The organism is Providencia sp. PROV073, from assembly GCF_033688125.1.
GTDB lineage: Bacteria > Pseudomonadota > Gammaproteobacteria > Enterobacterales > Enterobacteriaceae > Providencia > Providencia hangzhouensis.
In genome coordinates, this window is the sequence record NZ_CP096353.1 from 2,537,543 (window position 1) to 2,595,213 (window position 57,671).

At 39.6% G+C, this 57,671-nt stretch carries 52 protein-coding genes (2 of these 52 running past the window's edge); 28 read left to right on the forward strand and 24 right to left on the reverse strand.

Annotated features, from left to right (window positions below):
- The 5 genes from M1F17_RS11475 to dauA form a co-directional block, all read left to right on the forward strand.
- Positions 1-352: the 3' portion of a CDP-alcohol phosphatidyltransferase family protein gene (locus tag M1F17_RS11475; RefSeq protein WP_094962521.1), read on the forward strand. Its footprint begins 272 nt before the window's first position; only the last 352 of its 624 coding nucleotides appear in the window; its start codon lies beyond the left edge, outside the window; the stop codon is at positions 350-352.
- A gap of 9 nt (positions 353-361) precedes the next feature.
- Positions 362-2,128, forward strand: a complete 1,767-nt coding sequence (locus tag M1F17_RS11480; protein WP_094962520.1) for a bifunctional alpha/beta hydrolase/class I SAM-dependent methyltransferase — start codon at positions 362-364, stop codon at positions 2,126-2,128.
- Between the two features lie 180 nt (positions 2,129-2,308).
- Positions 2,309-3,652 (forward strand): phosphatase PAP2/dual specificity phosphatase family protein, encoded by a 1,344-nt coding sequence (locus tag M1F17_RS11485; RefSeq protein ID WP_094962519.1) that lies wholly within the window; start codon positions 2,309-2,311, stop codon positions 3,650-3,652.
- Positions 3,653-3,660: 8 nt separating this feature from the next.
- Complete coding sequence (locus tag M1F17_RS11490; RefSeq protein ID WP_242439617.1) at positions 3,661-4,050, forward strand: hypothetical protein; 390 nt, start codon at positions 3,661-3,663, stop codon at positions 4,048-4,050.
- A 290-nt stretch (positions 4,051-4,340) separates the two neighbouring features.
- Positions 4,341-6,074: a C4-dicarboxylic acid transporter DauA gene (gene dauA / locus M1F17_RS11495; protein WP_094962517.1), complete on the forward strand. Its 1,734-nt coding sequence runs from the start codon at positions 4,341-4,343 to the stop codon at positions 6,072-6,074.
- Positions 6,075-6,124: 50 nt separating this feature from the next.
- On the opposite strand, the gene M1F17_RS11500 is transcribed toward dauA, so the two are convergent.
- From M1F17_RS11500 to hemA, 7 genes are read right to left on the reverse strand one after another with little or no spacing between them, the layout of a single operon-like run.
- Positions 6,125-6,859: a tetratricopeptide repeat protein gene (locus tag M1F17_RS11500; RefSeq protein ID WP_094962516.1), complete on the reverse strand. Its 735-nt coding sequence runs from the start codon at positions 6,857-6,859 to the stop codon at positions 6,125-6,127.
- A 20-nt stretch (positions 6,860-6,879) separates the two neighbouring features.
- Positions 6,880-7,782, reverse strand: coding sequence for a TIGR01212 family radical SAM protein (locus M1F17_RS11505; protein WP_094962515.1), 903 nt, complete (start codon positions 7,780-7,782; stop codon positions 6,880-6,882).
- A gap of 12 nt (positions 7,783-7,794) precedes the next feature.
- A complete protein-coding gene (kdsA, locus tag M1F17_RS11510; protein ID WP_004255137.1) occupies positions 7,795-8,649 on the reverse strand; it encodes a 3-deoxy-8-phosphooctulonate synthase in 855 nt (284 codons plus the stop codon).
- A gap of 45 nt (positions 8,650-8,694) precedes the next feature.
- A complete protein-coding gene (sirB1, locus tag M1F17_RS11515; protein WP_318836990.1) occupies positions 8,695-9,504 on the reverse strand; it encodes an invasion regulator SirB1 in 810 nt (269 codons plus the stop codon).
- 22 nt (positions 9,505-9,526) lie between these two features.
- A complete protein-coding gene (gene prmC, locus M1F17_RS11520; protein WP_094962514.1) occupies positions 9,527-10,360 on the reverse strand; it encodes a peptide chain release factor N(5)-glutamine methyltransferase in 834 nt (277 codons plus the stop codon).
- The gene (prfA, locus tag M1F17_RS11525) at positions 10,360-11,442 is read right to left on the reverse strand and encodes a peptide chain release factor 1 (protein ID WP_004264135.1); all 1,083 of its coding nucleotides are present in this window, start codon (positions 11,440-11,442) and stop codon (positions 10,360-10,362) included. The genes prmC and prfA overlap by 1 nt, the downstream gene beginning before the upstream one ends.
- A gap of 31 nt (positions 11,443-11,473) precedes the next feature.
- Positions 11,474-12,736, reverse strand: a complete 1,263-nt coding sequence (hemA, locus tag M1F17_RS11530) for a glutamyl-tRNA reductase (protein WP_004264133.1) — start codon at positions 12,734-12,736, stop codon at positions 11,474-11,476.
- A gap of 623 nt (positions 12,737-13,359) precedes the next feature.
- Between hemA and lolB the strand changes: the two genes are divergently transcribed.
- Genes lolB through prs form a run of 3 tightly spaced genes read left to right on the forward strand, consistent with a single transcriptional unit; the run spans position 13,360 to position 15,892 of the window.
- Entirely contained in the window at positions 13,360-14,016 is a 657-nt protein-coding gene (gene lolB / locus M1F17_RS11535) for a lipoprotein insertase outer membrane protein LolB (protein WP_004264131.1), read from the forward strand.
- Positions 14,013-14,888, forward strand: coding sequence for a 4-(cytidine 5'-diphospho)-2-C-methyl-D-erythritol kinase (ispE, locus tag M1F17_RS11540; RefSeq protein WP_094962513.1), 876 nt, complete (start codon positions 14,013-14,015; stop codon positions 14,886-14,888). The genes lolB and ispE overlap by 4 nt, the downstream gene beginning before the upstream one ends.
- Positions 14,889-14,944: 56 nt before the next feature.
- Positions 14,945-15,892, forward strand: a complete 948-nt coding sequence (prs, locus tag M1F17_RS11545) for a ribose-phosphate diphosphokinase (RefSeq protein WP_004910604.1) — start codon at positions 14,945-14,947, stop codon at positions 15,890-15,892.
- 303 nt (positions 15,893-16,195) lie between these two features.
- On the opposite strand, the gene ychH is transcribed toward prs, so the two are convergent.
- Positions 16,196-16,468, reverse strand: coding sequence for a stress-induced protein YchH (gene ychH, locus M1F17_RS11550; protein ID WP_004910602.1), 273 nt, complete (start codon positions 16,466-16,468; stop codon positions 16,196-16,198).
- 300 nt (positions 16,469-16,768) lie between these two features.
- Between ychH and pth the strand changes: the two genes are divergently transcribed.
- The 10 genes from pth to M1F17_RS11600 all read left to right on the forward strand — a co-directional run bounded on the left by pth (position 16,769) and on the right by M1F17_RS11600 (position 26,626).
- Positions 16,769-17,359: an aminoacyl-tRNA hydrolase gene (pth, locus tag M1F17_RS11555; RefSeq protein ID WP_110591647.1), complete on the forward strand. Its 591-nt coding sequence runs from the start codon at positions 16,769-16,771 to the stop codon at positions 17,357-17,359.
- 102 nt (positions 17,360-17,461) lie between these two features.
- Positions 17,462-18,553, forward strand: a complete 1,092-nt coding sequence (gene ychF, locus M1F17_RS11560; RefSeq protein ID WP_094962511.1) for a redox-regulated ATPase YchF — start codon at positions 17,462-17,464, stop codon at positions 18,551-18,553.
- Between the two features lie 950 nt (positions 18,554-19,503).
- Positions 19,504-19,842, forward strand: coding sequence for a helix-turn-helix domain-containing protein (locus M1F17_RS11565; protein ID WP_004264112.1), 339 nt, complete (start codon positions 19,504-19,506; stop codon positions 19,840-19,842).
- 93 nt (positions 19,843-19,935) lie between these two features.
- The gene (locus M1F17_RS11570) at positions 19,936-20,469 is read left to right on the forward strand and encodes a fimbrial protein (RefSeq protein WP_094962509.1); all 534 of its coding nucleotides are present in this window, start codon (positions 19,936-19,938) and stop codon (positions 20,467-20,469) included.
- Between the two features lie 72 nt (positions 20,470-20,541).
- The gene (locus M1F17_RS11575) at positions 20,542-21,072 is read left to right on the forward strand and encodes a fimbrial protein (RefSeq protein ID WP_232058930.1); all 531 of its coding nucleotides are present in this window, start codon (positions 20,542-20,544) and stop codon (positions 21,070-21,072) included.
- 38 nt (positions 21,073-21,110) lie between these two features.
- Positions 21,111-23,636 (forward strand): outer membrane usher protein, encoded by a 2,526-nt coding sequence (locus tag M1F17_RS11580; protein WP_164455706.1) that lies wholly within the window; start codon positions 21,111-21,113, stop codon positions 23,634-23,636.
- A 28-nt stretch (positions 23,637-23,664) separates the two neighbouring features.
- Positions 23,665-24,426 (forward strand): fimbria/pilus periplasmic chaperone, encoded by a 762-nt coding sequence (locus M1F17_RS11585; protein ID WP_136135199.1) that lies wholly within the window; start codon positions 23,665-23,667, stop codon positions 24,424-24,426.
- A gap of 33 nt (positions 24,427-24,459) precedes the next feature.
- Complete coding sequence (locus M1F17_RS11590; protein ID WP_262960828.1) at positions 24,460-25,083, forward strand: fimbrial protein; 624 nt, start codon at positions 24,460-24,462, stop codon at positions 25,081-25,083.
- Between the two features lie 49 nt (positions 25,084-25,132).
- Positions 25,133-26,032 (forward strand): hypothetical protein, encoded by a 900-nt coding sequence (locus tag M1F17_RS11595; protein WP_318836991.1) that lies wholly within the window; start codon positions 25,133-25,135, stop codon positions 26,030-26,032.
- A gap of 63 nt (positions 26,033-26,095) precedes the next feature.
- Complete coding sequence (locus M1F17_RS11600) at positions 26,096-26,626, forward strand: fimbrial protein (RefSeq protein ID WP_112307004.1); 531 nt, start codon at positions 26,096-26,098, stop codon at positions 26,624-26,626.
- A 439-nt stretch (positions 26,627-27,065) separates the two neighbouring features.
- Here the strand turns inward: M1F17_RS11600 and M1F17_RS11605 are convergent, their stop codons facing one another.
- On the reverse strand, positions 27,066-28,679 hold the full coding sequence (locus tag M1F17_RS11605) for a GMC family oxidoreductase (RefSeq protein ID WP_094962502.1): 1,614 nt from the start codon (positions 28,677-28,679) through the stop codon (positions 27,066-27,068).
- A 266-nt stretch (positions 28,680-28,945) separates the two neighbouring features.
- Complete coding sequence (locus M1F17_RS11610; RefSeq protein WP_094962501.1) at positions 28,946-29,842, reverse strand: LysR family transcriptional regulator; 897 nt, start codon at positions 29,840-29,842, stop codon at positions 28,946-28,948.
- Positions 29,843-29,966: 124 nt separating this feature from the next.
- Here M1F17_RS11610 and M1F17_RS11615 point away from each other — a divergent pair, with 124 nt between their 5' ends.
- On the forward strand, positions 29,967-31,616 hold the full coding sequence (locus M1F17_RS11615) for an alpha-keto acid decarboxylase family protein (protein ID WP_094962530.1): 1,650 nt from the start codon (positions 29,967-29,969) through the stop codon (positions 31,614-31,616).
- Positions 31,617-31,654: 38 nt separating this feature from the next.
- On the opposite strand, the gene M1F17_RS11620 is transcribed toward M1F17_RS11615, so the two are convergent.
- A complete protein-coding gene (locus M1F17_RS11620; protein WP_094962500.1) occupies positions 31,655-32,635 on the reverse strand; it encodes a Gfo/Idh/MocA family protein in 981 nt (326 codons plus the stop codon).
- 465 nt (positions 32,636-33,100) lie between these two features.
- On the opposite strand from M1F17_RS11620, the gene M1F17_RS11625 reads away from it, so the two are divergent.
- The 3 genes from M1F17_RS11625 to M1F17_RS11635 are packed head-to-tail and all read left to right on the forward strand — an operon-like array spanning position 33,101 to position 37,089.
- Positions 33,101-33,823, forward strand: a complete 723-nt coding sequence (locus M1F17_RS11625) for an IclR family transcriptional regulator (RefSeq protein WP_004264067.1) — start codon at positions 33,101-33,103, stop codon at positions 33,821-33,823.
- A gap of 25 nt (positions 33,824-33,848) precedes the next feature.
- On the forward strand, positions 33,849-35,264 hold the full coding sequence (locus tag M1F17_RS11630) for a YfcC family protein (RefSeq protein ID WP_050763789.1): 1,416 nt from the start codon (positions 33,849-33,851) through the stop codon (positions 35,262-35,264).
- A gap of 4 nt (positions 35,265-35,268) precedes the next feature.
- The gene (locus tag M1F17_RS11635; protein WP_172412278.1) at positions 35,269-37,089 is read left to right on the forward strand and encodes a CocE/NonD family hydrolase; all 1,821 of its coding nucleotides are present in this window, start codon (positions 35,269-35,271) and stop codon (positions 37,087-37,089) included.
- 75 nt (positions 37,090-37,164) lie between these two features.
- On the opposite strand, the gene M1F17_RS11640 is transcribed toward M1F17_RS11635, so the two are convergent.
- The 8 genes from M1F17_RS11640 to M1F17_RS11675 form a co-directional block, all read right to left on the reverse strand.
- On the reverse strand, positions 37,165-38,307 hold the full coding sequence (locus M1F17_RS11640) for an ABC transporter substrate-binding protein (protein WP_172412280.1): 1,143 nt from the start codon (positions 38,305-38,307) through the stop codon (positions 37,165-37,167).
- Positions 38,308-38,328: 21 nt separating this feature from the next.
- Positions 38,329-40,452 (reverse strand): TonB-dependent receptor family protein, encoded by a 2,124-nt coding sequence (locus M1F17_RS11645; protein WP_094962498.1) that lies wholly within the window; start codon positions 40,450-40,452, stop codon positions 38,329-38,331.
- A 230-nt stretch (positions 40,453-40,682) separates the two neighbouring features.
- Positions 40,683-41,537: a dimethyl sulfoxide reductase anchor subunit family protein gene (locus tag M1F17_RS11650; protein WP_112307000.1), complete on the reverse strand. Its 855-nt coding sequence runs from the start codon at positions 41,535-41,537 to the stop codon at positions 40,683-40,685.
- A gap of 11 nt (positions 41,538-41,548) precedes the next feature.
- Positions 41,549-42,091, reverse strand: a complete 543-nt coding sequence (locus tag M1F17_RS11655) for a DMSO/selenate family reductase complex B subunit (RefSeq protein ID WP_004264054.1) — start codon at positions 42,089-42,091, stop codon at positions 41,549-41,551.
- Between the two features lie 13 nt (positions 42,092-42,104).
- A complete protein-coding gene (locus M1F17_RS11660) occupies positions 42,105-44,687 on the reverse strand; it encodes a molybdopterin-dependent oxidoreductase (RefSeq protein WP_318836992.1) in 2,583 nt (860 codons plus the stop codon).
- Between the two features lie 29 nt (positions 44,688-44,716).
- The gene (locus M1F17_RS11665) at positions 44,717-45,406 is read right to left on the reverse strand and encodes a molecular chaperone (protein ID WP_165880597.1); all 690 of its coding nucleotides are present in this window, start codon (positions 45,404-45,406) and stop codon (positions 44,717-44,719) included.
- A 10-nt stretch (positions 45,407-45,416) separates the two neighbouring features.
- A complete protein-coding gene (locus M1F17_RS11670) occupies positions 45,417-46,760 on the reverse strand; it encodes a radical SAM protein (RefSeq protein ID WP_144139956.1) in 1,344 nt (447 codons plus the stop codon).
- Between the two features lie 658 nt (positions 46,761-47,418).
- A complete protein-coding gene (locus M1F17_RS11675) occupies positions 47,419-47,892 on the reverse strand; it encodes an Lrp/AsnC family transcriptional regulator (protein WP_036958686.1) in 474 nt (157 codons plus the stop codon).
- 161 nt (positions 47,893-48,053) lie between these two features.
- Between M1F17_RS11675 and M1F17_RS11680 the strand changes: the two genes are divergently transcribed.
- Positions 48,054-48,665, forward strand: a complete 612-nt coding sequence (locus M1F17_RS11680) for a LysE family translocator (protein WP_094962493.1) — start codon at positions 48,054-48,056, stop codon at positions 48,663-48,665.
- On the opposite strand, the gene M1F17_RS11685 is transcribed toward M1F17_RS11680, so the two are convergent.
- Positions 48,662-49,228, reverse strand: coding sequence for a HutD family protein (locus M1F17_RS11685; protein ID WP_226616984.1), 567 nt, complete (start codon positions 49,226-49,228; stop codon positions 48,662-48,664). The genes M1F17_RS11680 and M1F17_RS11685 overlap by 4 nt on opposite strands.
- Before the next feature lie 95 nt (positions 49,229-49,323).
- Positions 49,324-50,748 carry a PLP-dependent aminotransferase family protein gene (locus M1F17_RS11690; protein ID WP_004264022.1) on the reverse strand — a complete coding sequence of 475 codons (1,425 nt, stop codon included), beginning with the start codon at positions 50,746-50,748 and terminating at the stop codon, positions 49,324-49,326.
- Between the two features lie 247 nt (positions 50,749-50,995).
- Here M1F17_RS11690 and M1F17_RS11695 point away from each other — a divergent pair, with 247 nt between their 5' ends.
- From M1F17_RS11695 to M1F17_RS11705, 3 genes are read left to right on the forward strand one after another with little or no spacing between them, the layout of a single operon-like run.
- On the forward strand, positions 50,996-52,333 hold the full coding sequence (locus M1F17_RS11695) for a cytochrome ubiquinol oxidase subunit I (RefSeq protein ID WP_094962491.1): 1,338 nt from the start codon (positions 50,996-50,998) through the stop codon (positions 52,331-52,333).
- Positions 52,323-53,333 carry a cytochrome d ubiquinol oxidase subunit II gene (gene cydB / locus M1F17_RS11700; protein WP_094962490.1) on the forward strand — a complete coding sequence of 337 codons (1,011 nt, stop codon included), beginning with the start codon at positions 52,323-52,325 and terminating at the stop codon, positions 53,331-53,333. The genes M1F17_RS11695 and cydB overlap by 11 nt, the downstream gene beginning before the upstream one ends.
- Positions 53,334-53,337: 4 nt before the next feature.
- Entirely contained in the window at positions 53,338-53,469 is a 132-nt protein-coding gene (locus M1F17_RS11705; protein ID WP_311135863.1) for a DUF2474 domain-containing protein, read from the forward strand.
- A 5-nt stretch (positions 53,470-53,474) separates the two neighbouring features.
- Here the strand turns inward: M1F17_RS11705 and M1F17_RS11710 are convergent, their stop codons facing one another.
- On the reverse strand, positions 53,475-54,317 hold the full coding sequence (locus tag M1F17_RS11710) for a hypothetical protein (RefSeq protein ID WP_094962488.1): 843 nt from the start codon (positions 54,315-54,317) through the stop codon (positions 53,475-53,477).
- A 257-nt stretch (positions 54,318-54,574) separates the two neighbouring features.
- Between M1F17_RS11710 and M1F17_RS11715 the strand changes: the two genes are divergently transcribed.
- Positions 54,575-55,414, forward strand: coding sequence for a siderophore-interacting protein (locus tag M1F17_RS11715; RefSeq protein ID WP_094962487.1), 840 nt, complete (start codon positions 54,575-54,577; stop codon positions 55,412-55,414).
- A 217-nt stretch (positions 55,415-55,631) separates the two neighbouring features.
- On the forward strand, positions 55,632-56,276 hold the full coding sequence (gene zinT / locus M1F17_RS11720; protein WP_004264004.1) for a metal-binding protein ZinT: 645 nt from the start codon (positions 55,632-55,634) through the stop codon (positions 56,274-56,276).
- Between the two features lie 74 nt (positions 56,277-56,350).
- Here zinT and phoH read toward each other — a convergent pair whose 3' ends face one another.
- Both phoH and M1F17_RS11730 read right to left on the reverse strand, forming a co-directional pair.
- Positions 56,351-57,136 carry a phosphate starvation-inducible protein PhoH gene (phoH, locus tag M1F17_RS11725; protein ID WP_094962486.1) on the reverse strand — a complete coding sequence of 262 codons (786 nt, stop codon included), beginning with the start codon at positions 57,134-57,136 and terminating at the stop codon, positions 56,351-56,353.
- Between the two features lie 495 nt (positions 57,137-57,631).
- Positions 57,632-57,671, reverse strand: the end of a protein-coding gene (locus M1F17_RS11730) for an endonuclease (protein WP_226616991.1). The gene runs 914 nt beyond the window's last position; the window shows 40 of its 954 coding nt (coding positions 915-954); the start codon falls outside the window, past its right edge; its stop codon occupies positions 57,632-57,634.

Below are 57,671 nucleotides of genomic sequence, written 5' to 3' on the forward strand. Positions count from 1 at the left end.
GCTTGGTGATGTCATTTCAGATGTCGCACTCTACTTACCATTTGCCGTTATTTTCCCTCAAGCATTTTGGCTTATTTTATTAATTCTATTTCTTGCGCTACTCACTGAGTTTATTGGCGTTATCGCTCAATCAATTGGTGCATCTCGGCGCTATGACGGCCCTATTGGTAAAAGTGATCGAGCCTTTATTTTTGGTACGCTAGGACTGCTCGTTAGCATTTTTCCACAGATTATCTTTTCTAGTTGGGTAAATTATCTGTTTATCCTTTTAACTTTGTTGCTGTTTTATACTTGCTATAACCGTATTCGCCGTGCTCTTTGTGAATTATCTACACCTGCGAATAATAATTAAGGAAGAATTATGAACGTTCAGACAGATTATCTGACGCAACGTCCCGTTATTGAGTCCCAATTTACCACCAGTGACCATACTTCTCTTTTTTATCGACATTGGCCAACAGAAACGCCGACCAACAAAGCGATTATTTTATTTCATCGAGGCCATGAACATTCCGGCCGAGTCGCCCATTTAGTCGATGAACTCAATTTACCTGACTATGCTATGTTTGCATGGGATGCCCGTGGCCATGGTAGAAATGATGGCCCTCGAGGTTATAGCCCTTCACTAAGCACATCCATCAATGATGTCGATGAGTTTGTGCGTTACATTTCCGCGGAATATAATATTCCGTTAGAAAATATCATTGTCATTGGGCAAAGTGTTGGTGCCGTTCTTGTCTCCGCTTGGGTTCATGACTACGCCCCCAAAATTCGAGGGATGGTACTCGCCTCCCCTGCATTTAAAGTTAAATTGTATGTTCCATTTGCCCGAACAGGGCTTGCTTTAATGCAAAAGGCTCGAGGCTTGTTCTATGTAAATTCGTATGTTAAAGCTAAATTTCTCACTCACGATGCACAACGAATTGATTCGTTTAATCGCGACCCATTGATCACTCGCCCTATTGCCGTCAATATTTTACTTGAGCTGTATAAAACGGCTGATCGCCTCGTTGCTGATGCGGGTGCAATTACTTTGCCCACTCAACTATTTATTTCGGGTAGCGACCACGTTGTTCACCACCGGCCTCAACATCAGTTTTTTGAAAAATTAAACACCCCAATAAAAGAAAAGCATATATTACCCGGTTTTTATCATGACACTTTAGGTGAAAAAGAACGCCATATCCCACTTGAGAAAATTCGTGAGTTTATTGGCAAATTATTCGCCTTACCGCGCTACCAACATAATTATCAATATGAAGATACGTGGAGTGTCAGCGCTGAAAAATATCGTTCACTCATGACTCCATTACCTAAATGGTGCCCCAAAAATCTTGCTTATAAAATTATGAGCAAATCAATGAGCACACTTGGCAAAGCTTCTGAAGGTATTCGTATTGGTTATGATAAAGGGTTTGATTCAGGTTCGACCCTTGATTACGTATATCGCGATAAAGCGCAGGGGAAAGGCTTGTTTGGCCGTGTGATTGATAGGCAATATCTCAACAGTATTGGCTGGCAAGGAATACGCCAACGCAAAGTCAATATTGAAAACATCATTCGGCAGGCTATTCGTGACCTAACAGAGAAAGGGACGCCCGTGCGAATTATGGATATTGCCGCAGGCCAAGGTCGTTATATTTTTGATGCGATTAATGACTATGGAAAAGTCGAGTCCGTCCTGCTAAGAGACTATAGCCCTATCAATGTTGAGCAAGGGCGATTACATATAAAAGAACGTTACCTTGAAGACAAAATCCAATTTACTGAAGGTAATGCTTTTGATGCCGATGATCTAGCTGCGGTTTCACCATCGCCAACAATTGGCATCGTCAGTGGTTTGTATGAGCTGTTCCCCAATAATGAAATGATAAAGGCTTCATTAAATGGGCTTTCTCGGGCAATTCCATCTGGCGGGCTATTAATTTATACCTGTCAACCATGGCACCCTCAAGTTGAAATGATTGCCCGGGTACTCCCAAGCCACCAAGGTGGGCAAGCATGGGTTATGCGTTGCCGTAGCCAAGGCGAAATGGATGCTTTAGTTGAAGAAGCGGGCTTTGAAAAACTAAACCAATCAATTGATAACTGGGGCATATTCAGCGTATCTATAGCTAGACGGCGTTAATCTAGTTATCCTCCAGAGTGATTGGTGACACATTATTGCCATCAATCACTTACTTCAACTTTAGATGATAGCCGTTGTTTATTGTTAGCAAAGCACCTATGCTGCTTAGCGTTATTTGTTTTCCCAATCATTTACTAATATCACCACCAGTTCGTTGACATTTAAGGAATAGGATAAAGGATGATAACTGCAACCCGCGAACCTCAACAGGTTGTACCTCGTCGCAAAATAATACTGTCTGGTTTGCTATGGTTAGTTTTTCTAGCACCTTTTTTCTTCTTAACTTATGGTCAAGTCAATACCTATACCGCAACGTTAGACCAGGTTCCCTCTATCGTTTTTTCTTGGGAAACACATATCCCATTTCTTCCTTGGACTATCATTCCCTATTGGAGCATTGACTTATTCTATGGGTTATCATTATTTATTTGCACGACCCGTAAAGAACAAACCATCCACGGCTTACGGCTGATCACGGCTTCTCTTGTTGCTTGTATTGGTTTTTTGCTATTTCCACTAAAGTTTAGTTTCCCTCGACCAAGCACTGATGGCCTATTTGGCTGGATGTTTAACAGCCTAGAGCTATTTGATCTCCCCTTTAACCAAGCCCCTTCATTACATATTATTTTATTGTGGATCCTATGGTTACGTTTTCGAGCACATACACCAACAAAATGGCGCTGGTTGCTTCATAGTTGGTCTGTTTTAATTTTAATTTCAGTTCTAACCACATGGCAACACCACTTTATTGATGTCATCACTGGCTTTGTCGTTGGCCTATTAATTAGCTATTTACTTCCTATACAAACCCATTGGCAATGGCATTACACAGGTTCTCCTCGCAGTTTTAAAATGAGTAAAAACTATGGAACCGGTTCTCTTGCTTGTTTTATTCTTGCTTTTACCTTCCAAGGGTTCGCTTGGTTACTATTATGGCCTGCTATTGCCCTCTTTTTTATTACCCTTGGCTACTTAGGAGCCGGAGCCAGCGTTTTCCAAAAAACACCGGAAGGTAATATTTCCCCTTCTGCTACTATTTTGTTACTGCCATACCGGCTGATTGCTTGGGGAACCTATCATTACTTCGCTAAGCACTGCGCACAACCCAGTATTGTCAGTAAACATATTGTTTTGGGAGGGCGCCCGCTTTACGCTTTGCAAACTCAAGCTGTTTTAGATATGACTTGCGAATGGCCTCGCAATTCTTACAGTAAAGGGCTGAAATATTGTAGCCAACCGCAAATTGATTTGTTACCTCTAAGCGCGGAAGATATCGAAAAGTCAGTCCATACTATGGATGAGTTGGTAAAACACGGTGCGGTATATATTCATTGCAAATTAGGTTACTCACGAAGTGCGACTGTGGCTGTTGCATGGCTGGTACATCATGGTGATGCTAAAAATATAGAAGGGGCCGTAGTATTAGTTGAGCAAACTCGCCCACAAGTGATTTTAAATACAGCAACGATAGAGCAGCTGAATTATTGGTATACCCATTACCACCTAAACCGAGTGAAAAAATGAATACATTGATGAATAAACAACAAGGTGAAGTCATCACTATTTTGACTCATAGTTGGCGTTATTTCGCTGTAGGGTCTGTATTAGCATTATTTTGCCAATTAAGTTTATTTTTGGATTCTAATTACCCTAAATATATTTTATTCGTCAATGTAATTATATTTATAATTTGCCAATATTATATATATCGCCTATGGCTAGATAACCATTTCTTTAAAATTATCTACACACATAATGAAACAGAACATTTTGATAACGCTTTAAATTTTTTATTTCCAAGCAAAATTAAACATTGTACGATGCAGCAAAGGTGGTCTGGGACTAAACGTCTTTTCATACGTGCTCTTGGGCTAGTACTACTGCAATGGATAGGATTATTGGTAGCAATCATAACAATCTAGCCATTATACGTGTTGACTAATTATTTATTTATAATGATTTATAATTACTACTTAAAAAATAAAATTACGATTACATCATTCACATATACAGTCTAAAAAAGAAAAATAGCCATATAAAATGTACTCTAACTATTTTTCTTTATAATATAACGGTTTTTTACTTTTGTTACTGAAAACGTTATGATAATTGCAGATTCATTGATACATAACAGATTTTTTTTAGATTGCTAAGCGTATCCTTATAGGTACATCTTTCGTTTATTTTTCACCCTGTTATTTGGTAGGGTATAATGAGTACAAAAAAAATTAATAGGTTGCGCCCTTTTAGTGCGCTAATAGATTCTTGTTGGAAAGAAAAATATACGGCTACCCGCTTTATTAAGGATTTAATCGCGGGTATTACCGTGGGTATTATCGCTATCCCCCTCGCAATGGCTTTGGCTATCGCTAGCGGTGTTCCGCCTCAATATGGGCTTTATACTGCCGCGATTGCTGGGATCGTCATCGCGGTAACTGGTGGGTCACGCTATAGCGTTTCAGGCCCCACAGCGGCTTTTGTGGTGATCCTCTATCCTGTCTCTCAACAATTTGGGTTAAGTGGGTTATTAGTCGCCACATTGATGTCGGGTGTCATACTTCTTGCGATGGGGTTTGCTCGCTTTGGTAAGTTTATTGAATACATACCCGTTTCTGTCACCTTAGGCTTTACTTCGGGAATTGCTATCACCATTGCTACCATGCAAATTAAAGATTTCTTTGGCTTGCAAATGGCGCATGTCCCAGAAAACTATGTTGATAAGCTCATTGCTATTGGCAATACCTTCCCCACTTTTCAGTACAGTGACACACTAATTGGTCTTTCAACCCTTTTGGTGCTTATCTTCTGGCCTAAACTAAAATTAAAACTTCCCGGCCATTTGCCAGCCCTTATTGTCGGGACTTTCGTCATGTGGGTACTTTCATTATTTGGTATGGAAGTCGCGACTATCGGTTCTGAATTTAGCTATTTATTGCCTGATGGTACTGAAGGTAATGGTATTCCCCCTATCCTACCGCAGTTTATTTTGCCATGGGAACTCCCCGGAAGTGCGCCAATCAACTGGGCGATGATCACCGCATTAATGCCTGCAGCATTTTCTATGGCGGTACTTGGCGCAATTGAGTCACTGTTATGTGCTGTAGTATTGGACAACATGACAGGAACCAAGCACCATTCCAATAGTGAACTTATTGGCCAAGGTGTGGGGAACATTGCGGCGCCTTTTTTTGGTGGGATCACAGCAACCGCTGCAATAGCACGCTCTGCAGCTAACGTCCGTGCAGGTGCTACATCCCCCATTTCTGCGATTATTCACTCAATACTGGTGATACTTACATTATTAGTTCTTGCACCAATGCTCTCTTATCTGCCATTAGCCGCAATGTCTGCATTACTATTGATTGTGGCTTGGAACATGAGTGCTGCGGGCAAAGTCGTTTACCTGATTAAACGCGCGCCAAAAGATGACATTATTGTATTAGTACTATGTATGTCTCTAACTGTTCTATTTGATATGGTTATTGCTATCACTGTCGGGATTGTTCTCGCGTCATTATTGTTCATGCGGCGTATTGCCAATATGACCCGTTCAACACAACTCGCAGAAACAGACGAAGAGCGAAGCCGTTTAGTCGTAAGAATAAATGGCCCGTTATTTTTCGCTGCTGCTGAGCGTATTTTCGATGAATTGCGCGTCAAAAGCGCAGGTTATGAAACCATTATTATGCAATGGGACGCAGTGCCGGTTTTAGATGCAGGTGGTTTAGAAGCTTTCGAAAAATTCATAGATGCCGTACGCAAAGATACCCATGTCTTAGTTTGTGACATTCCGTTCCAGCCATTAAAAACTTTGGCAAGAGCGAAAGTGACACCTATTGAAGGCATATTGAGCTTTTATAATTCAATGGATCATGCACTTGAAGCCGTTAAAGCTATCGAACAGGCAGGTTCTATCGACACAGAAAAACCAACAACAACGCCTTAACTTAGGTATCAAAGCAAACCGCCATGCTATTTCACATGGCGGTTTAGCTATCACTCACTAAAACAAAACATCTCATTCCCTGCATTTTTTCCTTTTTCGCAGGCTATTTCCCTTAATTTTTTTGCTTTAACTTGGTCGATGGTCACCGTTCCTGTGTTATCTTCAGAAAATCTAAACGCAGCCATCCACTCTGCATAGCCTGGATAAGTCATCTCATTTGCTTTATCAAACCATTGCTGTGCTTGCTTTTCGTCTTTTGCAACGCCTTTGCCATCTAAATAGATAACACCAAGTAAAATTGGAGCAATAAAATAATCCGGGTTATTTAACGCATTAACTTCATTAAGAAGTTCTATAGATTGTTGATAATCCGTTTTGCCTGCAATTGGATTTATCAATGACTCTGCTAAACTGATTTTTCCGCGCGTACTGCCCATTTCAACCGCTTTTGTCGCGTATTTACGGGCATCAGCCAATTCCTGCGAAAAGTAACTATCACTTAATAGATTGATATCCGCCAATAATGCATAACCATCCGCATTACCGTTTTTTGCCGCTTCATTTGCCCATAAACGCGCATTATTAAAATTTTGTAGGACACCTAAACCGGAAAAATACATTTGAGCAAGTTGGTACTGAGCAAGGGCATCTTTCTTGACTGCTTTTTGGTAAGTTTGTACGAATTTTTGTTTATCTTCAGGAGTAATATCAAGTTGAGCGGCAGCTTGAAAAGAAAACGTAATTAGAGATGAAACGATAATAGCTTTATAAAAATTTGATTTCATAGTTGTTCTCATTAAAGAAGTCAAAGCGCGGAGCCTTGCCCTCCCCATTTTAAGAAATATTGATATAAATTATTCATTCCCACCCAATGATTTTCACACCAGTTCGGGGCGAGCAAAGTTGGCTTTCTTGCACTTGCACTGATACGGTGGTAGACAATGTCAGTCGGAGTATGACGTACCATTTCACCAGCAGTTTGGGTATATTCATCAAGAGAAAGCGTTGCCAAGCGCCCTGCTCGCCAACTTTTGGCCATCACACTGCCTTCAACAATATGTAACGGATGTAATTTGATACCATCCGTTCCGCATTCAAGCACTTTATCAAGTGTTTCCATGTTCATTTGGCCATTTTCCCCGGGTAATCCACAAATCAAATGCGTACACACTTTTAATCCAAGGCTACGGGCTTTTTGCGTTGTTTGTCGGTATGCATCAAAACCATGGCCACGATTAATACGATGTAGTGTTTTATCATGAGCACTTTGTAAACCTAGCTCAAGCCATATTTCATAGCCTTTCTGTTGATACTGGCCTAACAAAGACAAAACGGATTCAGGGACACAGTCAGGGCGAGTTCCTACGCATAAACCAACAATATCGGCTTGCAGTAAGGCTTCTTCATAAAGTTGTTTTAATAGGCTTACTTCGGCATAAGTGCTGGTATAGGCTTGAAAATAAGCTAAATAACGTTTTGCGCGGGAAATTCGGGTGATCTGTTGGTGAATTTGTTCACTAATAGTTTGAGATGACTGACTTTCATCAGCAAAAGAGGCCACATTACAAAAAGTGCAGCCTCCTCGCCCAAGGGTGCCATCACGGTTCGGGCAATTAAAGCCACCATGTAAGGTGATTTTATAGATTTTTTCACCATATCGGCGCTGTAAATCAGCGCCGAACATAGAAACGACTTCAGTGAGTTGCATAAACCGCCTAACTTAGCGACTTGTATCTAACTCTGGGAAGCTTTTTACAACTTCGTCAATTGCTTTCATTTGTTTCAGGAATGGTTCCAGCTTATCTAATGGCAGTGCTGATGGGCCATCGCAACGTGCGTTGTCTGGGTCTGGATGCGCTTCAAGGAATAAACCTGCTATTCCAACCGCCATTCCAGCTCTTGCCAACTCAGCAACTTGACCACGACGGCCACCAGATGCTGCACCGAACGGGTCGCGGCATTGCAGTGCATGGGTTACGTCGAAAATGACAGGACAGCCTTTTGATGCTTGGACCATGACATTAAAGCCAAGCATATCAACCACTAGATTGTCATAACCAAAGTTCGCACCGCGGTCGCAAAGAATAATTTTATCATTACCGCCTTCGATAAATTTCTCGACGATATTCCCCATTTGCCCTGGGCTGATAAACTGTGGTTTTTTAATATTAATTACTGCATCTGTTTTAGCCATTGCCGCAACTAAATCTGTTTGGCGAGCTAAGAACGCAGGTAATTGGATAACATCAACGACTTCAGCAACAGGGGCGGCCTGTGCTGGCTCATGAACATCCGTAATGATTTTTACGCCAAATGTTTGTTTCAACTCTTGGAATATTTTCATTCCTTCTTCAAGACCAGGGCCACGATAAGAGTGGATTGATGAGCGATTTGCTTTATCAAATGACGCTTTAAAAACATAAGGAATTCCCAGCTTTTGTGTCACCGTGACATAATGCTCACACACTTTCATCGCCATATCGCGGGATTCTAATACATTCATTCCACCAAATAACACAAACGGCAAGTCGTTCGCGACATTGATATCACCAATATTGACTACTTTCTGTTGCATACTCTTACCTTAAATATTAAAACAGGGGATAGGCCTGTATGTTAATTAATGTAATACGACCGGATGGTTATCCAGCGAATAAATTTGTATTTTAATCATTTCAGAAACAGGGTCTTCTGGGCAATGCTCAATAAAATAATTGAGATCGCTCAATGCCACATGATTACAGTCTAAATGTGCCAGAATTAACCCTCGGTCACGAATTTCGTAAGGGTCTTCAGGGGCAAGAGTCAGAAGCGTTTCACAAACCCGCAACGCTAATTCCATCTTTTTCTCTTCCATTAATGACGCTTTTAATGTGTCAAAAATTTTACGAATGACAACGCTGTTTTCTGCTACATCCAGTTGGTCATGGTAAAATTCAGAAAAAGGATCAACTGTTCCTTTGAGCCATAAATTTAATGTGTGTAATGATAAAGACTCGCCATTAACAGGGTTAATTACCCATTGGCTGCCATCATTTCTTTCACTGATAAATAATAATTGCGTAGGAAAAATAGCGGGATAAATCGCAATACCAAGGCGTTCGGCAACATACAAGAAGATAGCACCGAGTGTCACTGGCGTACCTTGCTTAGATGACAATACTTTATCTAACCACAGCATATCCGATAACAAATAAATTCCTTCAGCTGGACCAAACGACCATTCTTGGTAGAAAAGTGAAGTCAATTGCTGAATTTTTGTTTCATTATCAGCAGTTAAATCGATACAAGACTTGGCTGATGATACTAAGCTATCTAACTGAGCTTGCACTTTCATCAGCGGGAAATCATGACGGATACATTGTGACACAGTCATGATCCCTTCACTTAAAGGGAGTTGATTAAACTCTATATTCGCTATGGTTTTCATTACATTCCCACTGCTACGCCACTTAACCATTCCATTGACCGAGTGAAATTCGCTCTCTTCCACCATAATCAAGACAAGTCTCAATTTTGGTGTACCCATGTACTTTAAATAAATCACGCACCGCAAGACCTTGTGTCCAGCCATGCTCAAGAAGCAACCACCCTTGATTTTTAAGATACTTTTTAGATTCTTTAATGATATGCATTAAATCAGCTAAGCCTTCATCCTTCGCCACTAGAGCGGTTAACGGCTCAAATCGCACATCACCTTCACTGAGGTGCATATCATTTTCATCAATATAGGGTGGATTACTGATAATCATATCAAATTGTTGAATTGATAGTGAAGAAAACCAATTACTTTGTATAAATTTGACATTTGAAATATTCAAACGCTGCTGATTTCGTTGTGCTAAAGCAACTGCATCAGGGTTAAAATCAACACCAATAACCTGACTTTGTTGCATCTCTGACGCCAAAGCCAATGCAATCGCCCCTGTCCCAGTGCCTAAATCTAAAATTTGATTTTTTTGCTCTGTTAGCCTAGATAATGCTTGTTCAATAATGCATTCAGTATCTGGCCTAGGTATTAGTGTTGCAGGAGAGACATAAAGAGGAAGAGACCAGAACTCACGTTCACCGATAATATAGGCGATAGGCTCACCTTTCTCACGGCGTTGTAAAAGTAATTCAGCTTGTTGGAATTCTTCGGCTTTGAGTTCTGTTTCACCAAAAGCAAAAAGATAGGTACGACTGCGGCCTGTGACATGTTCCAGTAAAATTTCAGCGTCTCGCTTTGCACTGTCACTTGCAGACAGCCGATTCGCTGCCTGCTTGACCCATTCGATATATTGCATTATTCCTGCTCAGACAACGCAGAAAGTTGGTCTGCCTGGTATTCATTGATGATAGGTTGGATAAGTGAATCCAGTTTTCCTTCCATCACTTCATCCAAACGGTATAACGTTAAGTTGATACGGTGGTCAGTCACTCGGCCTTGAGGGAAATTATAGGTACGAATACGGTCAGAACGGTCACCAGAACCCAACAGGTTACGACGTTCAGAGGCTTCCGCGGCTTGGCGTTTATCCATTTCTGCTTGGCGAATACGCGCACCTAACACAGACATCGCTTTCGCTTTGTTTTTATGTTGTGAACGTTCATCTTGGCACTCAACAACGATACCTGTTGGAATATGGGTAATACGAATTGCAGAATCTGTGGTGTTAACGTGCTGACCACCCGCTCCCGATGAACGGAAGGTATCAATACGTAAGTCCGCAGGGCTGATCTCAGGTAACTCAGCTTCTGGCAGTTCAGGTAAAATAGCCACAGTACAAGCAGAAGTGTGGATACGACCTTGAGATTCAGTTTCAGGGACACGTTGAACACGATGACCGCCTGACTCAAACTTTAAGCGACCATAAACGCTATCACCGGAAATTTTCGCGATAACTTCTTTAAAACCGCCATGTTCACCATCACTCGTGCTCATTAATTCAACGCGCCAGCGGTTGTTTTCTGCATAGCGGCTATACATACGGAATAAATCACCCGCAAAAATTGCCGCTTCGTCTCCCCCTGCTCCCGCACGGATTTCAACGAAGCAGTTATATTCATCATCAGGATCTTTCGGAAGCAATAACAATTGTAATTGCTGTTCGAGCTCTTCATTGCGCGCTTTGGCTTCTTTAAGCTCTTCTTGAGCCATTTCTTTCATTTCAGGATCGTCTAACAACATTTCAGCTGTTTCGATGTCATCCTGTACTGTGCGCCATGCGCTAAAGCATTTAGCGACATCAGACAATTGAGCATATTCTTTTGATAAAGCACGAAAACGGTCTTGATCGGCAATTACACCTGCATCAGCAAGGTGCGCTTCAATTTCTTCGTAGCGTTCTTGTAATGCTTCTAGTTTTGCGACAATAGAAGGCTTCATTCGTTATATAAGACCTATGATTAAAATGTGGTTATTGATGGTCCAGCCCTAAGCTGTCCCTAAGTAGATTTAGACGCTCTACATCCCCATTTCCTGCAGCTTGCTGCAAAGACTTGGTTGGAGCGTGAATAAGGCGGTTGGTTAATTGTTGCGATAATTGCATGATCACTTGCTCAGGGTCTGCACCTTGACGGATAGCCGTCAACGCTTTTTCAGTCATATTTGCCCGAATGGCCTCAGCTTGTTCTCTGTAATCGCGAATTGTAGACACTGCCGCTTGTGAGCGCAACCAATCCATAAAGTGGCTACTTTCTTGCTCAACAATGTATTCAGCTTCAACGGCTGCGGCTTTTCGCTGAGCAAGGTTCTGTGCAATGATAGATTCCAAATCATCCACAGTATAGAGATAAACATCTCTTAATTTTTCAACATCTTGTTCGATATCACGAGGAACGGCAATATCAATTAATAACATCGGCTTACTACGACGTATTTTCATAGCACGCTCGACCATCCCTTTCCCTATAATGGGTAAAGGACTCGCCGTTGAACTAATGACAATATCCGCTTCAGCTAAACGGTTATCAATATCCGATAACGAAATAACTTGTGCATTCACCTCATTGGCCAATAGCTCCGCACGTTCACGTGTTCGGTTAGCTATCATCATTTTTTGTACGCCGTGTTCGCGCAAATGACGAGCCACAAGTTCAATAGTTTCCCCTGCGCCAACTAACAAAATATTTAAATGCTTAAGTGATTCAAATATTTGACGAGCAAGTGTACAAGCAGCAAATGCCACAGAAACTGCATTCGCTCCAATATCGGTTTCTGTACGCACACGTTTTGCAACAGAAAATGATTTTTGGAAAAGACGCTCAAGTTCGCTTGATAACGAATGGTTACCTTGCGAAAGTGCAAACGCCTTTTTTACTTGCCCTAATATTTGTGGCTCTCCCAAAACTAATGAATCCAAGCCACTCGCCACACGCATTAAGTGGCTCACCGCTCGGTCGTCTTGGTGCCAATATAAACTTGGCTGTAAATCTTTTTGGGTTATACCATGAAAATCACACAACCATTTTACTAGCTGTTCTTGAGCTCGTTCTTGTGATTCAAGGCTCAAGTAAAGCTCAGTTCTATTACAGGTAGACAGCACAACGCCACCATTCACTTGAGGCTGTTTGAGAAGTTCCTCAAGTGCATGGTCAATTTTTTCAGGACCAAATGTCACCCGCTCACGCAGGGCTACTGGTGCTGTTTTATGGTTGATGCCTAAGGCTAATAAGGTCATTGTGCTTTACGACTTACTCACATTGCTTACAGTGCTAATTATTTTCAGTAATGCTCGATGGGTATTCCCCATCAATTTAGCAATACTGTTATTTATATTGTTCTATTGTAGATGATCCGCGTCTCTCTTTCTACGGTTTACATAAGCCTATCCTTCAGAAAGATGACCCACGCCAAAAAATAAACCGAAAAAAACAGACGTAATGGTTATTTTACCAATCACAACTGATCGTAATTTTATCGTTTATTTATGCTATATGAAACTGATTATCAGCCATATCATTATTTACAATGATAAATTAACTACAATAAGATGCATAGAGAATGCAATTATTTCGCACAGAAAGCAAATGGTGACTGGTGAGGTTTATCCTGATAACTTAACGCCACATGAACCCAAACTGGATTGGCCTAATAACATTTTTAAGGAACCATTTTCCCTGTCAATACACTATGTTATTTGTATACAAACGGTAAATCACTTACAGGTTTTTATCCGCAAGGTATATCATCTAGTGTAATAGATGACTCTGATGGCCTTAACGCGCTAAACTGAACTTCTTTAAATGCAAGTAACTCAATTAGAGACTGCTATCAGCGCCCAATACAACTTTGAGATTTGATATGCAATTAACTCAAACTTTGCCCTTTATGCACATAAATAAGCATTTTTTTCGCCTATTGCCACTTTCATGCGTCTTGCTAACCGCATGCGTGACAACGTCACAAACGACCACAAAAGGAACCAGCTCCGCATCCGATGCGAAATGGAAAGCACATCAACAGGAATTAAGTCAGCTACGTGACTACCAAACCCGTGGATCATTTGCCTATAACGGCGGAGAAACAAAAACGTATGCTAAGTTTTTCTGGCAACAATATACACCTGAAAAGTACCGTTTGTTGCTGACCAACCCATTAGGTAGCCGCGAACTTGAGCTTACCGTTGAACCTGATTTAGCTCGGTTAACCACTAAAGATGGCCAAACCCATATGAGTGACGTTCCAAGCGAGCTTATCTATCAACTTACTGGTATGGAAATTCCAATTGATGACCTAACTGCATGGTTAACAGGCTCACCGGGACGTGCAACAGACTTTACCTTAGATGAAAACCACCTGCTGAAAAGTGTCACGTTTAAAAGCAATGGTGAAACTTGGCAGCTCAACTACATTTCGTATGACAGCAAAACGGTACCTATGCTGCCAAACTACCTAGAGCTACGCCAAGGGGACAGGCTTATCAAATTAAAAATGGATAGTTGGACACTGAAGAAATGACGTTAACATGGCCTTCTCCGGCAAAATTAAATCTTTTTTTGTACATCACAGGCCAACGCTCTGATGGCTACCATGAATTACAAACTCTATTTCAATTTGTTGATTATGGCGATGAAATCACCATTACAGCACGTGATGACGACCAACTGAATTTATTGACTGACATGCAAGGGGTTCCCCCCGAAAAAAACCTAATTTTACGGGCAGCTAAATTATTACAATCCTATTGCCGCGATACCTTACAATACGATGGCCCATTAGGGGCTGATATTTGTATTCATAAAGTATTGCCCATGGGCGGTGGTATTGGTGGGGGCTCATCAAACGCAGCAACAACCTTAATTGCGCTTAACGAACATTGGAAAACACAGGTTTCTGATGAAGTCCTTGCAGAATTAGGTGCATCATTAGGTGCTGATGTTCCTGTGTTTGTTCGTGGACATGCCGCTTTCGCTGAAGGGATTGGTGATATTTTAACCAAAGCTTCCCCTGAAGAGAAATGGTATCTCGTCGCTCATCCCGGAATTGAAATATCAACCCCGATGATCTTCACAGATCCACAATTAAATCGAAATTCTCCAAAACGCTCCCTAGCCGCATTATTACTGGCTCCGTACGCAAATGACTGCGAACCAATCGCAAGAAAACGTTTTCGTGAGGTTGAACAGCTTGTTTCTTGGCTGTTAGAATATGCTCCGTCTCGCCTTACAGGAACAGGCGCATGTGTTTTTTCTGAATTTGAAACACAAGCGGATGCCCTGCAGGTGTTAAATAAAGCCCCATCGTGGGTGCAAGGGTTCGTCGCTCAAGGCGTTAACGTTTCCCCACTGCACAAGTTCCGCGCTGGGATAACCCGTGTATTGCACCAATAAGCCTTGTCGCTATTGGTCAACAATATCTCTCTGGACGCAAGCCTGAGGTTTTTCTCGTGCCCGATATGAAGCTTTTTGCTGGTAACGCTACACCGGAACTAGCACAACGTGTTGCTAACCGCCTTTACACTAATCTTGGAGACGCGGCTGTTGGTCGTTTTAGCGACGGCGAAGTCAGTGTTCAAATTAATGAAAATGTTCGCGGTGGTGATATTTTTATCATCCAGTCAACTTGTGCACCAACCAATGATAACCTGATGGAACTGGTTGTTATGGTCGATGCGCTACGCCGTGCATCTGCTGGTCGTATTACCGCTGTTATCCCTTACTTCGGTTATGCAAGACAGGATCGTCGCGTACGTTCTGCCCGTGTACCAATCACCGCTAAAGTTGTTGCCGATTTTCTGTCAAGTGTAGGTGTAGACCGTGTGCTCACTGTCGATTTACACGCAGAGCAGATCCAGGGCTTCTTTGATGTTCCTGTGGATAATGTATTTGGTAGCCCTATTCTTCTGGAAGATATGTTACAGAAGAATTTGGAAAACCCAATCGTTGTATCTCCAGACATCGGCGGCGTGGTACGTGCTAGAGCTATCGCAAAACTCCTGAATGACACTGATATGGCCATTATTGACAAACGTCGCCCACGTGCGAACGTTTCTCAAGTTATGCATATCATTGGTGATGTTTCAGGTCGTGATTGCATCTTAGTGGACGATATGATTGATACCGGTGGTACTCTGTGTAAAGCAGCTGAAGCACTGAAAGAACGTGGTGCTAAACGTGTATTTGCATACGCAACACACCCGATTTTCTCAGGTAATGCTGTAGACAACATCAAAAATTCAGTCATTGATGAAGTCATTGTTTGTGACACTATACCTCTTTCTCCTGAAATCAAGGCGCTGAGCAATGTTCGCACCTTAACGCTTTCAGGTATGTTAGCTGAAGCTATCCGTCGTATCAGCAACGAAGAGTCAATTTCAGCAATGTTTGAGCACTAATTCTCCAATATTGGGTTTTAGCGTTCAACCATAATGAAAAAGTCACAATAAAAAATATAAGCCCCTGCAATGTCATTTGCAGGGGCTTTATGATTTTGGCAGGAAAGAAACCATCGATGCCTATGTTTATATTCTATCGCCAATCATAGTGGTGATTTCACGTAATAAAACGATAAAAATAGCCATCTAAAATAACTCACAATCTTCACGACAAAAGAGCAAAATTCTTTGGAATTTCACTCTTCTTAATGCCTAATTATCAAACTTGTTCACCATTATCAGCAATTAATTGCTCTAGGCTATTTATGGATAGCGGTGATTATCTCTGCGTGAATGATATTGTTGTTTTAACTGCCAGTAACGGTCTGCAACTTTTTCACGGCCGCCGATCCTTGCACCGACTAACCATACCATCGCACCAATAAAAATGCCGAATAAGGAACCATTGGTAATAAGTTCTGAAAGGCCTAAGTTAACAATATGAGAGAATAAGTTGACACCAATACTCCCGATCATCAACACCATTCCGATTCCCATGAAGACATTACCAAGAAGATGAGCGCTTTTCCGTTTCATATATACCTCCAGTACCAGTAAACTGATAAGCAAGCATGTGTAAATAAATTCGGTCATACTTTATATTTATGTAATGATTATAGTGCATTAAGTAAAATTTTTTGCGATAGACATCACAAGGAAGGAAGTTAGCAAGAATATCTGTACAAAAAGTGCTTTTTATCAAAAACCCAGAAAATCCGAATAGTTTATTCGGCAATTATAATCATAGTGACTTTTATCTATCACAATTTTGTACATCCTGTATTTCACAAGGTAAACTAAGGCATTATTTTCATAACTGATAGTGAAATCATCGCCGTGAGCAAAATTAAGTTAATTGTTGGACTTGCCAATCCAGGTGCTGAATATGCACAAACGCGCCATAATGCAGGTGCATGGTATGTTGATTTACTGGCTGAGCGCCATAATCAGCCATTGAAAGAAGAAGCTAAATTTTTTGGTTATACCGCTCGCATTAATATGAATGGTAACGATATCCGTCTGCTGGTTCCAACCACCTTTATGAATCTAAGTGGTAAATCTGTTGCCGCTATAGCTAATTTTTATCGCATCAATCTCGATGAGATCTTAGTCGCCCATGATGAGCTCGATTTACCACCAGGTGTGGCTAAAATGAAGTTAGGTGGCAGTAATGGCGGGCATAATGGGTTGAAAGATATTCAAAGCAAATTCGCCAATAACCCGAATTTTTATCGTTTACGCATTGGTATTGGTCATCCGGGTGATAAAAATAAAGTTGTTGGTTTTGTTTTGGGCAAACCGCCTTTATCTGAACAAAAGCTCATTGATGATGCGATTGATGAAGCAGCTAGGTGCACAGATATTCTCCTGGCTGATGGGATGGACAAAGCCATCAATCGTTTACATGGTTTTAAAGCAACCGCATAAGAGTTCATTTCATCCGAATCAACTTTTTGTGTATAATCAGCGCCAATTTCTAAACATTGGGTGCAGCGTGAGACTGCCCCTTGCTATTAAGGTGAGAAACATATGGGTTTTAAATGCGGTATCGTTGGTCTGCCTAACGTGGGTAAATCCACCCTATTTAATGCATTGACCAAAGCCGGCATCGAAGCAGCCAACTTCCCTTTCTGTACAATTGAACCAAACACGGGTGTTGTGCCAATGCCAGACCCACGTCTTGATCAATTAGCTGAAATTGTGAAGCCACAGCGTATATTACCAACGACTATGGAATTCGTTGATATCGCGGGCTTAGTGAAAGGTGCATCCAAAGGTGAAGGCCTAGGTAACCAATTTTTAACGAATATCCGTGAAACCGAAGCCATTGGCCATGTTGTTCGTTGTTTTGAAAACGACAATATCATTCACGTTGCAGGCCAAGTTGACCCTGCCGCAGATATTGAAGTCATTAATACTGAATTAGCACTTGCTGACCTTGATACTTGTGAGCGCGCTATTCACCGTGTCCAAAAACGTGCAAAAGGCGGCGATAAAGACGCAAAAGCGGAATTAGAAGCATTAGAGAAATGTTTGCCGCACTTAGAGCAAGCAGGCATGTTACGCACATTAGATTTATCTAATGAAGATAAAGCGGCTATCCGCTACTTGAGCTTCTTAACATTAAAGCCAACCATGTACATTGCTAACGTTAATGAAGATGGTTTTGAAAATAACCCGTTCTTAGATGTGGTGTATAAAATCGCAGAAGCTGAAGGCTCTGTGGTTGTTCCTGTCTGCGCAGCGATTGAGTCTGATATCGCAGAACTTGAAGACGAAGAGCGCGATGAATTTATGGCGGATTTAGGTATTGAAGAGCCGGGTCTTAACCGTGTTATTCGTGCTGGATATCAGTTATTAAACCTGCAAACCTATTTTACTGCCGGTGTTAAAGAAGTGCGTGCGTGGACTATCCCTGTTGGTGCAACTGCGCCACAAGCTGCGGGTAAAATCCATACTGACTTCGAAAAAGGCTTTATTCGCGCGCAAACTATTGCATTTGATGACTTTATCCAATACCGTGGCGAACAAGGTGCTAAAGAAGCAGGTAAAATGCGCGCAGAAGGAAAAGATTACATCGTGAAAGACGGCGATGTGCTCAACTTCCTGTTTAATGTGTAAGCCTATATTTTAGATTTGCACCCAACTAAAAAGTATCATTAATCAAAAAAACAGCATAATATTTAATTTATAAATATAATACTATGCTGTTTTCCCTCCTGTTATATCATAAAAACTCACTATTGGTTCTCCTTCTCCTTCTCTTTCTAAATAAATAGAATCTAGCTTACTTTCATAACAATTTGAATTTACAGGCTAACAAAACCAAGTTAAAAAATATCAGACTAATGACCGCCCTAAGTCATATCTTAAAATAAAACATTATGGTAAAAAACGACACATATCCGTACTTGTTTACTACTCTGCAGTAACTCTCTTACTAGATATAAAGTAAGCTAGAAGAGCCCGTAACAAAAAATTTAAGCAGATAGAACCCTATAGTGTCTCGGCTATGGAGGTATAAATATTTAGATAAGTAAGGCTATTGATGTAATGATAAGAAGCCACACATCATCTCTGCTAGCTACTATAATGATTTAATTGTATTTTTTTGTAGATTTTTACTCCAAATGAGAGTATTAATTAATCACTTGATTTTACTGTCTTTTTTCTAAAGTCTTTCGTTTTTCAAATTACATAATCACTCCTTATGTGTGTGTTTTTGATTGAAATCAAGTTATTTTGTTACAATCTAAGAGGATTTATTAAAATTTGTTAATTTCAGATAAAAATACTTTTTTTTATGTCAAACCAAGCCTAATAAACTAACAAGCTAACTTCTAAATTTGATTTTAAAAAAATTGTTAAAAACTTTAAATGTTTATAACTTATTGTTAGATAAGAAAAACAACTGAATTGTAAAAAGTGTAAATATAGCCAATTAAATAGACTCTATTCTTTTTCGTGGTTTGATTTAAAAAATACTACTCATTATAATTGTAAGCACTTAAAGGGAATATATAAGAGCACAACAAATTATAAATTATTAAACTGAGACCTTGTTATTAATTATGAGTAAAGTTAATAGAGTCATATCCAAATATGAAACACAAGATAATCTATTTTCTATTTACTGTGGATTAGTTATAAGAAAAATACGTAAAGAGAATGGTATTTCTGCTTGTGAACTAGCAAAACAAGTAAATGTTTCACAGCAACAAATGTCACGTTATGAACGTGGAATAAATAAAATTAGTATTGATATGTTATTTAATTTAAGCGTAGCACTCGATTGTCCATTTGAAAGAGTCATTAAGCTTATTATTGCTGAAGTTCAAAAATCCCCTTCGGATGATGTAATTTCTTTAAAAAATAAGATATCAGCATCTGATACAATTTATTTTTATTAGTCCATTTAAATATATTTTATTTAAATATTTTTTTATTAAAAAAATGCATATAAATATTTATATGTATATCTATACTTATCGTTTGAGGAAAAAATGAAAAAAATTATTTTAGCAACTATGATTTCTGGTTTAATGAGTACATCTGCTTTAGCTGTTGATGCAGGGAGTGGAACGGTAACATTTTCTGGTTCTATTATTGAAGCGCCATGCTCTATTGCTCCTGGTGAAGAGAATCAAGAAGTTCCATTAGGCCAAGTATCTAATGTGACTTTAGATAACGGTGGTGAATCATCAGCACAACCATTTCAGATTAAATTAGAAGGCTGTAACCTAAAAGGTGATAATCAAGTTGCGGTAACTTTCAAGGGAACTGAAGCGGGGAAAGATACAGGTTATTTACAGATTACAGGTGATGCTACTGGTGCCGCAGTGAAGATCATGAATTCATCGGGTACTCAAATTAAAGTTAACTCTGGCGCAAAACAAAATTATGTTGAAGGGAATAACACATTAAAATTCCAAGCATCATTAATTGGACTTCAGTTAGTTGATGCGCAAAGCAAAGTTATTCCAGTAACACCAGGGAAATTCCAAGCAGTTACTAATTTTACATTAGCATATAATTAAATAAATTTTTATAAGATGCTATCTCACCACGGGGTTGATAGACCTCGTGGTGTATATTTTAATGGTTATAATATGATAACAAAGAAAAAAGAAGTTATTTTATCATTGTGTTTTTTTTTACTATTACCCTTTTTTAAAAATGCTTCTGCAAATAACTCAATGGATCTGATAATGCAAGGTAGCATTATGGATACGGCATGTAGTATTGATACTGGTTCTTATGAACAATCCATTGACATGGGAATTTTACCACTATCATTAATACAGCAAAAAGGACAAGGACAAGCACATGATTTTTTTATTACATTAATTGGTTGCAAACTAACATCTTATACAGGTGAACCATGGAAAACATTTGAAGTTTCATTTGATGGGCCTGTTAATGGGGATTTTTTTTCAGTATCGGGGTCAGCACAAGGTATAGCACTATTATTAACTGATTCGAAAGGCGTACATATTTACCCAGGAAAAAAAACACTACCGAACGATATAAAAGCTGGGAAATATATTTTGAATTATCAGTTAAAAGTTATTTCAGATAAAACACCTTTACGTGCTGGGCAGTATCAAACATCACTGCGTTTTAAACTAGATTATTACTAAATAATAAATAAATTATTGTTAGATTTTAGGAATGTTTTATGTCTTCGTTACCTATTTATACACCAAAATTAAAATGGTTAAGTATTCTTATTGGATTAACAATCAGTTGTGTGACTTTAACTATCAATGCAGATAATCATATTGAATTCAATACTGATGTTTTAGATTTAGAAGACAAAAATAACATTGATTTAAACCAATTCTCTCGTGCGGGTTATATTATGCCCGGAGTTTATAACTTTACGCTTAAAATCAATAACGAACAAATATCTGACATTAGCATCCCCTATTATTCTGGTGAGTATGATCCTGATAATAGTCAGCCTTGTTTATCTCCAGAAATAGTTAAGCTACTCGGGCTTACTTCTGAGTCGCAAAAAAAATTAACATGGTGGCATGAAGGGCAATGCCTTAATGAAAACAGCTTGCCAGGATTATTGCTGCGCGGTGATTTAGCTACGTCATCTCTATATGTCAGTATTCCACAAGCGTACCTAGAGTACACATCAGAAAACTGGGATCCCCCTTCTCGCTGGGACAATGGAATATCAGCATTACTTATTGATTATAATGTGAATGCTAATGCCACTAATTCCTATAATGGAGGAGCAAATTCATCCTCAGTAAATAGTAATGGTGTTGCAGGTATCAATTTAGGTGCTTGGCGGTTTAGAGCTGATTGGCAAAGCCGCTATAACCACACAACAGGAAGCCAAGGACGTGACCAATCTGATTTCACATGGAACCGTTTTTATGCATACCGAGCTCTATCTGAATTAAAGGCTAAACTCGTACTGGGTGAAGACTATTTGGCTTCAAATATTTTTGATGGCTTTAGATTTATTGGTGCAAGCTTGCAATCTGAATTAAGCATGATGCCACCAAACTTGCGTGGATATGCCCCTGAAATAACAGGGATAGCACAAAGTAATGCTACAGTGACGGTCATGCAACAAGGACGGATACTGTATGAAACACAAGTTGCGCCGGGTCCCTTTCGTATCCAAAATTTAAGTGATGCCATAACAGGAACTTTAAATGTTGCCATTAAAGAGCAAGATGGTTCAATTCAAGAGTTTCAAGTTGATACCGCAAATTTGCCATATTTAACAAGACCTGGGCAAGTTCAATATAAATTTGCGCTAGGCCAGCCAACGAATACCGAGCGCCAAAGTGAAGGGGAAAATTTCATTACAGGTGAATTTTCTTGGGGTATTAGTAATGGTTGGTCTTTAATTGGCGGTAGTTTGAATAGCCAAAATTATAATGCGCTATCAATGGGATTTGGGCGGGATTTACTCGCATTCGGTGCACTTTCATTTGATGTTACTCAGTCTATCGCCCGTTTATCCGGTGAAGGGACATTAAGTGGGAGCTCATACAGAGTTAACTATTCTAAACGATTTGAAGAGTTCGATAGCCAGATACAATTTGCAGGTTATCGTTTTTCAGAACGAAGTTATATGAGCATGAGTGATTTCTTAAATACCCAACGAACAGGGCTACGTAATTATGGAAGCAAAGAGCTATACACTATATCTGTAAATAAGAATTTTCAGGATATAGGGTTATCATTATATTTAAATTATAACCATCAGACGTATTGGGATAAAAAAGATAATGATTATTACAGTTTAATGCTATCGAAATATATGGATATCGGTCCAATAAAAAATATGAGTATTAGCTTATCTGCAAATCGTAGTTTTTATAACGGTGTGACCGATGATAGCGCTTATGTATCATTATCTTTCCCACTAAGTAATGGGGCAAATGTTGGTTATTCGATGAATACAAGCCGCTATGATACGACTAATCGTGTTTCTTATTATGACCGATTGGATGATAGAACAAATTATCAGGTAAGTGCAGGTGCAAATCGAAAAGGAGGAACCGCAAGTGCTTTTATTTCACATCAAGGGGACAATGCTCGTTGGTCAGCCAATGCGAATCATATAAATAACCAATATAGTGCTTTTGGCCTTTCCACTTCAGGTGGCTTGACCTTAACAGGGAAAGGTACGGTTGCACATAGAATAAATAATCTCGGGGGAGCACGTATATTAGTTGATACTGATGATGTTCCAAATATTACGATTCGTGGTATTGGTGTTCCTGTTGAATCAAACCGATTTGGGAAAGCAGTTATTTCAGATGTCAGTAGCTACTATCGAAATAAAGCGCAAATTGATTTAAATAAGCTACCTGATGATATTGATGCCCAACAATCTGTTATTCAAGCAACATTAACTGAAGGTGCTGTTGGATATCGTTCATTTTCGGTTATTTCAGGTCAGAAAATTATGGCTGTTATCGTACTTACTGATGGTACTCATCCACCATTAGGAGCTCAAGTAACAAATCATAAAAAGCAAAACGTTGGGATTGTAGGTGATTTAGGTAATACTTATATAAGCGGTGTCCATCCTTCAGAAATAATGAATGTTACATGGGGTAAAAATATGTCATGTGAAATAATTTTTCCCTCTGAATTAATGAATCGAGAAATTCAAGATAATTTATTACTTCCATGCAACGAGGTAGTAAAAGCAATAGTCAAATGATTATTTAGTTTAAATAGATAAAAGTAATATGAAAGGTAATAACCAAATGAATATCAAAAAGACATTAATGAGTATTTTTTTAGGGCCTTTAACCCTAAGTGCTTTTTCAGAGGCTGCGGTATCATTAGATAGAACAAGAGTCATCTTTGATGGAGAGAACAAGTCAATCTCTTTAAATATTAATAATAATAATAAGCAACTTCCTTATCTTGCTCAAGGTTGGATTGAAAATGAAGAAAGTAAAAAAATAACATCACCATTAATTGTATTACCACCAGTTCAACGATTAGAACCAGGAAAATCTAGTCAAATGAAAATTGAAGCTCTACCCGATGTAAAAAACTTACCTCAGGATAGAGAGTCTTTATTCTATTTTAATATGCGAGAGATTCCACCTAAGAGTGATAAACCAAATACTTTACAGATTGCATTACAAACAAAAATAAAATTATTTTATCGTCCAGAAGCAATTGCACCACAGCAAAACAGTGCGCCATGGCAAGAAAAAATGCAGCTTGAAAAGAAAGGAAATCTTGTTTTTGCCAAAAACCCAACGCCTTATTACATCACAATAATTAATGCAGGGGCCCATGCAAATACGGATGCGAAAGAATTTAATCCAATTATGATTGCGCCCTTTAGTGAGATCAATATTGGAATGACAAATGAGCAATTAGGTAATACCCCCGTGATTACTTATATTAATGATTATGGTGGTCGCCCCAAATTAACCTTTGATTGTAAAAATACAATCTGCTCTGTTATTACAAAAAATTTATTAAATAAATAGTAAAGGAATATAAAGCTAAATGGGGACATATTTATGAGCTCAAAAATATATCGTTGGTTACGTTCAAAATATATGGTCATTTCACTTTGCTTAGCCACAGTATTGCCGGCAATTGCTGACAATAATAATCTGTTCAGGCCTACAGATGGTTGGGAGGTTGATGGCCAGCATGGGGTTATCCATGTTTCAGGCTCTTTAACTGAAAACCCATGCGAATTAGCTATGAAATCTAGTAACCAATCCGTTTCGCTAGGAAATTTATCATTTAGTGATCTAAATTCTTCTGAGCAAGTGATGCAACCTATTCCATTCCAAATTGAGTTGTTAAATTGCTTGCAAGTTCAAACTGAACTTCAAAATTTCCAAACTGGAAAAACAGTATGGAGTAGCACACAGCCTGCGGTCAAAATCAAATTTTTAGCGGCAAGTGAACCTGAACATTCAAATATTATTCGAGTCAACGGGGCATACGGCTTTGGGTTGCAAGTAGCAAATTCAGCAGGAGAAATATTACCAATAGGTAAAGAAAGTAACCCAACGTTAATTGCATCGGGCCAAAATAGCCTAATTTATTATGTCTCAGCTATAAGAACGTCCGGTCCACTCATACCTGGTACTTTTTCTGCTTTAATTGCTTTTGAAATGCTATATGATTAACGTCATAGCATCACGATAATAATTTATAAAATTGATAGGTAATAGCGTAATGCTAAAAAGTAAAAATATTTATTTTTTTAAAATAATGATGCTAGCTTTACTATTTATAATTAATAATAAAACTAGTGCAAGTCCATTAAATCCTAACAGTATATACACCACAAGTAAGTTACATAATCTTATTAATGATGCATACTATACTATACCAAAAACGTTAGGCCCTTATTTTTTATATATTCCAGATGAGATAAAAAACAGCACGAATACTGAGTGTAATATTACAGTTATTGCGACTGGACGCTCATCGACAGGCTCTATAACCTCTATGGCAACACCAAGTATTTCTCTACTAGTTGGATTTAGTAGTATATATAATGTAGGTGTTGTTAAATACTATTCAGTCACACGAAACACACCTAAGCACTGTAGTGAAGTATTACCCGACTTCGGCGTTAAGTTTGGGCAGTTTGATGTTAGATATATAAATTTCTTCGATTACCATGCATCAGCAACAGGTTATGCTGATACATGCTTACAAATAATTGTGAATGGAAAAGATGTAGGAACAACCTGTTCAGTTAATGTCCCTGAGATCCCAGTATTGCCTTCTTGCAATGTATCTATGCCATTGACGATATCTCATGGCAATGTCAACTCAAATAATATAAATGGAAATATAGCAAAAATTAATGGGGATATATCGTGTACTGGCGATATGAGTGCCACATTTCAATTTTTACCTGAAAATGAAGTTGATTTATTACATAGTGTAAAAAGTCAATTAGATGTATGTGTCTCAGGAAAATGTATGTTGAATAATTTAGTTCAAGCGGATATTAAAAAAAATACAAACTTAACCTTTTCCGTTAGTTCAACTCTATCTTCATTAGGAAATCCCGAGCCAGGTTCGAGGGTAGGAAATGCTATTTTATCTATTGTAATTAATTAAAAAATTAAATCTAAGTTACTTGAAATTAATTTATTTGATTTATCGATTGGAGTATAAATCATTATGATATTTTTAACTCAAATAATAAAAAAAAGAACACTTTTACTATTTGTAATTCTCACTAACATACTGATTATTTTTTTTAGTAGCTTTTGCCTTGCCGAAACCTATACATTAACAATTAAAGTGGATGTTATTGAAAGCACTTGTGATGTGTATGGTGAAAATGGCCCTGGACAACCTATTGAAGTCTCATTTGGTGAAATAAATCTACACGGATTTACCAGTGAACGTTATACAAAAAACATTGACTATCATTTGGATTGCGGAAGTAAATCATCCAGTAATCCAAATCTTAAATTAAAGCTTGAAAGCTCTAGTGCAAGCTTTAATACGAATTTGCTTGAAACATCTAACCCTAATTTAGGACTAAAAATTCAAGCAGATAATACGCCTTTATTACCTAATGAATATCGTAATTTTACTTACTATGCACAGCCAGTATTAACGGTGTCCCCAGTTTTTCATGAAGGGAAAGAAATTGAACTAGGTTTATTTACCGCTTCTGGAATATTGAAAGTGGAATATCAGTAATAGTTTGTTTAGCTTTCAAATGATTATGCACGGTCGAAATTTTTATCGTGAAGGTAAGGTTTATCTACATCATCCCAAGCCAATCAAGTCAGCTTCACCTATAACGCTCTTTGGCATATTATCCAAAAAAGGGAAATACGACTTTATGTCACTTTATAGTAGTCATTGAGAAGTAAATTTATTGTATGAAATTATTTAACTTTAATAAAAGTACGCTATTTTATTTGATGGATTTAATTAAATGAATATACCGCGAGTACAAAATAAACCATTAAATATAAAAATACTATAAATCAATAAAGCAAAATAACGGTTTAATATATAACACCACAACTTAATGTTAGATCGTTCTAAGTACCGTAAGATTATTGAAACAGCATAAAGTTTGGGTGGTTGCCTTGATTTTATGCTGTTTTTCTATTATTACCTTATCGCAAGGCTAATTTGCGTTCCTATCTTCTATAATCATCGCTGCTGCGCGTTCTGCAATCATGATCGTTGGGGCATTTGTGTTTCCACTTGGAATTTCAGGCATCACAGAACAGTCCACGACACGTAAGTTTTCAATACCATGTACACGTAACCGCAAGTCAGTCACTGATGTTGTAGTATCCGTTCCCATACGGCAAGTTCCCACAGGATGGTAAACCGTTTTACAAAAATTTCGGACAAACTCTTCAAGTTGAGCTTCATCATGGCGCACCGACGCTGGCGGCATTAGAACTTCTTTGCTTAATACTTGTAATGAAGGGCAATCCAATACTTCCAGTCCAAATTTAACTGCCCGTTTGCAACCTTCCATATCTTCAGGTGACGCAAGATAATTAGCATGTATCTTTAGTGGTGCTTGTGGGTCTGCGCTGCGCAATAAAACTTCACCACGGGACTTAGGTTGCAGGTACCCGACCTTTAAAGAAAAGCCGTGGGCGGCGGGTAGAGGTTCGCCAGGAACATCATCCCAACTATCTAAAATAGGTAAAAAATGAATTTGTACATCAGGACGACCTTGGCTGCAACTGTCTTTAAATGCAGCGCCTTCTAAAACGTTAGAGGTGAGCAGTCCACTGCGAAATGCTATCCACTCTACCCCGTGTTTAATCGCATTTAGACCTTGGTCTGCGCCGAATAAGCTAATTGGTTGCTTAGTCGTGACGTTAATTGACATATGTAGGTGGTCATGAAAATTTTGGCCAACAGGCAGATTCACATGAGTATCAATCCCCAACGAAGATAGGTGCTCCTCTGGCCCGATTCCTGACAGCATCAATAATTTTGCAGAGCCCATCGCACCAGAACAAACCAATACTTCGCAACTAGCGAATGCCTCAACTTCATGGCCATTTTTCCCTTGATAAGCAACACCAATAGCGCGGCCATCGCGAATTATAATACGGTTCACTTGAGTGCCAAGCTTTAATGTCAACTTATCATTCTTTTCCACTGATTTTAAATAGGTTCTTGATGTACTGGCTCTTTCTCCATTATGCGTTGTCGTCTGGTAAAAGCTTGTTCCTTGCTGGCTTTCTCCATTAAGATCATTGAGATAAGGAAGACCATGCTCTTGTGCTGCACGAATAAATGCCATTGATAATGGGTGCCGATATCTATTTTCACTGACAGGAAGTGGGCCTTCTGTTCCATGATGTTCCCCTGTCAGGCTTTCATTGTTCTCTGCTTTTTTAAACCATGGCAATACATCCGCATATCCCCAACCTTCACAACCATAGTTTAGAGCCCAATTATCATAATCTTGTTTCTGTCCTCGGATATAAATCATTCCATTGACAGAACTACTTCCCCCCAATACTTTCCCTTGGGCAATTTGCATTTTACGGTTATTAGCATGAGGCTCTGGCTCAGTTTCATAAGGCCAGCTTTTTTGGGCGATAATTTTAGCTACACCTGCAGGCATACGAATAAACAAATGGTTATCGCTATCGCCCGCTTCGATAAGTAATACTCTAGATTGCGTTTCTTGGATCAACCGAGCAGCAAGAACACAACCGGCAGAACCCGCACCTACAATAATATAATCATATTTTACTGCGCTCATTTGTCACCCCGCCAAATAAAATAAACAATTTATTTTCATTTGCTTAACAATAGCGCCTTTAATTCATTAATGTATGAACAATATTCCGCATATGTGATTTAAATCAAAAATAATTTCTTATGTAATTATTTTATAATCTCAATAGATTCTGTTTATTAAAGAAAATTTTTAATTAAGATAAATATTTAAACCTTAGCAATATTCATTAATAAATGAATATTTTTGGGCGGTTTAATGCAAGACTTAGCAATACAGGACTAACTGCCTCATCTTGCCCTATTGGCCTTTAATATAGTTAACGCCAAATCATGCCATGCTTTGGCACGACGGCTTTGGTGGTGGTTTTTTACTGTCGCTAAAGCAATATCGTAAGCCAATATTGGCTCAATAACTGGAATAACGGATAATCCCACTGAACTGGTATTCTGCCACATACTATCTGGCAGTAGCGTTACCCCTACCCCGGCTCTTACCATGGCAGTTACCAAATCTAAATGGCTACTGCGTCCGGAAATAGTGGGCTTTTTGCCATAAACACCGCAAGCACTGACAACCAGTTCATTAATTAGAAAATCATCAGAAAAGAAAATAAAAGGCTCATCGACTATTTCACTAAATTTAACAAATTCACGGATCGCGAGTGGATGTTGTTTGCTGACTAATAGCATTAATCGGTCCGTTGAAAAGGGGTGTACTTCAAAGCGGTCATCAGCAAAAGGTAACATCACCGCGGCAGTTTCAACTTCACCATTTAACATTGCCTCACGCATTTTTCGGGTACCTAACTCAAGAATTTTCAGTTCCACCTGTGGGTAACGTTGGCTAAAAGCCATAATAATGTCAGCAAAATAGGTCGATGCTATCACGGGAGGTAGCCCAACAGGTAGCACACCAGATATAGGACCCGACCTTTCCTGTAACGCTTTCTTCATACAGCTAAACTGTGAAAGAATTTGCTTCGCATGAGCCAATAAAATGTCCCCTTCCTCCGTTAATTTAACGCCATCGACTTCCCTAATCAGCAAGGTATAACCAAGCTCATCTTCTAATTTTTTAATACTGCGGCTAATCGCCGGTTGCGTTACAAATAAACTTTCTGCCGCACGACTAAAACCATTGAGCTGTACGACTTCAACAAAATAACGTAATGAACGAATGTCCATTCCACCCCCTATGATTTTTAGTTATAGATAGAATGAGTTTAAGTGATTTCCTTTAAAGCACAATAAACGATAAAAATAATTCAATTTAGAATTATTAGCTAAGCAATTAATGGAGATCAGCATGATGAATAAGACGGTTATCGAATACGTATTGGACAGACTTTACCAAATCGGTATTCACGATATTTTTGGTGTTGCTGGTGACTACGCATTCCCTATTGAAGATGCAGTATGTGAAAGTGAAAATATGCGCTGGATTGGCAACTGCAATGAACTTAATGCTTCATATGCTGCAGATGGCTACGCCCGCGTGAAAGGTGCAGCGGCATTATCGACGACTTTTGGTGTCGGCGAACTTAGTGCTTTAAATGGTATTGCAGGCGCTTATGCCGAACATCTTCCCATTTTTCACCTTGTTGGTATGCCAGCAAGTGGGGTTCAAAAAAACCACCGTTTAGTTCACCACACTCTAGGAAATGGTGATTTCGATGTATTTTATCAAATGAGCCAACACTTAAGCTGTGCTCACGCTATTTTAACGCCTGAAAACTGTATTGCCGAGACAGAGCGCTTAATTACAAGCGCTTTACAAAAATCTCGACCCGTTTATTTAGGTTTCCCTTCTGACTACGCTGTTATGCCAGTTAAAGCAGATAAAACATCTGAAACTATCACTATAAATAAAAGTCATAGCAGGACATTATCAGCTGCCGTTACAGCTATTGTCGAAAAGCTCACATCGAGTACAAAAGCCTGCATTATTCCTGGAATTTTAACAGCACGTTTCGGCTTAACGACTGATGTTGAGGCTATTATTCAGAAAACTGGCCTACCCTATGCCACTATGTTTATGGATAAAGGGGTCTTAAGCGAATCTAACTCTCGATATATGGGGATTTATAACGGAAAACTAATGAATCCTGAAGTGAGAGAATTTGTCGAGAGTTGTGACTGTGTTATGGGGATCGGTGCAGTATTAACGGACTTCAACTCCGGCAGCTTCACGGCAGCTATTGCCCCTGAAAGCTGTATTAACATTCTTTCTGACCACGTGAAAGTGGGCTCTGCTATCTATCCAAATGTATTGATGAAAGATGTGTTACATAAATTAAAAGAACTTGTGCCCTCACTGAACCATGTTGGGATCAAAGCCCAAGATTTAGGATCTCCACAACAAGGTGAAAATGGCCAAATTACTGCCTCATATTTGTACCCTCGCCTAGAAAAAATGTTCCGTAAGAACGATATTATTATTGCAGAAACGGGAACTGCATCCATGGGGTTAGGTTTTGCTTTATTACCTGAAAATGCACAGTTTCATAACCAAACCTTGTGGGGCTCTATCGGTTGGGCCACTCCTGCTGCATTTGGTGCAGCAATAGCTGAGCCACACAAACGGGTGATTTTAGTAACTGGAGAAGGTTCTCACCAACTCACTGCCCAAGAGATTAGCCAGTTTGCCCGTTTTGGCTTAAAACCCATTATTTTTGTCCTAAATAATGACGGCTATTTAATTGAGCGGCTTTTGTGTAAAAACCCTGAAGCCTATTACAACGACTTACCCCAGTGGAATTATGCACAGCTTCCCGCGGCATTAGGCTGTAAAGATTGGTATTGTCAGCGTGTTACCAACTGTATTGAATTAGACAATGCGATTAAACAAGCCGAGCTATCGAACCATGCGGCCTATATCGAAGTGATCATGGATAGATATGCGGCATCTGAGCTTGCTGAAAAGCTTGGTAAATCAGTAGCATCTTTATATTCATTTTAAATTGACAAATTATGGCAGCCATAGCGCTGCCAATGTATTTATGATTCAAATACCAGCCCTACATCGTCCCGTGATTGATGCAATATTTTTGAAACAATTAATGCTAATTCAAGCAATTCATTACATTTAGCATGGCTTTTAGTGCCAATTTGCTCACGAAAGAATGCAAACTCATAGACCATATGATTGATTGTTGTATCCCGAGATACGCTGGATATTTCCCCGTCAATGCAAACCTCGACTGACTGGCAAAGACTTGGAGCCCCCTTGATACAAATATACCCTTTGGTACCTTGAATAATAAAGTAACCAGGGCTCGCCGAATCTTTCGCTCCCACGCACGATGCAACTGAACGCCCAAAATGGGCGGTTAATATCCCTGATGTATCAATTCCATTAAACCCTTTATTACAAATATAATGGCTACTATCGGGTGCTCCCATCAAGGCCGATAACAAATAAATGTTATATAGATTAATATCATAGAGTGCACCGCCTGCTTGCTGTGGGTCAAAAGCGGCATGAATACGGCCTTGTAAATAGTCATTGTATCGACTTGAATATTGGGAGTAATTACCGTGAATCACTTTGATTTCACCAATTTTATCAATATGTTGTTTGATAAAATGAAATTCAGGAGTATGAATAGACGTAATGGCTTCAAACAAAAAAAGCCCTCTAGTCTGTGAAATGGAAATTAACACCTGCAATTGTTGCCAATTTGGTGTAAACGGTTTTTCGCATACCACATGTTTGTCGGCCATCAATGCATCAAAGGTATACTGAAAGTGCAAATGATTTGGCAAACCTATGTATATCACCTCAACATCAGGGTCTTGCAGGAGTTCTTGATAATCAGTATACAACTTTGCTATACCAAATTGTTGGCAAATAACCTGCCCCTTTTCAATACTTTCCGCCCGAACACACAGTGCAACTAGCTCTATCCCCTGCACCTGTATTAAAGCATCAAGAGCCGACATGATTATTTTTCCAGAACCAACTAGGGCGAGTTTCATCTCTGTTATCCATTAAAGAAAGTGAATTTCATTCTGCCATAAGGCTCATTATTTAAGAAATGCCTTCGATGCTTTTTTGATAACCTCTGCCATTTCCGAATTTTCCCCTTAAAAAATCAATAAAAGTGACGCATTTTTTCGCTGAAGGTTCTTTTATTTATTGCTGGTGTACGAATCAATTTCACTAGGTGAACCAAATAACCGCCATAAATGACGATTAGCTTCCCATTTACAATCATTTCTATTCGCGTTGTCATCAAAATTTTCTTATTTTAGATTTCCTATAACCAATTGTTTTATATTAAAAATACTTCACTTTCATTTTTATCACTGAAAAATACCTTTTTAAAACCCTAACTCACCTCACAATTTATTAACAACTCTCTTGAATCATTTTTTATTATTCTCCATGCTAATTTTATTAAATAAACCAATGGTTTACTGCATGAACCAGTCGAGGTTGATATGAAAGAAAATATTGTCACTGCCGTTGATGATGCTTTATTGTTATTGATGCTATTAGGTGAAAAAAACAATCTTGGGTTAAGTGAACTTGCACGCTTATCTGGCATGAATAAATCCAAGGTATACCGCTTATTATGCACACTGGAAAATCGCCATTTCGTACAAAAAAACGAAAATCCGGTTACTTATCATTTAGGCCATCAATTATTAAGCTTGGGGAATTGCGCTCGCCAACAAATTAACTATATCCAAGTCGCAGAAGTTGAAGCAGAGCAACTACGTCAACGTTTTGATGAAAATATTCAAATGCGTATACGTGACAACGATGAAATTTTACAAGTTCTTCATAAGCCATCAGGACAATCACTTCAAGTGCGCAGTGAAGCTGGTAATCGCCGACCGTTAGGATCTGGGGCTTCAGGCAGAGTGCTATTGGCTTACTCACCTAAAGATGTTCAAGCACATTTTATTGAAAAGAACCCCTCTATTGAAAAATCTATTGTAACCATACGCTCACAAGGTTTTGCAATTACCCGGGGTGAATTAACCGCAGGTATTGGTGCGATCGCCGCACCTATCTTTTCACAACATGGGGAATGCATTGCTTCACTGAGTATTAGCTTACCTCTAAGCCGTTTTTCTGATGAAAAAGAACAAGATATGACTGAACAACTGCTTCTGTCTGCTTTACGTATATCGAGGCAGCTCGGTTACGACTCATAATTAATACAATAAAAGAGACAACATCATGCAACCAACAAACAGCACAATACAAAGCCCATCTTCACCACCAGGCTGGCAAATGAACCCGGTTTTAGTAATGTTAACTATAGTTATCATTGCCTTTTTAATGACTTATTTTGTTAATTCAGGCCAATATGAGCGTGATGGCAAGAAAGTTATTCCTGATTCTTACCAAACTATCACTAAAGACATTACGTTAGAGCAATTATTAGGCACTGAGAAATCGGAGGAAGGTACTGCCGCTCCTGTCAGTTTGCCTCAACTATTTAAAGCGATCCCCGAAGGAATTGTTAAGCAATCGCCACTTATATATATGGTGCTATTCATCGGAGGAATGTTTGGTATTCTCAATAAAACAGGGGCTATAGAATCAGGGCTAGAGCGATTGCTCCATGTTACCCGAGGCAATATCTACTTGTTAATCCCTTTCTTAATGATTGTATTTTCTATGGGAAGTACCTTTATGGGGTTGGCCAAAGAGTATCTTTTGGTTATTCCCATGGTTATAGCCTTAGTGAAACGCGTTGGGTTGAATGAACTTATTGGGCTTGCCATTGTAGCTATTGCGGTTAAGGTAGGATACCTCGCCTCCATCACCAACCCATATGCACTTTCTATCGCACAACCGCTTGTTGGTTTACCCGTGTTTAGTGGTTTAAGTATGCGAATTGCGGCGTACCTTATTTTTATTACACTCGGTATTTTATTCGTTTTCTATAGCATTCGTAAAACGACACTCACAAACTATGTGGTTGAAGAACATAATCAAACCACACAATTAACCCATCGCCATAAACTTATGTTAATTGTCTTAGCTATCGGTGTTGCATTTTTAGTCTATGCCTCTAATCGCTGGCATTGGAAAAATAATGATTTATCTGCTTACTATTTATTCTTAAGTGTCATTTTAACTTGTTGTAGTGGTTTGACCGCAAGTGCCGCCGCTAATGCATTTGTCAGTGGAATGAAAAAAGTCCTCATCGCAGGGGTGTTAATTGGGTTAGCGACTGCTGTCGAAATTATTCTTTCTCAAGGTAAAATTCTTGATACCATTATTCATCAATTAGTTGGGCTTGTCGGTAATCACGGTCCTTATGTTTCATCATATAGCATGTTTATTTCCCAACTATTATTAGACATTGCTATTCCATCTACTTCTGGGCAAGCCGCTGTCACAATGCCAATTTTAGGCCCCGTTGGTGAAATTTCTGGTGTTTCCCCTCAAACAACGGTTTTTGCATTTTTAATGGGTAATGGGCTAACCAATATGATCACACCAACATCTAGTGGGTTATTGATCTTTTTAGCTACAGCCGGTGTCAGTTGGACCACCTGGGCAAAATATATTTTACCGCTTTTTATCATTTTTATGGCAATCAGCATTGGTTTACTGAGCGTCGCCGTTACCATAGGGTATTAGTAAGATGGATATGAAGAATTACCGAATAGAAATGCGTGATGGAATAATGCTATCAACCGATATTTACTTTCCACAAACTCAATCAACTGCATCTTTTCCCGTTATTATAGAGCGAACCCCCTATGATAAAACCGCACCTTCTCGTTCGGAAAAAACGGTATCAGGCCAGCAAATAACACGCCAAGAAATGGCGAAATACTTCAATAAACATGGTTTTATTGTCGTGTATCAGGATTGCCGTGGACGTTATGAGTCCGAAGGAAAGTTCACAAAATATATTAATGAAGCTGAAGATGGTTTTGATACATTACAATGGATTATGGAACAACCCTGGTGTAATGGCAAAATAGGCTCAATGGGTCTCTCTTATGCCGCTCATACACAATTAGCGATGGCGTGTTTAAATCCACCAGGTTTACAGACGATGGTGCTGGATTCTGGCGGTTTTGCCAACGCCTACCAATGCGGGATCCGTCAAGGGGGGGCTTTTGAACTCAAACAAGCCACTTGGGCGTTTAAGCAAGCTAAACTAAGCCCACTCGCCCAACAATCTCCCGAAATTTTAGCCGCACTCGAACAAGAAAATATCCATGAATGGTTTACGACAATGCCATGGCATCAAGGACAAACATTGCTTAAACATGTTCCTGAATATGAATCATATTTATTTGAGCAATGGGAAGAAGAGTGTTTTTCCGATTATTGGCAGAAAATAGGCATTTATGCCGAAGGCTATTATGACCAAATACCGGATATCCCAGTGTTATTTATGTCTAGCTGGTACGATGCCTATGTCAGTTCAACATTAGATAACTACTATGCATTTGTTACCAAAAAACAATCACCGCAAAAATTGATCATGGGGCCTTGGCTACATGGTGACCGTAATATCACGCATAGTGGCGACGCAGAGTTTGGTGATATCGCAGCATTTGACCACAATGTTAGTGAAAGTTGGTTATCTTGCCGTTTAAACTGGTTTGAAACTCACTTAAAGGATAAGAGCGCCAAAAACCATCGTGACGAAGTAACAATATTCATGATGGGTGGTGGAAGTGGTAAACGCAACCAACAAGGACGTATAGAGCATGGGGGAAAATGGCTTAGCCACCATCAGTGGCCTTTGCCAAATACTGAGAAAACTGCGTATTATCTGTGGCCAGATAACAAATTACATCATCAGCCCTACACTAAAACAACCACAATATCCTATTGTTATGACCCTAAGCACCCAGTGCCTACCATTGGCGGTGCCTTAACCTCAGGTCAGCCTATATTTTGGGGTGGGGCTTTCAATCAATGTGAATTACCAAAGTTTTTTGGTAGTAAGCAAAATAACTTACCCCTTTCTGCCCGCTGTGATGTATTAGTATTCGAAACCGAAGAATTACAAGCAGATGTCTGTTTAGCAGGTGAAATTGAAGTGTCGCTTTGGATAAGCAGTGATGCATTAGATACAGATTTCACTGCAAAACTTATTGATGTTTATCCTCCCAGTGCCGATTACCCTCAAGGCTATGCCATGAATATTACTGATGGCATCATCCGTTGTCGTTTTCGGCATGGTTATGAACGGAAGGAATTATTAACCCCAAATGAAATTGTCGAAGTAAAAATTAAGCTGTTTGCCTGTGCAAATCGTTTCGCAAAAGGACATCGTATCCGATTAGATATTTCTAGTAGCAATTTCCCTAAATATGACTTCAATACAAATACAGGTAAAACTATCGCGGGTGATAGAACCTGGAAAATAGCTTGTAATAGCCTACATATTTCTAGCGAATACCCGTCAAAAATCATTTTGCCCGTGCTCAACGAAACTTAAAAATAATATAATTAACCAATAAATTTGCCCGCTTTAACTGCCAACACCACTAAAGCGGGCTATATGAGAAGATAATTATTCCGCTTGAACCCAAAATACACCATCCCCCTCTAGGGCAGTAAAGGTCTGGTGTAAATAATCGCTATCTGCCTGTGGGTCAAGGTCTGCAAACAACTCTGGGTGGATAAATTTTGCAATCGCTTCCACCGCAATAATGTTAAATGGCGTATCGTAGTATTGCTGGTATAACGCTAATACTTGCTTGTTTTTGTAAGCAGATAATGAACGAAACTTAGGGCGATCCATTAGCTTACTCAAGCGGGCTAAAGACTTTTGTTTATCCCCCGTATAACCTAACGGCACAGAAGCACTACCTTTACGGGTACTATCCCAATCAGCTGCGGTCATTAAATAATAATCAGGGTTGCTGTGAATCAATTGTTCTTCACTGATTTCCCCACCCATTCCAATACTAAACCATTGTGAACCAAGGTTATTCCCGCCTGCCGTTTCAACAAATTCGCCAAAATTACCATTACCGAACGTTTTACAGCAATAATCTTCCCCTTGGATACCAGCAGCTCGTTCAATGAATACGCTTGGACGCTGCTCTTTGCTAAGTTTAGCCACTCTTGAACGGATTAAGTCTAACTTTTGTTGATAAAACTGATTAAATGCTTGCGCTTGTTGTTCCTCACCGAATACTCGGCCAAGTAATGCCATACTCGGCATGGTATTTTTTAATGGATATTGCCTAAAGTCGATAAAAATAACGGGTAAACCACTTTTTTCCAATAACGATAAGGTGCCACTTTCAGCAAGCTTACTTTTTAAGCCAATATCAAAAATTAACAAATCAGGTTGAGCGACTAAGGCTTTTTCAACACTAAAATCTGTCGTATAAGGGTTGGGAAAAACAGGGATTTGACTGAGTTGTGGAAATTTTTTGCTGTACGCAACACTCAAATCAGGCGCTTTTTTAATTAACGCATCATCCCAAGCAATAATCCCTTTTAATGGGTCTTGCGGATGTAATATATTTAACGCAACTAAAACACGGCTGTCCGCCAGCATCACTCGAGATACAGGGGCATTAACCGTCACATCCCTACCCGCAATATCCGTCACAGTGATAGGTGCCGCCAAACTATTAGTTGAAAATAGTAGGCTAACAGCACTAAGAATCAGCACGAATGCATTGATAAGTTTTCTCATCATCATTGTTCTGCCTTATTTTTATTAAAATTTTACGGATGCTTGAACATAGTAAGTTCTTGGCTGCCCCACATAGATACCATAATTGTTATCCGTAGAACGTGTAAAATAAGTTTGATCAAAAAGATTTTTAATACCAGCAGATAGCGTTAAATCAGACAAACTTTTTCCAAAATGGTACTCGCCTCGTGCGTCCCACACCATATAACCGGGGATTGTTCCGTATCGGCCATCAGCACTTGGTTTTGTTACATAATGGCTTGATGTTCCTGGCGATTCTTGAGTAGATTGTGCATAAGTATTTAAGTTCCATATCCAATTACCAGTTTCATAACGGCTACCTGCGGTAAAGACTTGCCTTGAATAAAACGGTAAATCCTTATGAGCGAAATCCCCTTTTTTACTTACCGCTTTAGTGTAGGTATAAGTACTATACACACTTATACCATCCAATTTATCGCTCAGCTCAGACAGGTTATACCTTGCCGCCAATTCCACACCTTGATGAGTTGTGGCTCCCAGATTTGTCCAACCCGTTGTATTTTCAACGTAAAGTAGTTGGTCATCGAAATCGATATAAAATAATGTCGCTTCAAGAGATAGCGCAGTATTATCGTATTTAGTCCCCACTTCATAGTTATGTGCTTTTTCTGCACTTAACCCATTTGCGGGTGAATTCCCTACCCCTTTCGTATTCAACTGAAAATACTGCAAACTGCCAAATGACGTACTGGCATTGGCAAATAGTTTCCATTCATCATCAATGTGATAGATCACCGCTAGCGCAGGAAGCGGTTCGCTATATCGCTTACTTCTGTTTTGGTTTTTAAAACTGTCATTTAAATGAATATTAATGTTCTCATAGCGGATCCCTGGGATCACCGTCCAATTACCAACATCAATGGTGTCATCAAGGTAAATAGCATGGGCTTCTGTTCCACCTGATGTGTGTTGGTAATAATCATTAGTACTCGGCCGCGAACTTTGAGTGCCGGCTTGGTACCAATTTGAACGGTAAGCTTTTTCGTCTGCGGTTTCATTTAAATAACGGTATCCCACCGTCACTTCATGTGAAATATCATTAAAACGGAATAATTGTGAATAACTCGGTTCAATTGCATACGCGGTATAGTGACGAGGGTAAGAAACTAACCGTCTTTCATTCGCTTTATCTTTATGGTCACTTTCTATGTAACTCCCCCGATAACTTTTACTAAACCATGTCATTAACTCAAATTGTTTATCATCTTCTTCATGTTTATATTTCAATGACATGTCTTGTCGATTTCCTTCAAAACGGTCATAAGGCCGTGTTGATTGGAATGGGTCAGCGTTATATTGCGCTTGAGTTAGCCCACCTGGCATACCTGACATTGCATGATAATAATGAAAATTAGCCAGTAACTCGTCGTTATCAGTTACGGCATAACGTGTTTTTAAAATCAGGTCATCAATATCTGTATTATCATTGCTCTTACGGTAGCCTTGCCCATGTAACCCTGAATACAGCAGTATCGCTCCTGCTGAGTCATCGGCTTTTGAGCCCCCCACGGACGCATCGACTAGGGTTTTGAGCCCTCCTGTTTTAGCCCCTTGGGTTTGTAACGAAACACCACCAGAAAAGTCTTTCGGGATAGGTTTTGTCACAAAGTTAATGACGCCACCCACATTTTGTGGCCCATAACGTACGGAAGCTCCTCCGCGGATCACATCAATAGATTCAATACTCCCTAGTGATAATGGCGACATCGACAGCTGAGGTTGGCCATAAGGAGCTGCCGCTAGTGGCATACCGTCGAGTAAAATCGTTGAGCGAGGTGAAAGGCGTGAGGTTAACCCACGAACCCCAACATTCAAGGAAACATCGCTCCCACCTGTCCCGTTACTTTCTCGTACCTGTACACCGGGTATCCCTTTCAATGCATCAGCAATGGTTTCACTGCCTGATTCTTTAATTTGTTGCTGCGTTTTTACCGTTCGAGCACCTGGGTGATTAAATACCACCTCACCATCTTCAGTATTTTCAAGCCAATTACCTGTAACTGTAATCTGATCATTTTTTGGATTATCAACAGCAAATACATGATAAGGTGCTAATGCCGCTGAAATTGCTAATGGTATGAGTAGCTTGCTAGTTTTTAAATTCATAAGGAATAAGCAATAAAGGAGATTAAGAGAGATAATGATAATTATAATCATTACAAACAATCAACTTAATTTACTATTTATTTTGAAATTATTCTGTTTTAATTCCTTATTATATAAAGGGTTATTGAGAGTGAAGAAAGCTAAAAAAACCGAAGGGAAATTCCCCTCGGTTAACATTATTGGTAAACATGATATAATTAGAGGCAAATATCATTTTGCCTCTAAAGGCATTAACCACCCAGTGAGAAAAATACCACTCGGCCAACCCCTTCACCGACAAAAATACAGAGTGTTGCCAGTGACATAACGAATGTTGCATTCACATTGCGCCCATTTTTTTGGCACAGTAAACGGCCAACAAACAAGACTCCTAATGCAATAAGTATGACTCTAACAATGCTTAAGTTCACTAAACCCTCAGGTAGTTCACGCGGCGTCATTCCCATATAAATAGGCTCTCCGATATTTCCGAGTAGAGATAATGCGCCCAGCAGCATCAGTAATATCCCAATAACACCAATACCAAGTGTAATTTTAACCACTCGCTTTAATTGCTCTTCTTTATCATTGCGGCGCAAAGAGTCTACCAGTAATAATGCCGCTATCACGCCACCAACCAGTAATACCGCCCCAAAGAAACTGGCGTAGGTAAATAAGCCACTCCAGAGATTAAACAAGGTGTTAGCATACAATGCTGACATTGCGTACATATAGATAATACCTGCTAACGCACTAAGCAACAGTAGTAGCGCGTTCGCTTTTTGTTTAAGCAATAGCAGTGCGACACTGAAAAATAATAGCGCCATATAAATTGCAGTCGCCCACACTTCGCGACTCATCCATGAGGTCGATACATGCAGCATGGTATAAAACATGTGTAGCGGGTTACCCATATGAAATAATGAACCCAATAACCCAACACAGCCCAGAACAAAACTAGCTAGAATAGGCAGTTTAATAAACTGGACGCTTTGTAGGTTATTTCCGCCTTCAAGCACACGAAAATAGCATACTAATGAAACTAACAAGCACCCCACAGAAGCTTGCATAAATAAGGTGAAAATCACCAACGGAAATTCATGCATGATAATTCTCCTTATCCTTTTGTACCGACAACTAGGTTCGGTTTGGTAATACTTGAGCTAGGTAGCCCGGCAATATCTGCATTCGAGCCATATTTTTTACGTAATTCGCTAATTAGACCGAACTCAATCGCACGCATAGGGCAAGAATCAACACACATTGGATTTCCTCCTTTTTCACGGAGATCAAGACAAGTGTCGCACTTAGTCATCATTCCAATACTGGCATCAAACTGAGGTGCTTCATATGGACAAGCCCACGTACAATAGCGGCAACCCACACATTTATCATGGTCGACTAAGACAACGCCATCTTCCTCTCGTTTGTGCATTGCGGTGGTAGGACAATGACTTACACATTGCGGATCATCACAATGGTTACAGGCAATAGACAAGTGCCAAGTCCGAGGACGTGGATACTCCCCCACTTCAATATCATACACACGGCGAAAGTTGCGCCCGACTTCAAGGTCATTTTTGTCTTTACATGCAACAACACAGGTCTTACAACCAATGCAAGTGGCAACATTAATATAAAATCCGACTTGTTTATCCATTTCTTATTGCCCCCTAAAATATAATACGCTGTGGAATTGCTGCATCTGGAACTAACTGGTCACCATGCCATTTTTCGATATTACATAGCATCGTGTTCCACCCTGATGTACCAAGCCCTGTAGGGACTTGAATGGTTAGCGTATTGTCGGCCCCCGCCATATCTATCCCTGTTTTTTCGTCAACATCGGTCCAACTGCCATGGGGTAGTGCGACCACACCCGGCTTCATCGTTTGTGTCACCAATGCAGGGCGCACAATCTTCCCTTGTGGGCTCGTGACCAACACAGTTTCACCGTGTTTAATACCTAAACGTTTCGCATCAGACGCATTGATATAAATTGGGCTTGGCCACTGCTCACGTAACCAAGGCACATTATCAAGCGTGCTGTGAGAGCGGCGTAAATAGTGTGGATTATAGATTTGGAATGGGTAATCCCCTTTCTCCTTCTTCGAGAAATCGCTAAAGCTAGCCTCGTAACCACTTGCAGACGGAATATACTCAGGAATTGGTGGTAATTTAGTCCAGCCACACTCATCGGCTTTTTCGACTAATGTTTGGCAGTAAATTTCAAATTTGCCACTTGGTGTTGGTCGTGGATTGGCCTGTGGGTCGCGAATGAAATCTTCATAGGCAATATAGCCATAGTTATCACCAGCCGTCCGTTTTACTTGGTATTTCCCAACAGTAAGAAATTCATTGAGGGTAATTCGCCCCTGTTGTGGCTTGCCTGTTACTTGCCATTCATCAATGTCCGCTTGAGTGATTGTGATTAATGGTTCTGTTGTCTTACCATCTTCACCAATGATTGTTGCGCCATTGAGTTTATTGAAAAATTGTTGTTTTTCCGAAACAGGAAAAACTTCATCGACATTAATACCTAGACGCTTACCTATTTCTTTGGCGATCCATTGGTCACTTCTCGCTTCATAAAGTGGTGGCGTTACATTCACCGCAGCTATCATAACTTCACGGTTACTTGGATTTAATATGGTTCCTTCACGCTCCCATTCAGTCGTCACCGGTAAGACAATATCCGAATATTTGGCACAAGTATGCGGAACATACGCTGCAGTCACAACCAATTCCACATCTTTACGGTAAGCCTCAACACTTTGCGAAATATTAGCTCGTGTTTGCAACGTCGCATTAAATGGATGAATTATCATTTGGATATTTGTATCCACATCCCCCACACCACGTTGGCGGAATTTTTTCTCTAATAATGCACGGTTAAGCTCATTGTGATTGATTTTTAAACTGACTGGGTTTGGTACTGAAGGTAGCCCACTTGCTCCCGCCATAACGAGTCGCGTGCCATTATTTCCAGCAGCGAAATGGCAACTAACCCCTGTCATCCGGCCAGGCATTCCCATATGGCCAGTCATAAAGCCTAAGGTTGAGAATGCTTGCACCCACCCTTCACCATTATGAATTCGAGCAGGTGCCCAACCTGTAAGCAATGCAACTCGGTTGGTGCCACCGATTTCACGTGCCAAAGTGCGAATATCACTCACTGACAGCCCACAAATATTAGAGGCCCACTCAGGTGTTTTTGGCTCTCCCGTATAGGTGCCTAATAGATAATCTTTGAAGTTCCCCTTCGGGTCTGCACCTGCGGGCATATTACTTTCATCAAAACCAACTGTGCAACGGCGTAAAAAATCCCAATCAATCAACGGACTGTCAGGGCTATCCATTTCTAATAGTGCGTACATAATACCCAGTGCTAATGCATGGTCAGTACCCGGATTGATGGGGTACCAATCTGCATCCATTAACTCTGCCGTCGTCGTATAACTTGGGTCAATGCTAATGAAGCGAGCCCCAGCTTTTTTTGCCTGATAATAATTATAGGTTGGGCTACCCGGGCTACTCCACGCTGGGTTTGCCCCCCACATCACGATCAACTGGGAGTTACGCATATCAAAACGGTCATTGGTACCAAAGGTATAAAATCCTTCAAGTAATCCTAAATGGGCTGGTGTTTCAAACCATGCTCCCCACGAGGTTGTTCCCCAATCCCCAACAAAACCCCCCGCTTTGGCGTAAACGTTTTGGATATCAACACCGTTACCACCCGTGATCCAAATAGACTCGTTACCATATTTTTCTTTAATACGTTTCGACTCTGATGCCACAATATCTAATGCTTCATCCCAACTGATGCGCACCCATTGGTCCCGTCCTCGTAAGCTTTTGTCCCCACCACCCGGGGCCCAGCCTTTACGCTTCATGGGGTATTTCAGACGATCCGCCCCAAAAACTTGTTTACGTTGTGAACGACCACGTAAACAACCTCGCTGTTGTGGGAAATCAGGAGAATCTGCAACCACATCATCTGTTTTTTGTCTAACAACGACACCATCGACCACCAATGCTTTATTAACACAGCGGCCACCACAGTTATGCCAACAGGCTACGGGTTTCCATTTCCCTTGAGTCACTGCATCAGTAGCTTGTGCAACCGCTTTTTCTTCCTCTGGTGTTGCCGCATATAATTGCTTACTCAGCGGTAACGTAGCCATTACTGATGCCGCTGATGTCCAAGCTATAAATGAACGGCGACTTAAGGCTATTTTCTGTCTTTCTGACATTGCTCTTACCTCTTCATTTTGTTTTATTATTATAAATTGACTAATTCATTGATTTTTTTAATATCATTGCGTAAAAAAAGTTCAAGTAATGAACTTAATTGACGATAAAATACGGTTTCTGCATGGTTATGCATTGAGTGGCAAAATGGCGTAATAAAAGCCAATAAATGGGTATTCAGGAATGTCACAGACCCGAGCAATAATGCGTTTACTTTAGTCCAATCAACATTTTCAGTTTCGCTATCAATAACTTCAGTAATACGCAGACTTAAATGCCACATAAAATCTAACTCATAACCAATATGGTCAGCGGCTTCCATATCACCTTCTGGCAAGTGAACGCCATACTGTTCATAAAAAGACTTCACTGCTAAGGTACTTTCTTGAAATAACAATTTGTCACGAGAAACATACGTTGATTCCCATGGCGCTGCCGGCGGGGCTTCTGGGCCAATAAATAAGCGAGTAAAATCCCAATGCAAATTTTCGAAATCTTCGGTATTGGCTTGTATCCGCCTATTGTTTAAGTCTTTATGCATCTCATTTATCGCATTTTTCATTGCAGGTAATGCTTCATCACAGGGGAATAACAACAACCCTGAATCACTTAAATAACTTAATAATTCTGGCGTCGGTTCTTCCATAAACAAGCGCCGTAATACGTCATAAGCAAATTGACGCGCATAAAGAAAATCTAAAATTTGGTCATCATTGGTCATAAATGTTTCCCTACAGGTCAGTCAATAAAAATTCAGTGGGTGTGGTGAGTTCAACTCGCACTTCTTTAATTAAAGGATTGCCCTGTTCATCGGGCTCAATAATGTGGGAAGTCAATGCAATAGGCAGTTTGGCTAGCGGGGTTAATAAGCAAATTGCTTCAGGATTAAACTGCAAAAATCCATGCAACAATTCTTGATGATAAGAAACGCCTGCGTTTTTCAATAAAACCGCCACTTTTTCACAATCGTCACCAAAAACTTTGGCGCTTTTAAAAAAATAATCCCGAGAGGAAAAAATATAATGCTTTCCTATTATTTGTTCGTTGTGTTCAAAAAAAGCATTGCTTTGGTACACTTGCCCAGTATGCTTATTTTCTAAAGAGCAGTAGTGCACTCCAATAGATAACTGATTTTCTAGTGCAAATTTAAGAACACGGAGGCAGGCTAGTTCACTCTGTGCGACAGCTAATCCACCTGCATACCAATAGTTGTAATACACCTCATAAGGTGGGTTTTTAAGCATGAACCCGCGAGTTTGATAGGCTTCACTATTTGTTAATGGAAAGCAAAACTCTAATAAATTGATACCATCAATACCAATATCATCAAGCTGAGTAAGTAATTGATACATCTGCGGTTCTGTACCGGGGATCACGGGCATTTCCACCATTACAGCAGGAAAAATTTCGCGAGCTAAAGTAATGCGATGTAAAACTTTAGTAATTCGTTCTTTAGGATCATCAATTTTGATACTAAAGCGGATTTCTTGTAGACCAGCTTTAGCTAGAGCTAATGCCGTATTACGGTCTAATGGATCACCTGCTGTATATAAACGGCTATGAGCCAGAGGTAATTTCTGTTGGACTGCTTGGAAAAACGCAATGCTTTCTTGGCGAAAAAGTAGAGGTTCCCCTCCTGTTAGTGCGATATGGGTAAGTGGATAACCTTGTTCTGCTATCGCATCAACCTCACCAATAGCATCGCGCATTTCCTCTTGAAATTCATGATAGTTTTCTTGATTTGGATTAAAACAAAAGTAACAATCGCGGTGGCATTTTAAGGATAAAAATGTCGTGTGACTCCCTTCCCCTGTACGGCATTGTACACAAGCACTTGATAGCCAATTACAATGTATACTCTTTCCACTATTCGCAAAAATTGCGCCTTTACTTTTTATATCTAGTTTGAGTTGTTCAATCTCATGTTGCTGTGCAAAAGGGTCTTCAAAATTAAGTCCATATTCGATAATTGCCTGCTGTGTTTGCTGTTCAATATCCAAATAGCGAATAGCATAACGCTTAAACTTTTGGTTATTTACTATAGAGATTGTTCTATCTGTAATAGGATAGATCATAAATTTACCTTCAATTTATGAGCAAATAGTTCCTATTATTCGTTGAATTTTCAATTGGACTCAGATCGCAAATAATCAATTAATAGACGGGTATGACAATACCTGTGACAATTAGAAAAATGCTTATAAAGACTCACATCATTACCGATTAAATTGAAAATATTTTTTAAATAAGAAATATTCGCATTATTTTATTTTGATTTAGTATTAATGGCAGTATAAGTTAGCGGTATTATATGATGTTGCGCAAGATCAAAAAAACTTTCCTTTCATTATTTATATATCAACCAATTAGCTGATACTGCCAGCATAGCCAAATTATTACTCAGCAACGTTCTCATTATATGAGAATAATCTCATCAAATAAGTCGCTATATAAAAACTAAATAGCCAATTAGACAACACTTAAAAATAAAATAAAACTAACCTGTTAACATTAAAATAATCATAATAATATTTCAATTTGTAAAATTAAAATTCAAAAAATGTTCATCTATTCATTTTTGTATTATTATTTATTTTTATCTTATGAAAATAAATCTCCCCAACAAATAAAGCATAGTGACTATTTATCCTTTTTATCATATTTAATTTATATAATTAAAATTAATCGTTAAGCATTTTCAATTTGTCACTATCGTTCTATTAGCTATTATCATCAAAGTGGTAAAGCATAAGTAACCTTAACCGTTTCCATTGGTACCTCCGTCTTAATACTTTGAATACTACTAATTTGTGTTAAATGATCCGCATGGAAACGACGATATGAAGCTAAGTCTTCCGTCACAATACGGATCAGTGCATCACATTCCCCAGCCATTAGATGGCATTCGACGACTTCAGGCATCTGTTTAATGTCTTCAACGAATTGGTTGATGGTTTTAGCATCCTGTGTTTTAAACCAAATACGAGCAAATAAAGAAAGGCCCGCTCCAATTTTACTGCCATCCAACACCGCTACATAACGTTTGATAACCCCAGCCTCTTCAAGTAATTTCACGCGACGTAGGCAAGGTGACGGGGAAAGCCCCACTTCTTTAGCTAATTCAATATTCTGAATTTTTCCATCTCTTTGTAATACTTGTAAGATATGCCTATCAATGGCATCCAGTTTTAGCCTACTTTCTTTCATTGGCACTCCTCCTCAATTTTATATTAATTAATGATATTAAATACCAATTTTTGTTTGTTTTAAAGCAATAAAAAAATCCAATATCATTGGATTATCGCTATAATTTTATCGCTACTGGCCAGTTGCGTGAAAATAACAATGAACAATAATGAGGAATTGAAATGGAGTTACAGAACTTACTCTTATTTAGCGCAACTGTGATCCCTTTAGTCTGCACACCAGGCCCAGACATTCTATTTATTTCCGCACAAGGATTATCAGGAGGAACCTCAGCGGCCTTGAAAGCGAATTTGGGTATTATATTGGGTTATGTGGCACATGCGATTCTGGCTGCACTTGGTTTAGCGGCGATTGTTGCAGCTTCACCCATGATTTTCCACACCATTAAATGGGTTGGGGTCGCTTATGTCACTTACCTTGCTATTCGCATGGTGTTATCTGCAATGAAAGCCGGAGACTTAAGAATTCAAACTGTGTCAACAAAGGCGGTCGTGGGTAAAGCATTTTTAACTAGCTTTCTTAACCCCAAGGGGTTACTGGTGTATTTTGCTATTTTACCGAATTTCATTAAGCTAACAGAAAGTGTCGCTGTCCAATCCTTGATACTTTCAGCCACTTTTATACTTTCGTGTGTCTTGATCTACGGCGTAATAGGTGCATTATTTGCATCCATGCATAATAAACAAGCTTATAATGATAAAAAACGTCGTATAACCGAAGGTGTTGCAGGTGGAATGCTAACGCTAGCCGCTATCGGTTTAGCAACCAGTTAGCGGGGTAATAACTCAATCCAGATTAACTTGCTATCGGTGCTAAGTGGTTTTATATCTCCTTCACCGATATCAGGTAACCACCACGCTCCTTGTCCTTGCGCCATATGATGGCAATTTGCCCCTGAAATTTCCCATTCGCCATTGAGCACGTAGACTAACCCCGCTTGGTTGGCGGGTAATCTACAATCTTCAGTGATGAAATAGTTTATAGCCACCCACCTATCATCTCGAAAAATAAAATTCATTAACTTAACTGATGGCTCTGAGACTTTTACCGCGCAAAATTGCTGAGCTGAAAATTGGGCGTGATCACCTGCGCGCTCTAGGCGATGCTCAAACGCTTTGGTATCGGTTAAAAGAAGCGGCTGGTCATTCAACAATACCACCAGCCTTTCCCCTTCTGCATAGCGCTTTAAATAGCTATCTTGGTTAATGGTTGCAATGCTTGCGCGTAATGAATAGTCCGATGCAACCGGCCAGCAAAACACTTCTTGGCTGGCCCCCGCACCATCATTCCAATCAAGGATAGGTAATTCCATTATGTCAAAACATTTTATTTTCACATTACCTCCCGTCTGTTGCTGCTAACACATTTAGATTTATACCTAGATTGGCAAAGTTAATCTTTCAGGGCAATGAATTAACGATGATAATGTGACTAATCACGCCTCTCATTGATTAAAAAGTGACATAAACGACCTAAAGTTTTCATTGCTTCCTCCACCCTCTCATTCCATGTAAACGATGCATTAAGACGAAATGCATGGTTAAACTGGTCACTTGTGGAAAACATGCTCCCCGGCGCGATACTGATCCCTTCTTTTAGTGCGAGTTGATACAACCGAATTGCATTAAACGGCGGTTCAAACTCTAGCCATAAAAAATACCCACCTTTTGGTGTATTAACTTTTACTGACTGAGGCATGTATTTTGCTATTGCACTCAACATTTGGTGCTGACGCTGTTCCATCGTTAAACGCAGTTTACGAAGGTGGCTGTCATATCCCCCTAATGATAAGTACTCCGCAATAGCTAATTGCGTGGGAACGCTGGCAGAAACGGTACTCATCATTTGTAAATGTTGAATTTTTGTCGCGTGTTGGCCTGCAGCCACCCAACCCACACGATACCCCGGTGCTAAACATTTCGAAAATGAAGAACAATGAAAGAAATTACCTTTAGTATCAAGTGCCTTTGCGGGTATTGGCTGTTTGCTACCAAAATAAAGTTCCCCATAAACATCGTCCTCAATTAAAGTAATTTGATGCTTATTAAGGATATCGACCAGACGTCTTTTGTTTGTTTGCGGCATCGTTCCGCCTAATGGATTTTGATAATGCGTCATTAGCCAACAGGCTTTAATTGGATATTTGCTCGCAATATCCTCTAATGCGTCAAGATCAATACCAAATAACGGGTCTGTTTTAATGGCAATGGCCTTAAGTTTTAACCGCTCAATTGCCTGAAGTGAACCATAGAATGCAGGAGATTCGATAACGACCCAATCCCCGGGCTGAGTCACCGATTGTAAACTCAAAACTAAAGATTCCATTGCCCCTGCTGTAATCACGATTTCATCCGGAGCGACATGGATCCCTTGGGTTGCATAACGCTGAGCAATGTTACGACGCAGTTGTTCATTACCAGGAGGCAAATTAGCCGGGGTATTAAATTTCGATAAGCGCCTAGCAACAGACGCAAGAGACTTCGCGAGTTTTGGATCATCCAATAAGGCGGGTTCTGGAAATGCAGAGCCAAATGGGATAATATTCGGGTCCTTACAAGCTTGTAGGACACCAAAAATAGAGGCATTAATCTCTACATTTTCATTCAAATGTAGCCCTTTTCCTCCTTTTGCGGCAGCAAATGCGTTATTGCGGTTTGCCACGTAATACCCTGATTGCGGCCGAGCAACGACCCATCCTTGGCTTTCAAGTAACTGATATGCTTGCACAACAGTCATTAAACTTAAACCAGACTGTTTAACACTTTCCCTCAATGAAGGTAATCTGTCGCCCACTTGCCAGATATTGTCTTCAATTTGCTGACGAATTTGCGCTGCTAATTGTTCGTATCTCGTCATAGCCGCCTCAACTGTTATAGTTAATATCCCAATAATTGTTACTATTATAGTTTATCGTCTCATGTTCTACTTATCCACACATTCACCTGACTTTTTTTTAACTATAAGCACAAAAAATTTTTCGTTGAATTGCGGTTATTTTGCATTCAGATGTGAGCAATTCCTTTTGCTAGGGATTAGCGCCTCAATTGCTCTCATCAAAACGTTAAATATTGCGTGCCATTAACATATCCACTCAGGGGTCAATATGTTTGGACTAACTGCGCTGGAACTTGCCCGTATACAATTTGCTTTTACGGTCTCGTTTCATATTATTTTTCCAGCCATTACTATTGGGCTAGCAAGTTACCTTGCGGTGCTACAAGGTCTATGGCTTAAAACTCGTGACGAGGACTATATAAAACTGTTCCATTTTTGGTCGAAAGTTTTTGCGGTTAATTTCGGAATGGGCGTTGTTTCTGGATTGGTGATGGCATACCAATTTGGTACCAACTGGAGTTTCTTTTCAGATTTTGCGGGTGGAATTACCGGCCCATTGCTCACGTATGAGGTATTAACCGCGTTCTTTCTTGAAGCCGGTTTCCTTGGTGTCATGCTGTTTGGCATGAACCGAGTGGGTGAAAAACTGCACTTTTTTGCCACCTGCATGGTTGCATTAGGTACCATCATTTCCACTTTCTGGATTTTGGCATCTAACAGTTTTATGCAAACACCGCAAGGTTTCGAAATCATCGATGGGCGTATCGTTCCTGTTGATTGGCTTGCGGTTATTTTCAACCCATCGTTTCCATACCGTTTATTGCACATGACCACGGCTGCTTTCCTTGCTGCGGCATTCTTTATTGGTGCTTCTGCGGCATGGCATTTACTCAAAGGCAATAAATCCAGTGCCATGAAAAAAATGTTTTCCATGTCCCTGTGGTTGATTTTAGTGTTAGCCCCTGTTCAAGCTTTAATCGGTGATGCTCACGGCCTAAACACACTTAAACATCAACCTGTTAAAGTGGCTGCAATGGAAGGTCACTGGGAAAATAAACCTGGAGAAGCCACTCCGCTTATCTTATTTGGTATACCAAACCAAGAAAAAGAAAAAACAGAATTTGCTATCGAAATCCCTTATTTAGCAAGCCTGATTTTAACCCACAGTATCGACAAACAAGTGCCTGCGTTAAAAGAATACGCGCCAGAAGATAGGCCTAACGTGTTTATGGTGTTTTGGTCATTCCGCGTAATGGTCGGGCTCGGCTTATTAATGATCGCGGCTGGAGTCTGGGGTTTATGGCTACGTTATCGTAAAAACCTGTATGAATCCAAAACCTTCCTACGCTTTATGTTCGTCATGGCTCCTTCTGGTTTGATTGCCATTTTAGCGGGTTGGTTTACAACAGAAATAGGCCGACAGCCATGGGTTGTTTATGGGCTACAACGAACCTCTGATGCAGTCAGTGCACATGGTGAAATGCACATGAGTATCAGTTTAATCGCCTTCTTTGTGGTTTACGGTGGGGTGTTCGGTATCGGCTACATGTACATGATGAAATTAATTCGTAAAGGCATCGCGGAGGACGCAGCTCATGGGCATTGATTTACCTCTCATTTGGTTTGTCATCATCGTATTTAGTATGTTGATGTATATTGTTATGGATGGGTTCGATTTAGGCATCGGGATCCTTTACCCTGCGCTAAAAGACAGCCAAGACCGTGATCTGATGATGAATAGCGTTGCCCCTGTGTGGGATGGCAATGAAACTTGGTTGGTTTTAGGTGGGGCAGCACTATTTGGTGCTTTTCCTCTCGCTTATGCGATTGTCCTTGATGCCCTGTCAATTCCATTAACTTTCATGTTATTGGCCTTGATTTTCCGTGGTGTCGCCTTTGAGTTTCGCTTTAGAGCGGATGAATCACACCGCCGCCATTGGGATCACGCCTTTATTTGGGGTTCAATTTTTGCCACCTTTGTTCAAGGTGTGGTAGTTGGTGCCTTTATCCAAGGCTTCCATGTGGAAAACCGTGTTTACATGGGTGGTTATTTCGATTGGTTCTCACCTTTCCCACTGTTTTGCGGATTTGGCCTCGTGGTCGCTTATGCGCTACTAGCGTGTGGTTGGTTGATCATGAAAACGGAGGGCCACTTACGTAGCACCATGTATCGTGTCCTACGGCCATTAACATTACTGATGTTAGCGATCATAGCAGTAATCAGCTTCTGGACCCCAATGTTAAATGAGGCAATCTTTGAGCGTTGGTTCTCACTGCCGAACCTGTTCTTCTTTTTACCTGTTCCGTTACTGGTATTAGCCTGTACTTGGTTGATCCTAAAAAACGCTAAGCGCCAACAACATGACAGCGTGCCATTCTTAGCGGCTTTAATGTTAATTTTCCTTGGGTTTACTGGTCTAGGTATCAGCATCTGGCCAACGCTCATTCCACCTGCAATAAGTTTCCGTGATGCCGCAGGCCCATCCGAAAGTTTAGGCTTTATGTTAGTGGGTGCGTTATTCATTATTCCTGTTATTTTGGTTTATACCTATTGGAGTTACTATGTCTTCAGAGGAAAAATTACCCCAGAGCAAGGCTACCACTGATAACGTGGCAGCCTCCTCTTGGTGGAAAAAACTCGGTTGGATGGCCATTATCTGGTTCGGAAGTGTACTTGCTTTATTTGCATTTTCGTCAGTGTTTAAATTGATGATGACCGCCGCTGGAATGAAAGTGAAGTAATCAACTTACTGAATGCCGCATAAATTTTTACGCGGCATTTTTAGACTTTTCAGGAAAGGCACTGTCGGGTGTGATGAATTTGACCGCCGCAAAAAAGACGCCTCGGCTAATTTATCCAAATCATTATACTTCCCATTATACACTTCAACCATATTATCGATATCTACCATGGTAATTTTATTTTCACCCAGTATTTCACTATTTTTTGTTTCAAGATAGCTTCCAATATTACTCCAATTTAAATCTTGAGCTAAATATTTACCTTTGCTATTCCAGTCAGCTATTTTTGTTTTTAAGAGGTCGTTATAGTCTTCTTTTTTACATACAATATTTGCCCATGGATCAATATTATAATCTTGCCCATTGATAGCAATTTGACAAAAAACATGATCAAAACGTTTATTTTTCACATCTATTAACCGGACAAAATTTGGATTAAGACCAGCATGACATGATAAAACATAACAAATTGCCGCTAATTCACCGCAATTCCCCGTTTTAGATTGAATGGCTGCGAGTAAAAAAGCTTTTTTATCTTTAATGGCTCTATTTTTGCTTAACTGTTCTAAACAATTTTGATGTTGTTGAACAGTACGATTTAACCTGATTTTATTTGCTGATTTATTAGGACTTCCCTTAAAATAAGAACGTGTTTGCAACAGGCAATCATCCGCTTTTTTTAATAATGTGATGTGTTTCTTATCGCTATCAGCCTTATATAATGAGTTTAATGAAGGTAGTGATGATAAATTTTTAATATTAACAATATGTGATTCAATTCTCGTCTCATTTCTGGGTGATAATTGTGAAAAACAGATATCCTGTGTTCTTTGTTTATTTATTCTCATGACGATTGTCTCTTATAATAGTGAATAACTGATACGCAGCATAAATCTATCACGCCTATTTGTATTTAAAGAAACGACACAAGACACTGCGATATATTTACCATAAGAACCGCTGATAGCACTAAACTCGCTCAAGTTCGTAGCCATCATTTATCAGCTGCAATCAGTGTTTCCCTCTTGCAACCTTTTAATTTATTCATGATAATGATAATAATTACCAAATAATAAAATTATCATTAACACATAGGAGAACGTCCGTGGCCACTGAACAACCTGTTGAAAAAAACATCTACCGCCCGGCTCCACCACAGCTCATTCAAGTCAAATCCATAACCGATATCAGCCCATCTATTCGTAGTATTACTTTCACCGGTGAAAGACTCAATACATACCCAACAGATTGTGAAGGTGGGCACCTGAAAATATTTTTAGCCCCTGATTTAATCAGCCAGCCCGCACTCCCTATCCTAAGTAAAGAAGGCCGTAGCTGGCCAGAAGACAAACCTCGCCCATTTGTTCGTACCTATACCGTCAGAGCCATCCGTCCAGAAGTTAGCGAGATAGATATTGAATTTGCTATGCATGATGGCGCAACTGGCCCTGCATATCTATTTGCTCGGGATGCAAAACCAGGAAATTGGATGGGAATTACCAACCCAGGTGGCCCAGACCCATTATTACCTGCCAGACAACATTACTTCATGGCTGGTGATTCAAGTTCCCTACCCGCTATCGCCGCATTATTAGAAAAAATGCCAGCGAATGCCCAAGGCAAAGTTGTACTACGATTAGATAACCCAAAAGACGTAAGAGAACTAAAAAAACCTGAACAAGTTGAGGTGATTTGGGTTTGTGGTGATATCACCAAAACCGCTGAATTAATTAGCACATTTAAGTCTTGGGACATCCCAAGCAGCGACTGCGCTTTCTGGATTGCGGGTGAAGACCAAATTATTCGTGATTTGCGTCGTTATATTCGTCGTGAAAAAGGTTTTGGTCGTGATGATATCTATGCGATCCCTTACTGGCGATATGGCTATGATGAGGAAGGTTACCATCATGAGCGCCATGCTGTAATGGATAATCCTGACGATTAACTTCACTTCAAATATTTAGTTCGCTTATTGGTTTATAAATTCTAATAAGTGAACTTATTTCCTGATCTTGCCTGTCTTCATCAAGTTGTTAGCCATTATATTCCCCAACAATAAACGCCCTAAAATACTTTTCATACCCATTAATGTTATGTTATAACGTAATTGTTTTTATGGTCGTTATATTCACTACAAAAATAGGAAAACCACTGTGTACAAAATGGCAATTTTAAAAACTAGTCTTTATATTGCATTAGCTCTCACTAGCTATACTGCTGCTGCTCATGGCTCACATAGTCACTCCCATCCACAATCAGAGAAAGCGCTACAAGCTTCAAAAGGGATTTTTGAAGATACTGACGTCAAAGATAGATCTCTTAGTGACTGGCAAGGCATCTGGGAATCTGTTAATCCATTACTATTAAATGGAAAACTTGATGAGGTTCTAGAAAGTAAAGCGAAGAAAAATAAAGACAAAACTGTTGAAGAGTATCGTGAATATTATAAAAAAGGTTATGCCACTGATGTTGACAGTATTGGTATTGAAAACGATGTTATTGAGTTTACTCAAAATGGTACTGTAAGTAGCTGTAAATATGACTATGCCGGTTACAAAATTCTTCATTATACTTCAGGAAAAAAAGGCGTTCGTTACTTATTTGAATGCAAAGATGCAAACTCAAAAGCGCCTAAATTTATCCAGTTTAGTGACCATATTATTGAACCACAAGCCTCGGGGCATTTTCACCTATATATGGGAAATGAATCTCAGGAAAAATTATTAAGTCAGCTAGAAAATTGGCCAACTTATTACCCATATACCCTCACAGATGAGCAAATCGTACATGAGATGCTCTATCACTAATCGGCTTCCTATATAGGAGTCTAACCTATGCCCCGTGGGTAAATCGCGGGGCATATAGTTAATAGCAATGCTAATTAGTGGTTATAAGCCAATAATGCCTTATGGCATAATTGTGATCTCACACAATCCTCTATAGTAAAATTCACCATTGAAACCATTTCATCACTACTAAAACGTTGTAATGCATCAGCTAACCCTGAAGACACACCTTCTGGTAAATCACACTGGGTCACATCACCATTGACTATCACCGTCACATTTTCACCAAGCCGAGTTAAAAACATTTTCATTTGAGTGACTGTGACATTCTGAGCCTCATCTAATATCACGACGGCATTTTCAAATGTTCGGCCTCTCATATAAGCAAATGGGGCTATTTCCACTTTAGCAATTTCGGGACGCAAACAATATTGCAAAAAAGATGCGCCGAGCCTTTTCACCAAGACGTCATAGACTGGGCGAAAGTAAGGCGCAAACTTTTCTGACATATCCCCCGGTAAAAAACCGAGATCTTCCTCCGCTTGAAGAACGGGCCTTGTCACAATGATCTTATTGATATCTTTATGAATTAACGCATCAGCCGCAAGTGCAGTACTGATGTAAGTTTTACCACATCCCGCTTCGCCATTCGCAAAAATTAATTGCTTATGTTTAATGGAATTAATATAGAGTTTTTGAGCTTCATTTCTGGGCAATATAGGGGATTCATCACGCCGTTCTTTTGCCATACCGATAGCTTCAATACCAGTAAATTCAGCAAATGATGCGACGTTATTGATATCAAAACGACCTGAGCGATCTTTGCGTGATGAACGTTTCATTTCACGGCGTGCCTTTGTTGCAGCTTTCTGTCTACTCATAGTATTAACCCTTCCAGGTATCAGTGATGTCAATTCAAATGACGGACTATTCAAAACAGAGGCGAGCTCCCTTCAAGCTCAAAGTTAATATCAAATATCTATTATGTGGCTGTAACTCCATGCCATAACTCGGCTAATAAAAAAACCGGTTACCAATCTCACCATGGAAATCTCATGATGGAGTGGTAACCGGCTTTGTATTCTCGTGTACAAACACTTATTTCCCATTAGTTTCTCCTGTAACAGCGATACTTTTAAACTAATGAATCTATGTGACAGTAATATGACGAACTGCAATATTTTTTGTGCCCCAATGAGTCCATGTTTTTATTGCAGTTTTCACTGCTTTAAATATAGCGTCATTTTTTTTGATAAAGCAACATTTTTCTAACAAAATTTTGGGCGTTTATTAAAATTTTTCGTTATCACACATAAAAACAAAAAAAGTAAAACCACAATAATCAGTTAGTTAACTATTGTGGTTTGAAAGGATAATTAGCGTATTTTACAATTTCCCGCTAACTCAAAACCTGCG

Excerpts from the sequence above, each read along its gene's own strand:
- M1F17_RS11480 (WP_094962520.1), top strand. The coding sequence starts at position 362 with ATGAACGTTCAGACAGATTATCTGACGCAACGTCCCGTTATTGAGTCC.
- M1F17_RS11485 (WP_094962519.1), top strand. The coding sequence starts at position 2,309 with ATGATAACTGCAACCCGCGAACCTCAACAGGTTGTACCTCGTCGCAAA.
- M1F17_RS11490 (WP_242439617.1), top strand. The coding sequence starts at position 3,661 with ATGAATAAACAACAAGGTGAAGTCATCACTATTTTGACTCATAGTTGG.
- dauA (WP_094962517.1), top strand. The coding sequence starts at position 4,341 with ATGAGTACAAAAAAAATTAATAGGTTGCGCCCTTTTAGTGCGCTAATA.
- M1F17_RS11500 (WP_094962516.1), bottom strand. The coding sequence starts at position 6,859 with ATGAAATCAAATTTTTATAAAGCTATTATCGTTTCATCTCTAATTACG.
- M1F17_RS11505 (WP_094962515.1), bottom strand. The coding sequence starts at position 7,782 with ATGCAACTCACTGAAGTCGTTTCTATGTTCGGCGCTGATTTACAGCGC.
- kdsA (WP_004255137.1), bottom strand. The coding sequence starts at position 8,649 with ATGCAACAGAAAGTAGTCAATATTGGTGATATCAATGTCGCGAACGAC.
- sirB1 (WP_318836990.1), bottom strand. The coding sequence starts at position 9,504 with ATGAAAACCATAGCGAATATAGAGTTTAATCAACTCCCTTTAAGTGAA.
- prmC (WP_094962514.1), bottom strand. The coding sequence starts at position 10,360 with ATGCAATATATCGAATGGGTCAAGCAGGCAGCGAATCGGCTGTCTGCA.
- prfA (WP_004264135.1), bottom strand. The coding sequence starts at position 11,442 with ATGAAGCCTTCTATTGTCGCAAAACTAGAAGCATTACAAGAACGCTAC.
- hemA (WP_004264133.1), bottom strand. The coding sequence starts at position 12,736 with ATGACCTTATTAGCCTTAGGCATCAACCATAAAACAGCACCAGTAGCC.
- lolB (WP_004264131.1), top strand. The coding sequence starts at position 13,360 with ATGCAATTAACTCAAACTTTGCCCTTTATGCACATAAATAAGCATTTT.
- ispE (WP_094962513.1), top strand. The coding sequence starts at position 14,013 with ATGACGTTAACATGGCCTTCTCCGGCAAAATTAAATCTTTTTTTGTAC.
- ychH (WP_004910602.1), bottom strand. The coding sequence starts at position 16,468 with ATGAAACGGAAAAGCGCTCATCTTCTTGGTAATGTCTTCATGGGAATC.
- ychF (WP_094962511.1), top strand. The coding sequence starts at position 17,462 with ATGGGTTTTAAATGCGGTATCGTTGGTCTGCCTAACGTGGGTAAATCC.
- M1F17_RS11565 (WP_004264112.1), top strand. The coding sequence starts at position 19,504 with ATGAGTAAAGTTAATAGAGTCATATCCAAATATGAAACACAAGATAAT.
- M1F17_RS11570 (WP_094962509.1), top strand. The coding sequence starts at position 19,936 with ATGAAAAAAATTATTTTAGCAACTATGATTTCTGGTTTAATGAGTACA.
- M1F17_RS11575 (WP_232058930.1), top strand. The coding sequence starts at position 20,542 with ATGATAACAAAGAAAAAAGAAGTTATTTTATCATTGTGTTTTTTTTTA.
- M1F17_RS11580 (WP_164455706.1), top strand. The coding sequence starts at position 21,111 with ATGTCTTCGTTACCTATTTATACACCAAAATTAAAATGGTTAAGTATT.
- M1F17_RS11585 (WP_136135199.1), top strand. The coding sequence starts at position 23,665 with ATGAAAGGTAATAACCAAATGAATATCAAAAAGACATTAATGAGTATT.
- M1F17_RS11590 (WP_262960828.1), top strand. The coding sequence starts at position 24,460 with ATGAGCTCAAAAATATATCGTTGGTTACGTTCAAAATATATGGTCATT.
- M1F17_RS11595 (WP_318836991.1), top strand. The coding sequence starts at position 25,133 with ATGCTAAAAAGTAAAAATATTTATTTTTTTAAAATAATGATGCTAGCT.
- M1F17_RS11600 (WP_112307004.1), top strand. The coding sequence starts at position 26,096 with ATGATATTTTTAACTCAAATAATAAAAAAAAGAACACTTTTACTATTT.
- M1F17_RS11605 (WP_094962502.1), bottom strand. The coding sequence starts at position 28,679 with ATGAGCGCAGTAAAATATGATTATATTATTGTAGGTGCGGGTTCTGCC.
- M1F17_RS11610 (WP_094962501.1), bottom strand. The coding sequence starts at position 29,842 with ATGGACATTCGTTCATTACGTTATTTTGTTGAAGTCGTACAGCTCAAT.
- M1F17_RS11615 (WP_094962530.1), top strand. The coding sequence starts at position 29,967 with ATGAATAAGACGGTTATCGAATACGTATTGGACAGACTTTACCAAATC.
- M1F17_RS11620 (WP_094962500.1), bottom strand. The coding sequence starts at position 32,635 with ATGAAACTCGCCCTAGTTGGTTCTGGAAAAATAATCATGTCGGCTCTT.
- M1F17_RS11625 (WP_004264067.1), top strand. The coding sequence starts at position 33,101 with ATGAAAGAAAATATTGTCACTGCCGTTGATGATGCTTTATTGTTATTG.
- M1F17_RS11630 (WP_050763789.1), top strand. The coding sequence starts at position 33,849 with ATGCAACCAACAAACAGCACAATACAAAGCCCATCTTCACCACCAGGC.
- M1F17_RS11635 (WP_172412278.1), top strand. The coding sequence starts at position 35,269 with ATGGATATGAAGAATTACCGAATAGAAATGCGTGATGGAATAATGCTA.
- M1F17_RS11640 (WP_172412280.1), bottom strand. The coding sequence starts at position 38,307 with ATGATGAGAAAACTTATCAATGCATTCGTGCTGATTCTTAGTGCTGTT.
- M1F17_RS11645 (WP_094962498.1), bottom strand. The coding sequence starts at position 40,452 with ATGAATTTAAAAACTAGCAAGCTACTCATACCATTAGCAATTTCAGCG.
- M1F17_RS11650 (WP_112307000.1), bottom strand. The coding sequence starts at position 41,537 with ATGCATGAATTTCCGTTGGTGATTTTCACCTTATTTATGCAAGCTTCT.
- M1F17_RS11655 (WP_004264054.1), bottom strand. The coding sequence starts at position 42,091 with ATGGATAAACAAGTCGGATTTTATATTAATGTTGCCACTTGCATTGGT.
- M1F17_RS11660 (WP_318836992.1), bottom strand. The coding sequence starts at position 44,687 with ATGTCAGAAAGACAGAAAATAGCCTTAAGTCGCCGTTCATTTATAGCT.
- M1F17_RS11665 (WP_165880597.1), bottom strand. The coding sequence starts at position 45,406 with ATGACCAATGATGACCAAATTTTAGATTTTCTTTATGCGCGTCAATTT.
- M1F17_RS11670 (WP_144139956.1), bottom strand. The coding sequence starts at position 46,760 with ATGATCTATCCTATTACAGATAGAACAATCTCTATAGTAAATAACCAA.
- M1F17_RS11675 (WP_036958686.1), bottom strand. The coding sequence starts at position 47,892 with ATGAAAGAAAGTAGGCTAAAACTGGATGCCATTGATAGGCATATCTTA.
- M1F17_RS11680 (WP_094962493.1), top strand. The coding sequence starts at position 48,054 with ATGGAGTTACAGAACTTACTCTTATTTAGCGCAACTGTGATCCCTTTA.
- M1F17_RS11690 (WP_004264022.1), bottom strand. The coding sequence starts at position 50,748 with ATGACGAGATACGAACAATTAGCAGCGCAAATTCGTCAGCAAATTGAA.
- M1F17_RS11695 (WP_094962491.1), top strand. The coding sequence starts at position 50,996 with ATGTTTGGACTAACTGCGCTGGAACTTGCCCGTATACAATTTGCTTTT.
- cydB (WP_094962490.1), top strand. The coding sequence starts at position 52,323 with ATGGGCATTGATTTACCTCTCATTTGGTTTGTCATCATCGTATTTAGT.
- M1F17_RS11710 (WP_094962488.1), bottom strand. The coding sequence starts at position 54,317 with ATGAGAATAAATAAACAAAGAACACAGGATATCTGTTTTTCACAATTA.
- zinT (WP_004264004.1), top strand. The coding sequence starts at position 55,632 with ATGGCAATTTTAAAAACTAGTCTTTATATTGCATTAGCTCTCACTAGC.
- phoH (WP_094962486.1), bottom strand. The coding sequence starts at position 57,136 with ATGAGTAGACAGAAAGCTGCAACAAAGGCACGCCGTGAAATGAAACGT.